The following is a 48,015-nucleotide window of genomic DNA, read 5'->3' as shown; positions in this document are numbered from 1 at the left end:
AACCTGGTCTTCGCCGTCGAGGAAGGCCCGCGCGTCTATATCGAGCGCATCGAGATCCGCGGCAACACCCGCACCCGCGACTGGGTGATCCGGCGCGAGTTCGACCTTGCCGAGGGCGACGCCTATAACCGGGTGCTGATCGACCGCGCCGAGCGGCGGCTGCGCAACCTCGGCTACTTCAAGGACGTGAAGATCACCAACGAGCCGGGCACGGCGCCGGACCGGGTGATCCTGGTGGTCACGGTCGAGGACCAGCCGACCGGCGAGTTCTCGGTCTCGGGTGGCTATTCGACCACCGACGGCTTCATCGGCGAGGTGTCGGTCTCGGAGAAGAACTTCCTCGGCCGCGGCCAGTACGTCCGCCTCGCGGGCCAGCTCGGCGAGAACGTCGAGGGCGCCGACTTCAACTTCACCGAGCCCTACTTCCTCGACTACCGGGTCGCGGCCGGCTTCGACCTGTTCTGGAAGAACACCAACGAGACCTCGTACAGCCCGTATGAGACCTCGACGGCCGGTGGTACGCTGCGCGTCTCCCTGCCGCTCACCGACGAGCTGACGCTGGGTCTGCGCTACACGCTGTCGACCAAGGAGATTTCGGTCTCGCCGACCGACGAGTACTACAACCACATCTCCTGGGCGATCCTTGAGGTCAACAACGATCCGGCGCTCACCTCGCTGGTCGGGTACACGCTGTCCTACAACATGCTCGACAATAATCTCGAGCCGACAAGCGGTTACCTGCTCGAGTTGAAGCAGGACTTCGCCGGCCTCGGGGGTGACGTCAACTACATCCGGTCGACCTTCGACTCGCGCTTGTACCTGCCGGTCTATGGCGATGCCGTGCTCATGCTGCGCGGCCAGGCGGGTAACATCGCCTCCTGGGGCGGCGAGGACCTGCGCATCCTGGACAACTTCTTCAAGGGTCCGGACCTGGTGCGCGGCTTCGAGCCGAACGGCATCGGCCCGCGCGACCTTGCCTCCGGCATCGACGGCTCCGATCCGGACGCGCTGGGCGGCACGCTCTACTGGGGCACGACCGCGGAGCTGCAGTTCCCGCTCTCCTTCCTGCCGAAGGAGCTGGGGCTGAAGATGGCGGTGTTCGCGGATGCCGGTTCGCTCTGGGACTATCAGGGCGACACCACCTTCACCAACATTGCGGGCTGGCAGGACAACCTCACGGACTGCAGCACGATCCAGGGCTCGAAGACCCAGGGCCTGAACAATGTCTGCGTGGCCGACAGCGACATGGTCCGCTCCTCGGTCGGCGTCAGCCTGATCTGGAAGTCGCCCTTCGGTCCGCTGCGCTTCGACTATGCCTGGGCGCTGACCAAGGAAGACTACGACCAGACGCAGGCTTTCCGCTTCAGCGGCGGCACCCGCTTCTGATATAGACTGAGCCCGTACGGGAAACGCGCGGCGGTCCGGACCTTCCGGGCCGCCGGTTCGTTTGAGCAACAGGGCGACACCCCAGCAGGCATGAGCGATCCGGTCTTCCATTCCGCCCCGGCGCCGCTGGCGATCCGCGAGATCGCCGCGCTCGTCGGCGGCACGATCGCCGAGGGCGTCGACGCCGGGCGCCTCGTCTCGGGACTGGCGGCGCTGGAGGAGGCGGGGCCGTCCGACCTCGCCTTCATGGATGGTGCGCGCCATGTGCCGGACCTGGAGCGCTGCCGCGCGGGCGCCTGCCTGGTGGCGGAGCGTTTCGCCGGCCATGTGCCGCCGGGCACGGCGGCGATCGTCGTCGCCAAGCCCTACGCCTCCTTCGTCGCGCTCGCCCGCCATCTCTATCCCGACGCGCTGCGCCCCGGCTCGGTGTTCGGCCAGCCCGGTGTCACGGCCGGCGCCATGGTGCACCCGCGCGCGCGGCTCGAAGCGGATGTGACGGTCGACCCCGGCGCGGTGATCGGCCCGGAGGCCGAGATCGGAACCGGGACCGTGATCGGCGCCGGCGCGGTGATCGGCCCGGGCGTGCGCATCGGCCGTGACTGCTCGATCGGCGCCGGCGTCAGCCTGATGCACGCGCTGCTCGGCGACCGCGTCATCCTGCATCCGGGCGCGCGGATCGGCCAGGACGGCTTCGGCTATCTCGGCGGCGCCGGCGGCCACGCCAAGGTGCCGCAGATCCGCCGCGTGATCCTCCAGGACGACGTCGAGATCGGCGCCGGCACGACGATCGACCGCGGCGGCCTGCGCGACACGGTGATCGGCGAAGGCAGCAAGATCGACAATCTGGTGCAGATCGCGCACAACGTCGTCATCGGGCGGCACTGCGTGGTGGTCTCGCAGACCGGCATCGCCGGCAGCGCCACGCTGGGCGATTTCGTCGTGCTGGGCGGGCAGGTCGGCGTGATCGGCCATGTGCGCATCGGCGACGGGGCGCGGATCGCCGCGACAAGCAATGTGAAGGACGACGTCCCGCCGGGCGTCGAATGGGGAGGCTCGCCCGCCAGGCCGATGCGCGAGTGGTTTCGCGAGGTCATGGCCATCCAGCGCCTGGGGCGCGGCGAGAAGCCGTGGGGCGGACGGCAGGAGGCACGTGAAGGCGAATGAACATACAGTCCGACATCACTCTCGGATCCGCGGATATCCTGCGGATCCTGGCGGCGCTGCCGCATCGCTATCCGTTCCTGATGGTGGACAAGATCGTGGACATTGACGGTGACCGGCGGGCGGTCGGCGTCAAGAACGTCTCGGCCAACGAGCCGCACTTCCAGGGCCACTTCCCGGACAATCCGGTGATGCCCGGCGTGCTCATCCTCGAGGGCATGGCGCAGACCGCCGGCACCATCTGCCTGCTGAACCGCGAGGCCGACGGCCCGCCGTCGCTGGTCTATTTCATGACCGTGGACAAGGCGAAGTTCCGCAAGCCCGTGGTGCCGGGCGACGTGCTCGAATATCACATGACCCAGATGACCAAGCGGCGGAACATGTGGTGGTTCCGCGGCGAGGCCAAGGTCGACGGCCAGATCGTCGCCGAGGCCGAGGTCGGTGCCATGATCGCGCAGGACGCGCAGGGACAGGCAAGGAAATAATGAGCAGCTCCGCGAAGGTCGACCCCACCGCTCGCGTCGAGGACGGCGCGCGACTCGCCGAGGGGGTCGAGATCGGACCGTTCTGCACGGTCGGCGCCGACGTGGTGCTGGAGGCGGGCGTGAAGCTCATCTCCCACGTCGCCATCGCCGGCCACACCACGGTAGGCGCGGGCAGCACGGTCTATCCCTTCGCCTCGCTCGGCTTCCCGCCGCAGTCGGTGCACTACAAGGGCGAGCCGAGCCGGCTCGTCATCGGCCGCGACTGCACCATCCGCGAGCATGTGACGATGAACATCGGCACCGCCGGCGGCCACATGGAGACGCGGGTCGGCGACGGCGGCTTCTTCATGGTCGGCTGCCATGTCGCGCATGACTGCAGCGTCGGCGCGAAGGCGATCTTCGCCAACAACGCCACGCTCGCGGGGCATGTCAGCGTGGGCGACAACGTGTTCCTCGGCGGGCTTTCCGCCGTGCACCAGTTCGTGCGCATCGGCGACGGCGCCATGATCGGCGGCATGTGCGGCGTGCATTTCGACGTCATTCCGTTCGGCCTGATGATGGAGGGCCATCCGGGCCTGCGCTCGCTCAACTACACCGGGCTGAAGCGGCGCGGCCTCTCGCTGCAGCAGCGCCGCCAACTCCAGGGCGCCTATCGCGAGCTGTTCTACGGCAAAGGAACGCTCGTCGAGCGGACCGACCGGGTCGCGGAGCTCTTCGCCGGCGACGCCAATGTGATGAGCATCGTCGAATTCGTCCGCGGCGCCGGCAAGCGGCGCCTGACCGTGCCCGCCGATGCGGAACATGTCGCCGAGCCCGAAGCTGCCTGAGGCGGCCGGGCCCGCGGGCGGCCCGCTCGCCATCATCTGCGGCGGCGGCGCGTTTCCGCTGGCGGTGGCCGAGGCCGCCCGCCGGGCGGGGCGCGAGGTGGTGCTGTTTCCCGTGCGCGGCTTCGCGGGGCCCGAGGTCGAGGCCTGGCCGCATGTGTGGATCCACATCGGCCGGTTCGGCCAGCTCACCGCCGAAATGCGCCGGCGCGGCTGCCGTGACGTGGTGATGATCGGCAATGTGCTGCGCCCGCGCATCCGCGACATCCGGCTCGACTGGGCGACCTTCTGGCTGCTGCCGAGCGCTTTCCGCATGCTGCGCGGGGGCGACGACCATCTTCTCACCAGCCTTGGCCGCTTCTTCGAGGAGGCGGGGTTCCGCCTGCTCGGGGCGCATGAGGTGGCACCGGAAATCCTGCTTCCCGCCGGCCGGCTCGGCCGCGTGGCGCCGGGCGCTGAGGCGATGGCGGACATCGTGCTCGGCTGCCGGGTGCTGGACGTCACCGGGCCGCTCGATATCGGGCAGGGGCTGGTGGTGATGAACAAGCATGTGGTGGCGATGGAGGCGGCCGAGGGCACGGACCTCATGCTCGCCCGCGTGGCGGAGCTGCGCGCCAATGGCCGCATCAAGATGCCCGCGCCCTGCGGGGTGCTGGTGAAGCGCCCCAAGGCCGGGCAGGACCGGCGCTTCGACCTGCCTTCGCTCGGCGTGCGCACGGTCGAGGGGGCGGCGCGTGCCGGGCTGGCGGGGATCGCGGTCGAGGCGGGCGGAGTCATCGCCGCCGAGGCCGGGGCGCTGATCGCCGCTGCCGACGCGGCGGGCCTGTTCGTCTACGGCGTCGCGCCGGGGGCGGAGGGGGCGCCTTGACGGGCGCCGGCGAGGCCGGCCGGCCGCTCGACGTGTTCTTGGTCGCGGGCGAGGAATCCGGCGACGCGCTCGGCGAGGGCCTGCTGACCGCGCTGCGGTCGCTGCGCCCGGAGGCGACATTTCGCGGCGTCGGCGGTGCCCGCATGCAGGGCGAGGGGCTGGTGCCGCTCTTTTCCATGGAGGACATCACTGCCATGGGCTTCGCGCAGGTGATCGGCGCACTGCCGCGCATCCTGCGCCGCATGGGTGAGGTCGTCGACGCCATTGTCGCCCGCCCGCCGGACGTGCTGGTGCTGATCGACGCGCCGGACTTCACGCACCGCGTCGCGCGCCGGGTCCGCGCCCGCCTGCCTCACCTGCCGATCGTCAAATATGTCGCGCCGACCGTATGGGTCTGGCGGTCCGGGCGGGCGCGGGCGATGGCGCCCCATGTCGACCGGGTGCTGGCGCTGCTGCCGTTCGAGCCGCAGGTGATGCACGATCTCGGCGGGCCGCCGACCACCTATGTCGGCCATCCGCTGCTCGGCGAGCTCGACCGGCTGCGCCCGCAGGGGGCGGAGGCGGAGCGCCGGGCGGCCGATCCGCCGGTGGTGCTGGTGCTGCCGGGCAGCCGCCGGGCCGAGCTGTCGCGGCTGGGCGCAACCTTCGGCGAGGTACTGGCGCGGCTGCAGCGGGAAGTGCCGGACGCCGAATTCGTGCTGCCGACCCTGCCGCGCCGACTGACGCAGGTCGAGGAGATGGTCGCCGGCTGGCCGCTCGCGCCCCGCATCGTCACGAGCGACGAGGAGAAGCTGGCGGCCTTCCGCATCGCCCGCGCGGCGCTCGCCGCCTCCGGCACGGTGACGCTGGAGCTCGCCCTGGCGGGCATCCCGACGGTCGCCGCCTATCGCGTGCCGCGGCTCGAGGGCTGGATCGCGCCCTATATCCTCAAGGTGACGACCGCGATCCTGCCGAACCTGATCCTCGGCGAGAAGGCGGTGCCGGAATATCTGCAATGGTACATCGACCCGCCGGCCATGGCGGCGCAGCTCGCGCGGCTGGTGCAGGGTGGGGTGGAGCGGGAGGCGCAGCTCGCCGCCTTCGCCCGGCTCGACGCGATCATGGGGCTGGGCGGCGATCCGCCGAGCCTGCGCGCCGCGCGGGCAGTGCTCGAGACACTGGCTGAAGCCCGAAAATGAAAAACCCCGCCGTCCGGATGGAGGGCAGGGTTTCCCGAGAGGCGAGCGATGCCCGGCGCGATCGCCGGGTCCCGCGCGTTTCGTCCTACTTGCGGCGCGCCATCGGCACGTAGTCGCGATGGGTCGAGCCGGTGTAGAGCTGGCGCGGGCGGCCGATGCGCTGGCTCGGATCCTCGATCATCTCCTTCCACTGGCCGATCCAGCCCACGGTGCGGGCGAGGGCGAACAGCACGGTGAACATGGAGGTCGGGAAGCCGAGCGCGCGCAGCGTGATGCCCGAATAGAAGTCGATGTTCGGGTAGAGCTTGCGCTCGACGAAATACTCGTCCTGCAGCGCGATGCGCTCCAGCTCGATGGCGATGTCGAGCAGCGGGTCGTCCTTGATGCCGAGCTCGCCCAGCACCTCATGCGTGGTGTGCTGCATGATCTTGGCGCGCGGGTCGTAGTTCTTGTAGACGCGATGACCGAAGCCCATCAGGCGGAACGGGTCGTTCTTGTCCTTGGCGCGGTTGATGAATTCGGGGATGCGCTCGACCGAGCCGATCTCGCCGAGCATCTTCAGCGCCGCTTCGTTGGCGCCGCCATGGGCCGGGCCCCAGAGGCAGGCGATGCCGGCCGCGATGCAGGCGAAGGGGTTGGCGCCGGAGGAGCCGGCGAGGCGCACCGTCGAGGTCGAGGCGTTCTGCTCGTGGTCGGCGTGCAGGATGAAGATGCGGTCGATGGCGCGGGAGAGGATCGGGTTCGCCTTGTACTCCTCGCACGGTACCGAGAAGCACATGTTGAGGAAGTTCGAGGCGTAGTCGAGGTCGTTCTTCGGGTAAACGAAGGGCTGGCCGATCGAGTATTTGTAGGCCATCGCCGCCAGCGTCGGGATCTTCGCGATCATGCGGATCGAGGCGATCATCCGCTGCTGCGGATCGGAGATGTCGGTCGAGTCGTGATAGAAGGCCGACAGGGCGCCGACCGAGGCCACCAGTACCGCCATCGGGTGCGCATCACGGCGGAAGCCGTGGAAGAAACGATTCATCTGCTCGTGGACCATCGTGTGGCGGGTCACGCGATAGTCGAAGTCGGCTTTCTGCGCCGCGGTCGGCAGCTCGCCGTAGAGCAGGAGGTAGCAGGTCTCGAGGAAGTCACCGTTCTCGGCGAGCTGTTCGATCGGGTAGCCGCGATAGAGCAGGATGCCCTGGTCGCCGTCGATATAGGTGATCTGGCTCTCACAGCTCGCGGTCGAGGTGAAGCCCGGATCGTAGGTGAACATGCCGGTCTGGCCGTAGAGCTTGCCGATATCGACGACGTCCGGCCCGACCGTTCCCTTCAGAATGGGCAGATCCCAGCTTTCGTTGCCGACCGTAAGAGTCGCTGTTGTCGCCGAAGTACCGTGACTGGCGTCCATGCGGGATCTCCCTTGAATTTGTGGAACCGATTGACGGAGCGCGTCTTGCGTGTGCCGCGCCGGACCGCTCGGCCTGAAGCGTTGGAAGCGGGGTTGCTTCGTCGCGACTTGGCATGGAAGTCGTAACGGTTTCGAACCGTGCTCGCAAGCGCAGCGAAGTGCAGCCCTGACGGTGCGGCGGCACCGTGTCCGTGCCGCCTTGCACCGTTCGCATATGCACCATGCGCCATACGCTTAGGCCGCGTCGGCGGCCTTCGTCTGGTCGGCGATGCGGGCCAGGGACTCGTCCTTGCCGAGCACTTCCAGCACGTCGAAAATGCCCGGAGAGGTGGTGCGCCCGGTCATCGCGGCGCGCAGCGGCTGGGCGATGGCGCCGAGCTTCACGCCCTTCGCCTCGGCCACATGGCGCACCGCGGCCTCGGTGCCGGCGGCGGTCCATTCCCCGAGCTCGGCGAGGCTGGAAGCGGTGGCGGCCAGCAGCCGGCGCGTCTCGTCGGTGAGCAGCGCGGCGGCCTTGGGCTCCATCTCAAAGGGGCGCGACTTCCAGATATAAGCGGCGCTGTCGATTAGCTCGACCAGCGTCCTGGCGCGCTCCTTGAGCCCCGGCATGGCGGCGCGGAGCTGGGCGCGCTTTTCCGCCGTCAGGGCGGCGGCGATCTCGGCGCCGTTCGGCAGGTGCGGCAGAAGCTGGTCGATGGCCGCCATCAGCTCGTCGTCCGGCGTCGAGCGCATGTACAGGCCGTTGATGCTCTCCAGCTTGGCGAAGTCGAAGCGCGCGGCGGAGCGGCCGACATGGTCGAGATCGAACAGCCTGCTCATCTCGTCGGTCGAGAAGATCTCCTGGTCGCCATGGCTCCAGCCGAGCCGCACCAGATAGTTGCGCAGCGCGGCGGGCAGGTAGCCCATGGCGCGGTAGGCGTCGACGCCGAGCGCGCCGTGGCGCTTGGAGAGCTTGGCGCCGTCCGGACCGTGGATCAGCGGGATGTGCGCCATCTTCGGCACGCTCCACCCCAGCGCATGGTAGATCTGCGTCTGGCGCGCAGCATTGGTGAGATGGTCGTCGCCGCGGATGATGTGGGTGACGCCCATGTCGTGGTCGTCCACCACCACCGAGAGCATGTAGGTGGGCGTGCCGTCCGAGCGCAGCAGTACGAGGTCGTCGAGCTCCTTGTTCTGGAACACGACGCGGCCCTGGACCAGATCCTCGATTACGGTCTCGCCCTCGACCGGCGCCTTCAGGCGGATGGCGGGCTTTGCCCCCTCGGGTGCCTCGGCGGCGTCGCGGTCGCGCCAGCGCCCGTCATAGCGCGGGGGGCGGCCTTCCTTGCGGGCGGTGTCGCGCATTTCCTCCAGCTCGGCGGCGGTCGCGTAGCAGGGATAGGCGCGTCCGTCCCGCAGCATCTGCTCCACCGCCTCGCGGTGCCGCTCGGCGCGGGCGAACTGGTAGATGACGTCGCCCGACCAGTCGATGCCGAGCCATTTCAGCCCGTCGATGATGGCCTCGATCGCCTCCGGCGTGGAGCGCTGGCGGTCGGTGTCCTCGATGCGCAGCAGCATTCGGCCGCCCTTGGCCCGGGCATAGAGCCAGTTGAACAGCGCGGTGCGCGCCCCGCCGATGTGCAGGAAGCCGGTGGGCGAGGGGGCGAAGCGGGTGACGACGGTCTCGGACATGTCTCTCGTCTCGCGCGCGGTGATCGGCGAGGGATCTCGCCGGGGAACGGGTCGGCATGGCGGGCGCGGACGGTGCGTGTACCATAGGTCTGTGACGGGGGAAAAGGCGCCGCGCCCGGCAGGCGTGCGAGGCGCGACGACGTGACGGGGCATGGGGACGGGGAGCGGGTCGGAAGAGGGAACGGAAGAGGGAACGGCCGGGCGGGCGCGCCCCGGGCGCGCGCGGGCGCTCGCCGTCGCCTCCGCGCCTCGCATCCCCGCGCTCACGGCCGCCGGTACCGCGCCGGGCCTGCCGTGGCTGCGGCTGCTGGGCGGGCAGGCGGTCGCCCAATGGGTGCTGCGCGAGCTCGACGACCGCCGCGGCTTCCTGTTCCTGCCCGTCGCCTTCGCCACCGGCATCGCGCTGTATTTCGGCGCGGCGCACGAGCCGTGGGCCTATGGCGGGCTGGTGCCGGCGGGGCTGTTCGGCGTGTTCGCCGTGCTTGCCCGCGCCCGGCCCTTCGCCTTTCACCTGTGCGTGCTGCTGGCGACCATCGCCGCCGGCTTCGCCGTCGCGAGCCTGCAGGCGCGGCGGATCGCCCATCCGGTGCTGGCGCGCACTCTCCAGGCGGTGGAGGTGAGCGGCTTCGTGGAGGCCGAGGAACGCCGTTCGCGCGGGAGCCGCATCACGCTGCGGGTGACCCATCTCGGCCGCGAGATCGCCGATCCGCCCGAGCGGGTGCGGGTGAGCCTCGCCTCGGGCGATCCGCCGCCGGTTGGCGCCCATGTGCGCCTGCGCGCGACGCTCGGGCCGCCGCCGGGGCCGGCCTATCCGGGCGGGTTCGACTTCGGCCGCGCGATCTGGTTCGAGGGCATCGGCGCCACGGGCTACGCGCTCGGCAAGGTGCAGCTCGTGCCCGGCCCCGAGCCGCCCGCGGGGCTCGCCTTCGCCGCCTGGCTGGAGCGCAGCCGCGAGGCGATCGCCGGGCGCATCCGCGCGGTGCTGTCGGGCGGGCAGGGAGGGATCGCGGTGGCGCTGGTCACCGGGCTGCGCGACGGCGTGCCGGAGACCGTCGAGGAGAACATGCGCGTCTCCGGCCTGTCGCACATCCTCTCGATCTCAGGGCTGCACATGGCGCTGGTGGCGATGACGGTGTTCTTCCTCGCCCGCGCCCTGCTGGCGCTGCCGCCCGAGCTGGCGCTGCGCTACCCGATCAAGAGCTGGGCCGCGGTGCCGGCGCTGTTCGCCGCCACCTACTACCTGCTGCTCTCCGGCGCGCACGTACCGACGCAGCGCTCCTATGTGATGACGCTGCTGGTCCTGCTCGGCGTGATGATCGGCCGGCCGGCGCTGACGCTGCGCACGCTGGCGATCGCGGCGCTGGTGGTGATGGTGCTCACGCCCTGGGCGATCCTCGACCCCGGCGCGCAGATGTCGTTCGCCGCGACGCTGGCGCTGGTGGCGGCCTATGAGAGGTGGGGCCAGCGGCTGATGGCGCCTTCGGGCACGACGGCGCGGCGCTGGACGCTGCGGCCGGTGCGCTATGTCGCGGCGCTGGCGCTGACCTCGCTGGTGGCGGGGCTCGCCACCGCGCCCTTTGCCGCCTTTCATTTCCAGCGCCTCGCCCCGCTGAGCCTGCTCGCCAACCTCGCCGCCATGCCGGTGGTGTCGTTCATCGTCATGCCGATGGGGCTGCTCGGCTCGATGCTTATGCCGTTCGGCTGGGACGGTCCGGCCTGGCGGGCGATGGGCTGGGGTCTCGACCTGATGATCGGCATCGCGGATTCGGTCGCGGCGCTGCCGGGCGCGGATCGCGGCATCGCCACCATGCCGATGGCGAGCCTCATCCTTCTCAGCCTCGCCCTGACCTGCCTGTGCCTGCTACGCACGCGGCTCGTCCTCGCAGCGCCGCTGCTGGCCGGTGCCGGGGTCTGCGTCTTCCTGCTGGCGCGGCCGCTGGACCTCTACGTCGATTCCCGCGCCCGCACCGTGGCTGTGCGCGGGCCGGACGGGGCGCTGTCGCTGATGGGCAGCCCCTCGACGCGGATCGCCCAGCGCTTCGAGGTGGCGCCGTGGCTGAGCGCCGAGGGCGTGCGCACCGTGTCCGCCGCCGATCTGACGCAGGCCGCCCGCTGCGACGCGCAGGGCTGCACGCTGACGGGTCCCGATGGGGCCCTCGTCGCCTACTCGCGCGAGCGCGGCTCGCTCGCCGAGGACTGCCTGCGGGCCGAACTCGTGGTCACGCCCTTCGAGCCGCCAGCGGACTGCGCGGCGACGGTGATCCATGTCGATGCGTGGCACCAGCTCGGCGGCCTGGCGGCGACGCGGATGGGGCCGGGAGAATGGCGCCTTTCCGTGGCGCGTCCCGGCGGGGAAACGCGGCCCTGGCTGCCGCCATCGCCGGAGGTCGGGCAGATTCTGCTCGCGCCCACGCGGGGTGTCGATCCGGCGGCGCGGTCTCCCGGGAAGGGTGCATCGGCCGAGCCGGTCGCGGCCGGCCGAGCCAGTGCCGAAAGCGAGTCGGAAGATGGGGGCGACGCCCGCGATGGCGAGCCGGACGATGACGAGCAACGGGAATGACGGCCGCGCGCGATAAATGCCTGCGGAGGCGGGCCCGCTGAGAGGCCCCCGAGGGATGCCTATTGAGCGCCGATGTGTCGCCACTGGCCAGCGCTTACCGAGACAATCGACTGAGCGGCGCACGAGGCGAGGGCGAAGGATCGTCGCCAGACGGGTTCGACTCCACGGTGCCCGCAGCGCTGTCTTGTTGCCACCTCCCGAGGCCAGGCTGCCGCGGGAGACAAGGCTCGCCGGAGGGCATGTCTATCGCCCTCGTTCGCGACGTTGCGCGTCTCGCCGAGGGATCGGCTCAGAGCAATGGCGCCGAAAAGCACAACCCTTCCGGCGACCCGCAACATTCCAGCCAGCCGGCTCGAGCAGTTCGGGGCTCCACCAGTGAGCTCGGGCACATCCGCCCATCAGCTCTGGTACGTCACCCAGTCACAAATGCCGCTTCCAAGCCGGCTAGCCAACGCGGCCCGCCGATGCCGCTCGTCAACGCAACCCGCCGGAGGCACATCCCGCCGCCGCGGCCCGCCGCCGCGGCCCGCCGGCGCGAAGCGCCCTCAGTAGCGCCGGAAAAGCCCTACCAATCGTCCCTGGATGCGAACGCGGTCGGGGCCGAAGATTCGGGTCTCGTAGGCCGGGTTGGCCGCTTCCAGCGCGATCGAATCGCCCTTGCGGCGCAGCCGCTTCAGCGTCGCTTCCTCGTCGTCGATCAGCGCGACGACGATGTCGCCCGTATTGGCGGTGTCCATCCGCCGGATGAGCGCGAGGTCGCCGTCGAGGATGCCCGCCTCGACCATCGAATCGCCGCGCACCTCGAGCGCAAAATGCTCGCCGCCCGCGATCATCTCCGGCGGCATGGAGATGGTGTGGTCGCGCGACTGGATTGCGGAGATCGGCGTGCCGGCGGCGATGCGGCCCATGACCGGGATCGGCACCGAGCGCGACGCGCCATCGTCGCTCGCCGCGGGGCGGGCGCGCCCGAGGCTGCCCTCGATCACGTTGGGCGCGAAGGCGCGCGAGGCCCGTGGCGGCTGCGAATCCTCCGGCAGGCGCAGCACTTCCAGCGCCCGCGCCCGGTTGGGCAGGCGGCGGATGAAGCCGCGTTCCTCAAGCGCCGTGATGAGACGATGGATGCCGGACTTGGACCTCAGGTCCAGTGCTTCCTTCATCTCCTCGAAGGAAGGCGGAACGCCGTCCTGCTTGAGGCGGTCATTGATGAAGCGAAGCAGCTCGTGCTGTTTGCGAGTGAGCATCGATGCCTTCCGTCCGCGCGCCGCAATGAAAACAAATCACGAACAAACACTATCCGTTCTTTTTGTGTTCCACAATCGGTAAATGGATCGCTAATCCGGCACCGTGGAAACGCGGTTTCCTGCTCCTGTATGCAATGGCCTATGTGCTGCTCAAGTGTTATGCATGAGGCCGGGAGCACAGGAAGGACGATACATTGATCGGCACCATCGCGGACATCGTCGCGGCCCACCGTTCCGGGGCGGCGCGGCCGGCGGAAACGGTTGCGCGCTGCTTCGAGCTCATCGAGCGCCATGGCGATCCGGCAATCTTCACCACGCTCAGCACGCCGCAGGCAATCGCGGCGGCGCTGCGGGCTCTGGAGGGGATCGATCCGGCCGGCCTGCCGCTTTATGGCGTGCCGTTCGCCGTGAAGGACAATATCGACGTCGCCGGCCTGCCGACCACCTGCGCCTGCCCGGACTATGCCTATGACGCGACCCGCGATGCGAGCTGCGTGACGCGGCTGCGCCGGGCCGGGGCGATCGTCATCGGCAAGACCAATCTCGACCAGTTCGCCACCGGGCTGAACGGGACGCGTTCGCCCTACGGCACGCCGCGCAATGCCATGCGGGCGGACCTCGTGCCGGGCGGGTCGAGCTCGGGCTCGGCGGTGGCGGTGGCGGCGGGGCTGGTGCCGTTCGCGCTCGGCACCGACACGGCGGGCTCCGGGCGCGTTCCCGCCGGGCTCAACAATATCGTCGGGCTCAAGCCCAGCCTCGGCCTCGTCTCGACCAGCGGCGTCGTGCCGGCCTGCCGCTCCCTCGACTGCGTATCGGTGTTCGCGTTGTCGGTCGAGGAAGCGTTTGCGGTGTTGCGCGCGGCGGGCGGGTCGGACGAGGCGGACCCCTATTCGCGTGCGCTGCCGATCGGCATGCCGGGGGACTTTCCCGCCCGTCCGCGCATCGCGGTGCCGCGCCGCGCGGATCTGGTCAGCTTCGGCGACCGGCTGGCCGAGCGGGCCTTCGCCGCCGCCGTCGCCCGCATGGAGCGGCTGGGCGCCGAGGTCGAGGAGATCGACATGGCGCCGTTCCACGACACGGCGAAGCTGCTCTATGAGGGCCCCTGGGTCGCCGAGCGCCTCGCCGCGGTGGGCGCGTTCCTGGAATCTCGGCCGGCCGCGTTCCATCCCGTGATACGCTCCATCGTCGAGCAGGGACGGGGCCTCACGGCAGTGGACGCGTTCCGCGGCCAGTACCGGCTCGCCGAGCTGAAGGTGCAGGCGCGCGAGGCGCTGGCCGGTTTCGACGCGCTGATGGTGCCAACCATGCCGACCGTTTACACGGTCGAGCAGATGCTGGCCGAGCCGGTGCGCTACAACAGCAATCTCGGCGTCTACACCAATTTCGTGAACCTGCTCGACATGTGCGCCCTGTCCGTGCCGGCGGAGATCCGGCCCGACGACGCGCCGGCGGGGGTGACGCTGCTGGCGCCGGCGGGGCGCGACGCGCATCTCGCCGCGCTGGGCTCCGGCTTCCACGCCGATACCGGCCTGACCATGGGAGCGACCGGCCGGCGGCTGGGACCGCGCCCGCAGGCGAGGCCGCGTCCGGCGCCGGGCTTTCTCGAGCTGGCGCTGTTCGGCGCGCATCTCTCCGGCCTGCCGCTCAACGGGGATCTCGTGGCGGCCGGCGGCGTGTTCCTGCGCAATGCGCGCACCAGCGCCGACTACCGGCTCCATCTCCTGCCGGAAGGGCGGGTGCGCCGGCCCGGGCTGGTGCGTGGCCGTCCGGGCTCCGGTGCGCCGATCGCCTGCGAGGTCTGGGCGCTGCCCGCCGAAGCGTTCGGCCGGCTGGTCGCCGCCATCCCCGCGCCGCTCGGCGTCGGGTCGGTGATGCTGGACGACGGCACGGAGGTGAAGGGCTTCCTCATGGAGGCGGCAGCGGCGGCCAATGCGCGCGACATCACGGCCTTCGGCGGCTGGCGGGGATTCCTCGCCGCCGAGGAGGAACGGCGCGAGAGCCACGCCGTCGGTGGCTGAGAGATATCCGGATTATCGTATCAGATCAGACGCTTTGTGCGTATTGCTCATAAGCGTCGTGAACGATGGCGATGTGGCTGCGCATGGCGGCGATCGCCCCTTCGCGGTCGCCGCGCAGGATCGCCGTCACCACCCGGTCGTGCTCGGTGTGCGACAGGCCGAGGCGCCCGAGCGCGCGGAACTGCGCCCGGCGGAAGGGTGACAGGCGCCGGCGGGTGCCGAGGGTGATCTCGATCAGATAGTCGTTGTGGCTGCCGTCATAGATGGTGGTGTGGAACTGGTCGTTCGCCTCGCGATAGGCGTTGAAGTCGCCCTGGCGCATCAGCTCGCCCATGGCATCGTGCAGCTTCACGAGTGCGCGGCGCTCGGGCGGCGTCATCTGCAGCGCCGAGAGGCCGGCGCACAGGCCCTCCAGCTCGGCCATGACGTCGAACATGTTCTGCAGGCGCTCGACGCTGGGGCGCGCCACCACCGCGCCTCGATGCGGGCGGGCATCCACGAGGCCTGAGGCGGTGAGCTCGCGCAGCGCCTCGCGCACCGGGGTGCGGGAGACGCCGAAGCGGGTGGCGAGGGCGGTCTCGTCGAGCGTGGTGCCGGGCGGCAGCAGGCCGCGCGTGATCTCGTCGGCGAGCTGCATGCGCAGGCTCTCGGCGCGGGTCACGCGCCCACGACCGGCCTTCGCGGAGAGCATCGGGTCAGCGGGAAAGCGAACGGAAACCACGGACATGAGCGACAGGGTACCCGGCAATGCAGCGAGTCGCTGCCGCGAAAGTGCCGCAGCGCCCGATCTTTAGCACGATGAGCGAACAAAATCCGCAAATCGCCGACCGTGCCTTGATATCGCTCACGCCTCTATCGATTCACTCGTCGACGAGGCTCACCTCGTCGATCACGCTCACATGGGCGGCGACCACCTTCCAGCCGCCGGGAGTGCGCATCCAGCTCTGCATCTGCCGACCGACCTTGCCGGGTGCCGTGTCGCGCCGGAACAGCGTGGCGGCCACCGCGAAGTCGCGGCCATAGGTGGTGATCTCGGTGCGCTCGAGCCGGCGCATGAGTCCGGCCGGCGAGCGGGCGGCGCGGAAGGCGCGGATCGCGCCGATGCCGTAGAGGTTTTCCCCGCCGCCATAGCGGATGGTCGTGTCCGACTCGAAGAACAGGTCGTCGAGTGCTTCGACGTCGTTGGTGACGAGGGCCTGCTCGTAGCGGTCGAAGGCGGCGCGCACCTCGGCGAGCACGTCCGGCAGGTTGATGTCCATCGGCGAAGTCCTTTCCTGCGCCGGCCGGCATCGGCACCTGCGGCGAGCACGCAGCACACAGGGTGCAGGCAGTGCGGTCAATCCTCGAGCGGGAGAATCTGGCACGGCTCGCCGGCCAGGGCGGCGGGCGCGTTCGGGGGGCGCACGAGCAGCACGTCGGCGCGGGCGAGCACGCGCAGCATCGAACTGTCCTGCACCGGCACCGGGCGCACGACGGGCACGCCATCCTCCTCGCCGACGATGGCCGCGCGCATGAAGTCCATGCGGTGGTCATTGGCCTTGAGGTCGACACCAAGCCGGGCAGCCTTCAGGGCCGGCTTCGGCGCGACGGCCTCGCCCTGCAGCGCCCGCAGCAGCGGCACGAGGAAGAGAAGCGCGCAGACATGGGCGGAGACCGGGTTTCCCGGCAGCCCGACCACCAGCGTGCCGGCGGACGAGCGGCCGAACATCAGCGGCTTGCCGGGGCGCAGCGCGATCTTGTGCACGGCGAGCTCGACGCCCTGCGCGGTCAGTGCCGGGGCGACGAGGTCGTGGTCGCCGACAGAGGCGCCGCCGGTCGTCACCAGAACGTCGATCCCGCTCGCCAGCGCCGCGTGCACGCCTTCCTGCGTCGCCGCCATGGTGTCGGGCAGGATGCCGAGATCGGCCACCTCGGCGCCGGCCCGGCGGGCGAGGGCGCCGACCGAATAGATGTTGGACAGGATGACGTTGTGCGCCGCCGCGCCCGCGCCCGGCCGCACCAACTCGTCGCCGGTGGAAAGGAGGCCGACGCGCGGCCGGCGGATGACCGCCAGCTCGGCGACGTCGGCGGAGGCGGCGAGGGCGAGGTCGCGGGCGCGCAGGCGATGGCCGGCCGGAAGCAGCGTGTCGCCGGTCGCGAAGTCGCCGCCGGCGCGGCGGATATGCCGTCCGATGGTCGCGGCCTCGGTGACGGTGACCGCGTCGCCTTCGCGCTTCGTGTCTTCCTGGATCACGACGGCGTCGGCGCCCTCGGGCATCACCGCGCCGGTGAAGATGCGCACCGCCGAGCCCGGCGTCACCGTGCCGGCGAATGGGCGCCCGGCGGCGGATTCGCCGGTCACGCGCAGCACGGCGTCGAGCGTCGCGTCGCCCGCGCGAACGGCGTAGCCGTCCATGGCCGAGACGTCGGCGCCGGGCGTGGTGCGGCGGGCAATCACCGGGGCGGCAAGCACGCGCCCGTCGGCGGCTTCGAGCGCGACGGATTCGCTGCCGAGAAGCTCGGCGGCGGAAAGCAGGCGCTGCAGCGCCTCCTCGACCGGCATCAGTGCCTTCATGCCGCGATCCTCACGCCGACATCCTCACGCCGCCTGCCAGTGGCCGGAACGGCCGCCGTCCTTCTCGACGAGACGGATCGCCTCGATGCGCATGCCGCGATCGACCGCCTTGGCCATGTCGTAGATGGTGAGGCACGCGACCGAGACGGCGGTCAGCGCCTCCATCTCGACGCCGGTCTGGCCGGTCGTGCGGACCGTCGCCCGCACCTTGAGGCCCGGCAGGCCGGCATCGGGCTCGATCTCGACCGCGACCTTGGACAGCAGCAGCGCGTGGCAAAGCGGGATCAGCTCATGGGTGCGCTTGGCCGCCATGATGCCGGCGAGGCGGGCAGTGCCGATCACGTCGCCCTTCTTGGCGTTGCCGCTCTCGATCAGCGCGAGCGTCGCCTCTTCCATTACGACGCGGCCCTCGGCGACGGCGATGCGGTCCGTGACGGCCTTGTCGCCGACATCGACCATGTTCGCCGCGCCGCTGGGGTCGATATGGGAGAGGGCCGGGCGCTCCTCGCTCATGACGCGCGCCTTCCTCAGCCCGCCGCGCGGGCGAGCGGAGCCGCCGCCAGCAGTTCGGCGGTCGCCGCCGCTACGTCGGGCTGGCGCATCAGGCTCTCGCCCACGAGCACGGTGCGGATGTCGACACGCGCGAGGCGCGCGACGTCGTCCGGCGTGAAGATGCCGCTCTCGCCGACGATCACCCGCTCGGCCGGGACACGCGGGGCGAGGCGCTCGGAGGTCTCCAGCGTCACCTCGAAAGTCCGCAGGTTGCGGTTGTTGATGCCGATCATCCGGCCCGGCAGGGCGAGGGCGCGGTCGAGCTCGGCATCGTCATGCACCTCGACCAGTGCGTCCATGCCGAGGCCCCCGGCGGTCTCGATCAGGTCACGCGCCAGCGCGTCGTCGACCGAGGCCATGATGACGAGGATGCAGTCCGCGCCCCACGCCCGAGCCTCGAATACCTGATAGGTGTCGTGCATGAAGTCCTTGCGCAGCGCCGGCAGCGCGCAGGCGGCACGGGCGCGGGTGAGGAATTCCGGCGCGCCCTGGAAGGAGGGACCGTCGGTGAGCACGGAGAGGCAGGCCGCACCGCCCGCCTCATAGGCGCGCGCATGGGCCGGGGGATCGAAGTCCGGCCGGATCAGCCCCTTGGACGGGCTCGCCTTCTTGATCTCGGCGATCAGCGCGGTGGCGCCGGAGGCGATGCGCGCCTCGATCGCAGCGAGGAAGCCGCGCGGCGCATCGGCCTGCTCGGCGCGCGCGCGGATCTCGGCCGGCGGGACGGCGCGCTTGGCGGCGGCGATCTCCTCCAGCTTGTAGGCCTCGATGCGCTTTAGAATGTCGGCCATATGCGCCTCCCTCACTCCGCGATCGCGGAGACGGCGACGAGGCGGTCGAGCGCCGCCTCGGCATGGCCGCCCCTGAGGCTGGTGCGGGCGATCTCCAGCGCGTCGCCGAGCGTGTCGGCCTTGCCGGCGACCACCAGCGCGGCGGCGGCGTTCATCAGCGCGACGTCGGCATAGGCGCTGGGCTGGCCGGCGAGGACGGCGCGCAGCGCCGCCGCGTTCGCCGTGCCGTCGCCGCCCTTCAGCGCGGCGGAGGTGGCGCGTTCGAAGCCGAATTCCTCGGGCGTGATCTCGAAGCTGCGGATCTCCCCATCCACCAGCTCGGCGACATGGGTCGGGCCGGTGGTGGTGATCTCGTCGAGCCCGTCCGAGCCGTGCACCACCCAGGCGCGGGTCGAGCCGAGCGAGCGCAGCACCTGGGCGATCGGCTCGACCCAGTTGCGCGAGAACACGCCGACCATCTGGCGGGTGACGCCGGCCGGGTTCGACAGCGGGCCGAGCAGGTTGAAGATGGTGCGCGTGCCGAGCTCCACGCGGGTGGGGCCGACATGCTTCATCGCCGGGTGGTGGGCGGGCGCGAACATGAAGCCGATGCCCGCCTCGGCGATGCAGCGCGCGATCTGCTCGGGCGTCAGGTCGAGCCGGACGCCGAGCGCCATCAGCACGTCCGCCGCGCCGGACTTGGAGGACAGCGCGCGGTTGCCGTGCTTGGCGACCGGCACGCCGGCGCCGGCGACGATGAAGGCGGCGCAGGTGGAGATGTTGTAGGAACCGGAGGCGTCGCCGCCCGTGCCCACCACGTCGACCGCGCCTTCCGGCGCTTCCACCCGCAGCATCTTGGCGCGCATGGTGGTGACCGCGCCGGCGATCTCCTCCACGTCCTCGCCGCGCACGCGCAGGCCCATGAGGATGGCGCCGATCTGCGAGGGCGTCGCCTCGCCCGACATCATCACGTCGAAGGCGAACGCCGCCTCGGCCCGGGTCAGCGTGGCGCCGGTGGCGATCTTGCCGATGACGGCCTTCAGGTTTTCCATGCTCTCCCCGCGTTGCTTCAGGCGGCCCGCGAGCGACGCGGGCCGGAGTTCCACGCCCGCGCCAGGTCGAGGAAGTTCTTCAGGATGGTGTGCCCGTGCTCGGAGGCGATGCTCTCGGGGTGGAACTGCACCCCATGCACCGGCAGCTCCTTGTGCGACAGGCCCATGATCAGCCCATCCTCGGTCTCGGCGGTGATGCCGAGCGACGAGGGCAGTGTCTCGCGCCGGACGATGAGCGAGTGGTAGCGCGTCGCCTTGAACGGGCCGTTGATGCCGCGGAACACGCCCTCGCCGCGGTGGCGCACCTCCGACAGCTTGCCGTGGAGAGGCAGCGGCGCGCGGATCACCTCGCCGCCGAACACCTGGCCGATCGCCTGGTGGCCGAGGCAGACGCCGAACACCGGCACGCCCTCGCCGGCGGCGCGGCCGATCAGTTCGAGGCAGATCCCCGCCTCGTTCGGCGTGGCGGGGCCGGGGGAGATGACGATCGCCTCGGGCTGGAGCGCCAGCGCCTCGTCGGCGGTGAGGGTGTCGTTGCGACGCACGTCCACCTCGGCGCCGAGTCCGCCGATATAGTGGACGAGGTTCCAGGTGAAGCTGTCGTAATTGTCGACGAGAAGGATCATCGCGCGTCCATCCGCCGGTCTTGGGCCGGCATGAAAAGCTCTAGGGTGTTGACCGGCGCCGGGTCAAGCCGCGTGCTCGGATCGAGCGGGCCTGCCTCGCGCCGGGCGGCGAGGGGAGTGTCGCCGGCTTCACCATCGCTCGTGGCGCGCGCGCTCCATGCTCACTGCCCCCGCGCCGCCCGGGCGGCGAAGCGCACCGCTTCCTCGCCGGCGCGGAACAGCGCCTTGGCCTTGTTGACGCATTCCTGCAGCTCGCTCTCCGGCACCGAGTCGTAGACGATGCCGGCGCCGGCCTGCACGTGCATCTGGCCGTCCTTCACGACGGCGGTGCGCAGCACGATGCAGGTGTCCATCTCGCCGTCGGCGCCGAAATAGCCGATGGCGCCGGCATAGATGCCGCGCTTGTCGCGCTCCAGCTCGTCGATGATCTCCATCGCCCGCACCTTGGGCGCGCCCGAGACCGTGCCGGCCGGGAAGCCGGCGGCGAGCGCGTCCAGCGCGTCGCGGCGCGGGTCGAGGTCGCCCTCGACGTTGGAGACGATGTGCATCACCTGGCTGTAGCGCTCGATGAGGAAACTGTCGGTGACGTGCACCGAGCCGATTGTCGAGACCCGGCCGACGTCGTTGCGCCCGAGGTCGAGCAGCATCAGGTGCTCGGCGCGCTCCTTGGGGTCGGCGAGGAGCTCGTCCTCCAGCGCCTTGTCCTCATGGGGCGTGGCGCCGCGCCGGCGGGTGCCGGCGATCGGGCGGATGGTGACGGTGTCGCCGCGCAGCCGCACCAGGATCTCCGGGCTGGAGCACACGATCGCGAAGCCGCCGAAGTTGAAATAGACCAGGAACGGCGCCGGGTTGATGCGCCGCAGCGCCCGGTAGAGCGAGAACGGCGGCAGGGTGAAGGGTGCGTCGAAGCGCTGGGACAGCACCACCTGGAAGATGTCGCCGGCGCGGATGTACTCCTTCGCCCGCTCCACCATCGCCCGGTAGGTCTCCGGCGCGGTGTTGGAGACCGGCGCCACCGCCTCGTGGAAGGCGTCCTCCGGCGGCAGGTTGGGCAGCGCGCTGTCGAGCGCGGCGACCACCACCTCCAGCCGCTCGCGCGCGGTCTCGTAGGCGGCGAGGGCGCCCACGCCCTCCTGCGGGCGCACCGGCGTCACCACGGTGATCTCGTCGCGTACCGCGTCGAACACCACCATCACGGTGGGGCGCACGAAGATGGCGTCGGGCACGCCGAAGATGTCGGGCTTGGCCTGCGGCAGGCGCTCCATCTGCCGCACCATGTCGTAGCCGAGATAGCCGAACACGCCCGCCGCCATGGGCGGGGCGCCGGCCGGCAGGTGGATGCGCGATTCCGCCACCAGCTTGCGCAGCGAGACCAGCGGCTTGTCGGGGCAGGGCTCGAAGCCGTCCGGCGCGAGGCAGTCCGGGAACCGGGCCGCCTCGCGGTTGATCTCGGCGCGGTCGCCCTGGCAGCGCCAGATGACGTCCGGCTCGATGCCGATCATCGAGTAGCGCCCGCGCGTGGCGCCGCCCTCGACCGATTCGAGCAGGAAGCTGTTCGGCTTCTCGCCGGCGATCTTGAGGAAGGCTGAGACCGGGGTCTCGAGGTCGGCGATCAGCGTGGTCGTGACCACCTGGGCCTCGCCGCGCTCATAGGCGGCGGCGAAGTCCGCGACGTCGGGATGGGGATGCATGGATGCGGATCCTCAGTCGACCGCGTCCGCGCCGACGATCTGGTCGAGCGCCGTCCGGTTGATGCGCGCGCCGAGCTCGGACTGGAGCGCGACCAGATATTCGGTCATCAGGTCGTTCTCCATGCCCTGCCGGATGTCGCTCACCAGCTTCTCGTCCGGCTTGGCGCCGGCCGGGATGTCGACGTTGAGCACCTTGAACAGGATCCGGCTGTCGCCACCCTCGGCCATGGCGCTGCCGACATCGCCCTTGGGCGTGTCGAACACGGCGTCGAGGATCTCCTGCGGGATGCCGTCGGCGGCGCGCCCGCGCTTCAGCCCGTTGGCGGCGCGCAGCTCCAGCCCAGCATCGGTCACCGCGATGTCGAACGAGGTGCCGGCGGCCACCTTGGCCTTGATGTCCTCGACCTTCTTGTCGAGCTCTTCGGCGGTCTTGTCGTCCTTCCAGCGCTCCAGCACCAGGGGCTTGGCCTGCTCGAAGGTGCGGTCCGCCGGCGGGGTCACCGAATCCACCACGTACCAGACGTAGCCGCCCGGCTGGCCGCTCGGCTGGGCACCGGGCTGGGCAGCGTTCTGCGGCAGGCGGATGGGGTCGTTGTCCGCGCCGACATCGGCGGCGAAGGCGCCGCGCAGCACCTCGGCCCGGCCGGGGATGGAGGCGACCGGCTGGTTGTCCGGCGTGCGGCCATCCGCGTCGGTCTCGATGGTGACGAGCGGCACGCCGATCTTCGACGCGATCTCGGAGAGCTGGGCGCCGCTGGCGCGGTCGTCCTCGATGTCGTCATATTTCAGCCCAACCGCGCGGGCGGCGGCATCCATCTGCAGCTTGGCGCGGATCTGGTCGGCGACCTCGGACAGCGGCTGGATGTTGGACGGGGTGATGGTGCCGACATGGACGATCACCGGGCCGAAGCGGCCCTCGATCACGCCGCTGGTGCCATCGGCCGGCAGCGCGAAGGCGGCGTCGGCGATGGCCGGGTCGACGATGTCGGTCTTGGCGACAGTGCCGATATCGATGTCCTTGGCCGACAGCTTGCGCTCGGCGGCGATGTCGGCGAACGACGTGCCGGCCTCGATCCGCGCTGCAGCGGCCTTGGCCTCGTCCTCGTTGGGGAACACGATCTGCTGGACGTCGCGGCGCTCGGGCGTGCCGTAGCTCGCGAGGTTGGCGTCGTAGTCCGCCTTGACCTCGGCGTCGGTCACCTTCTGGGCGGCGACCAGCGCCTGCGGGGTCAGCGCCAGCACCTCGATCTTGCGGAATTCGGGCGCCTTGAACGCCACCTTGCGCTTGTCGAAGAAGGCCTGCAGGTCGGCGTCGCTGGGGGCGGCGAGCGCCGGCAGCGAAGCCTTGGTCAGCATGGCGTAATTGACCGAGCGTTCCTCGTTCTGGTAGCGCGCGACCGCGTCCTTCATCACCTGCGGCACCTCGATGCCGCCGCCGAGCGACTGGATGAGCTGCTGGCGCAGGGCGAAGCGGCGCTCGGTGTCGACGAAGCGGGCCTCGGTGAAGTTGTTGGCGCGCAGCAGGCGGTCGAAATAGGCCGGGTCGAACGCGCCGGACGGGCCGAAATAGGCCGGGTTCTCCTGCACGCGGCGGGCGATCTCCGAATCCGACAGGGCGAGGCCGAGCCGGTTCGCCTCGTCGTCGAGGGCGGCCTCGGCGAGGCGCTCGTTCAGCACCTGGTCGGGAATGCCGAGCGCGCGCGCCTGGTCCGGCGAGATCCCGCGCTTGAGCTGCTGGCTGAGGCGCTGCAGGCGATCCTGATAGATCTGGCGGAACTCGGGCACGGTGATTTCCGTATCCCCGATGGTGGCCAGCGTCTGGCTGCCGAATCCGCGGAACACATCGGCGATGCCCCACACGCCGAAGCTCACGATAAGGAGGGCCATGAGGATCTTGGCGATGAGTCCGGAAGCGCTCTTGCGCAGAGTCTGCAGCATCTTGGTTCTCGTTGGCGGGCGCCGAAAAGGGGCAGGCGCGCGAAAGGCGCGCATCATAGGGAGGGCTCTTTCAGGCTGCAATGTCGCATCTGCGGCCATTTGCCCGTGCCGTTCGGGTCTGTTACGCGAGGGCAGCCTGTTTGAGGTGTTGATTGACGTATTTGAGGTGAAGGAGCGCTTAGCAGCATGACGACGCGTCGCCCCCTGGTCGCCGGCAATTGGAAGATGAACGGCCTGAAGGCCTCCGTCCCGGAATTCCGACGTATCGTGGAGGGCTATGACGCCGCTCTTCGCGCCCGCACCGATCTCATGGTCTGCCCGCCGGCGACGCTGCTCGCCGGCTTCGCCGCCGCCGAGCCCGGCTCCCCGGTCGGCCTCGCGGGCCAGGACTGCCATCCCGCCGCGAGCGGGGCGCATACGGGCGACATCTCGGCCGAAATGCTCGCCGACGCCGGCGCGGGAGCGGTGATCGTCGGTCATTCCGAGCGCCGCGCCGACCATGGCGAGAGCGACGAGCTGGTGCGGGCCAAGGCGGAGGCCGCGCGCCGGGCGGGCCTCCTCGCCATCATCTGCGTCGGCGAGACGCGCGAGGTGCGCGAGGCGGGCCGGGCGCTCGACGTGGTGCGCGGCCAGCTCGCCGGCTCGGTGCCGGATGGGGCAGACGGCGAGAACACCGTCATCGCCTATGAGCCGGTCTGGGCGATCGGCACCGGCCTCACCCCGACCATCGACGAGATTGCCGAGATGCACGGCGCCATGCGTGCGCACCTCAAGGAGCGCTTCGGCGGGCAGGCCGACCGGATTCGCCTGCTCTATGGCGGCTCGGTGAAGCCGGAGAATGCTGGGGAAATTCTCGCCGCTGCCGATGTCGACGGCGCGCTGGTGGGCGGGGCGAGCCTCGAGGCGACGTCTTTTCTTAGCATCGCGCGCGCCTATCTCTAGGGCCCGACCGGGGACGTACGCACGGCGCCGCGCCCGGGTGCTGGAAACGCCGGACGCAATCGTGTAGGAACGCGCCCGACATTTGCGGCGGGCCGGGCCGACCCGCCGCCTATTCCTTGAAGGCATAAGATGCAGACCGTAATCATCGTCATCCATCTCATGGTGGTGCTCGCCCTCATCGGCGTGGTGCTGATCCAGCGCTCCGAGGGCGGCGGGCTCGGCATCGGCGGTGGTGGCGGCGGAGGCGGCGGCTTCTTCAGCGCGCGCGGCACGGCCAACGTGCTGACCCGCGCGACCGCGATCCTCGCCGCGCTGTTCTTCATCACCAGCCTTTCGCTGACCATTCTGGCCGGCTGGGGGCGCGGGCCTTCGACCATTTTCAACACGCCCGCCGCTACCACGCCGGCAGGCACGCCCGCCTCGCCCAGCGCTCCCGCGCCGGGTGGCAGCGTGCTCGACCAGCTCAAGGGCGCGCAGCCCGCACCCACGGCGCCGGCCGCGCCGCAGGTTCCGCAGTCGCAGTGATCGCGCGCGGCTTACGAGCCGCGTCGAGCTTACCCACAGGCGAGAGTCCGCTCTGATCGCGCGGGCTCTCGTCGAATCGTTTTTTTGCAGTTAGAAACCGAATTCCATGGCGCGCTATATTTTCATCACCGGCGGCGTCGTGTCCTCGCTCGGCAAGGGCCTCGCTTCCGCCGCTCTCGGTGCATTGTTGCAGGCCCGTGGTTACAAGACCCGGCTGCGCAAACTCGACCCCTACCTCAACGTCGATCCGGGGACGATGAGCCCCTATCAGCACGGCGAGGTTTTCGTCACCGACGACGGGGCCGAGACCGATCTCGACCTCGGCCACTACGAGCGCTTCACCGGCCGTCCCGCGACCAAGCAGGACAACATAACGACCGGGCGCATCTATCAGGACATCCTCGCCAAGGAGCGGCGCGGCGACTATCTCGGCGCCACCATCCAGGTGATCCCGCACGTCACCAACGCCATCAAGGACTTCGTCCTGTCCGGCAACGAAGGCTACGACTTCGTGCTGGTGGAGATCGGCGGCACGGTGGGCGACATCGAGGCGATGCCGTTCCTGGAATCGATCCGCCAGATCGGCAACGAGCTGCCGCGCAAGCACTGCATCTACGTCCACCTGACGCTGCTGCCCTTCATTCCCTCCGCCGGGGAGCTGAAGACCAAGCCGACGCAGCACTCGGTGAAGGAGCTGCGCTCGATCGGCATCGCGCCGGACATCCTGCTCTGTCGCACCGACCGTGAGATTCCGCGCGAGGAGCGCCGCAAGCTCGGCCTGTTCTGCAACGTGCGCGAAAGCGCGGTGATCGAGGCGCGCGACGCCGACAACATCTACGCCGTGCCGTCCGCCTATCACGAGGCGGGGCTGGATACCGAGGTGCTGGCCGCGTTCGGCATCGAGCCGGCGCCGGAGCCGGACCTGACGCGCTGGAAGCGGGTCGAGGCGGGCATCCGCAACCCGGAAGGGGCGGTGACCATCGCCATCGTCGGCAAGTACACCGGCATGAAGGACGCCTACAAATCGCTCATCGAGGCGCTGGCCCATGGCGGGCTCGCCAACAATGTGCGGGTCAATCTCGACTGGATCGAGAGCGAGATCTTCGAGCGCGAGGATCCCGCCCCGTTCCTCGAGCATGTGCACGGTATCCTGGTTCCGGGCGGGTTCGGCCAGCGCGGCGCGGAGGGCAAGATCCGTGCGGCGCAGTTCGCGCGCGAGCGGCAGGTACCCTATCTCGGCATCTGCTTCGGCATGCAGATGGCGGTGATCGAGGCGACGCGGAACCTTGCCGGCGTGACGGACGCCAACTCGACCGAGTTCGGCCCGACCACCGAGCCGGTCGTCGGCCTGCTCACCGAGTGGCTGCGCGGCAACGAGCTGGAAAAGCGCGGTATCGGCGGCGATCTCGGCGGCACGATGCGGCTCGGCGCCTATCCCGCCGCGCTTGCCGACGGCAGTCGGGTGGCGGAAATCTACGGCTCGACCAAGATTTCCGAGCGCCATCGCCACCGCTACGAGGTCAATCTCGGCTATCGTGAGCGGCTCGAGGCCTGCGGCATGCGGTTCTCCGGCATGTCGCCGGATGGGCTGCTGCCGGAGATCATCGAATATCCGGACCACCCGTGGTTCGTCGGCGTGCAGTTCCATCCGGAGCTGAAGTCGCGTCCGTTCGAGCCGCATCCGCTGTTCGCCTCCTTCGTGGGCGCCGCCGCGGTGCAGAGCCGGCTGTTCTGACTTCCCCGTCTGGCCCCAGGAGGCGCCGTTGATTCGCGGTCTCGATCACGTCGTGCATGTGGTGCGAGACCTCGAAGCCGCGGGCGCGTCCTATGGCGCGCTCGGCTTCACGGTCGGCGCGCGGAACCGGCATCCGTGGGGCACCCACAACCGGCTGGTCCAGCTTCCCGGCTTCTTCATCGAGATGTTGGAGATCGCCGAGCCCGCCGCCATTCCCCCGCACGGGGAGGGACGCTTCTCCTTCGGCGCCTTCAACCGCGACTTTCTGGCCGAGGTCGGTCAAGGGCCGTCCATGCTGGTGCTGGAGGGCCGCGATCCGCTGGCGGAGAAGGAAGTGTTCGACCTTGCCGGCTTCGGCGGGTTCGAGATCTTCGACTTCGCCCGCCGGGGTACGCGGCCCGACGGATCGGAGGTCGAGGTCGCCTTTTCGCTGACCTTCGCGCGCGATCCGGCCGCGCCCCGTGCCGGCTTCTTCACCTGCCTGCAGCGCTACCCGGAGAATTTCTGGGCGCCGGCGCTCCAGCGCCATGCGAACGGGGCGAGCGGTATCGCCGGTGTGGTGCTGACGGCGGCCGAACCCGCCGCCCATGCCGCCTTCCTCTCGGCCTTCCTCGGCACCGATCCGCGCCGCGCCGTGGACGGCTGGTATGTCGCCCATACGCCCCGCGGCGACGTCGAGGTGATGAGCCCCGAACTCTATGCCGAGCGCTTCGGCGTGGCCGCGCCGGTCGACGCCACGCTCCGCCTCGCGGCGCTGCGTTTTGCCGTCGCCGATGCGGGAGCGGTCCGTGCGTCCGCTTCGGCGATGGAGCCGATGGAGGGCGTGACGGTGGTGGGGCCGGAGGACGCGTTCGGCGCGGCGCTGGTGTTCGAGACCGTCTCCTAAGGCCGGGTCAGCCGCGCGGGATCGACGAAACAAAAAGGCCCGGAACAGGTTCCGGGCCTTTTCTCATGTCGGTTGTCGAAGCGGCGGCGCCGGAGGCGCTCAGGAACGCACCTTCTCCGGGATCGGCGCCTCGCTCGCCCCGATGCGGCCCGGCAGCAGGGCACGCGCCCGCTCGCGCATGGCCAGCCAGGGCTCCACGGCGTTGAGCGACGAGCCTTCCAGCCAGCCGATCACGGCGGCGGAGAGGAAGGGCAGGCTCTGGACCGCCAGCGCGAAGGCGAACAGGTTCACCTCAACCACCGCGTGCCAGTTGGTCATGCGCAGGCCGATGGCCGAGAGCAGCAGCCCGCCGCCGATGATCGCCTCCGGCAGGGCCGGGAAGGCGCGGGCGGCGCCGGCGAGCCAGCTTCCCTTGGCCGTGCGGGCAAAGCCGAGGTCCTTGTAGCGGAAGCTGTCATAGACCGCCTTGGCGACGGTGAACTGCACCGCCATCGCCGCGAAGGCCGCGCCGAGCATGCGCACCGGCGTGGTGGCGACGCGCAGCCGGTACAGCGCGATGAAGTGCAGGATGTAGATGCCGAAGCAGAACAGGATCGGCATGGTGAGGATGCGCTGCGGCACGGCGATGCCGAGGCCGAGCACGACCGGCACCCACAGCAGGCTGAGGATCGCCACCAGCGCGCCGATGCTCTCCGAGCCGAGCCAGCTCACCCAGCCGATGGCGAATTCGCGGCGCTGGGCGGAAGTGAGGCGCGTGCCGGCATTCGGCAGCATGCGGCGCCAGTGCTTCTTGACGATCTGCATGCCGCCATAGGCCCAGCGGTGGCGCTGCTTCTTGAACGAGGCGAAGTCGTCCGGCAGCAGGCCCCAGCCATAGCGGGTGTTGGTGTAGAGGCTCTTCCAGCCGCGCTCGACGATCGACAGGCCGAGGTCGGTGTCCTCGCAGATCGTGTCGCTCGACCAGTCGCCGGCCTCCATCATGGCGGCGCGACGCATCAGGCACATGGTGCCGTGCACGACGATGGCGTCGTGCTCGTTGCGCTGGACCATGCCGATGTCGAAGAAGCCGGCATATTCGGTGTTCATCGCCTCGTGCATGAGGCTGCGATGGGCATCGCGGTGGTCCTGCGGCGCCTGCACGATACCGACCGTGGGGTCCTCGAAGGCCGGCACAAGGTCGCGCAGCCAGTTCGGATCGACCACGTAGTCGGCGTCGATCACGCCGATGATCTCGGCGTCGGCCGCGGTCTGCTGCATGCCGACGCGCAGCGCGCCCGCCTTGAAGCCCGCGACCTTCGGCAGGTTGACGAACTTGAAGCGGTCGCCGAGCTCGCGGCAATAGGCCTCGATCGGTTCCCAGAAGGCCGGGTCCGGCGTGTTGTTGATGATGACCAGGCACTCGAAGTTCGGCCAGTTCAGCCGCGCGATGCCGTCCAGCGTCTGCTTCAGCATCTCCGGCGGTTCCTTGTAGGCCGGGATGTGGATCGAGACCTTGGGCGCGCGCGGGGGGGCGCCGGGCGCACGGGCGGGCAGGGCGGCGTGCGCCGGGCGCAGCAGCCGCCGCGGGGCGCGGCCGAAGGCGATGGTGGCCAGCTCCTCCACCCGGTGGAGCATGACGATCACCAGCGGTACCAGCAGCAGCAGGCTGATGACGAAGGTCACCTTGTTGCCGCCGACCACGTAATGGGTCAGCCAGTGGTCGGCCACGGTGGCGAGCCAGGCGCCGACGAGATTGCCGGCCCCGACCATCACCAGCGCCTGCGTCAGGGTGAGGCGGGCGAAGCGGAAGACGGGTATCGAGAAGGCGATGCCCAGCAGCAAGGCGATGGCGGCCGTGGCGCCGTAGGTCGAGGGGGCGACCGGGCCGGCGAGCGGGAATTTCAGCTCGCGATTGGCGTCGAGAATGCCCCAGTACTGGCCGACGCTGCCCTCGAAGCTCTTCCACGGCGCGTCGAACGCCTCGATGAGGTTGTACTCGATGCCGAGCGCATCGGCGCGCGAGGCGAAGGTGCGGATGACCTTCGCCTGCTCCAGCTCGCCGGGCATCGCCGCGTCGCGGTTGTAGCCCGCGCTCGGCCAGCCGAACTCGGCGATGACGATGCGCTTGCCGGGATAGGCGGCACGCAGGCGCTCATAGATGTTGATCGCCCGATCGACCACCTGGTCGGCGGGCACGCCCTCCCAGTAGGGCAGGATATGGGCGGCGATGAAGTCGACCGCCGAGACCAGCTCGGGATGGTCGAGCCAGACGTCCCACGTCTCGCCGGTGGTCACCGGGACGTTGGTCTGGCTCTTCACCTTGCGGATGATGTCGATGAGCTCGTCGGGCGTCTTTTCCGCGCGCAGGATCGACTCGTTGCCGACCACGATGGCGTTGACGTTCGAGTTCTTGCGGGCCGCCTCGAGAGCGTTGTCGATCTCGAGCTTGTTGCGCTTCTCGTCCTTGTCGATCCACGCGCCGACCGTGACCTTCAGCCCGTCCTCGGCGGCAAGCCGGGCGACGTGCTCGAGCCCGCCGGTGGAGGCGTAGGTGCGGACCGCCTTCGTATAGGGGGCGACGGCGTCGAGGTCCGAGCGGATCTGCGCGTCCGTCGTGGCCTGGCCCTTATCGGGGTTGGCGTCCCGCCCATAAGGCGCGAACGACATGCTGGCGAAACGATCGGGAATGGCGGGGGCTGTCACCTCCTCCCGCATCGCCAGCCAGATAAAGGCATGCACGGACGTGACTACCGCAACCGCAGCGGCAGCGACACGAACAGCGGGACGCATGAGCACAACCCACAAATAGGAGTGAGGTAACGGGTGATGTATAGTCCAAATTTAACGCAGTTGCAGCACGAACTTGCAGGTGTCGCACATGGCATGAGGGCGCCGCCGGACGGGGCACCTGCGCCTCCGTAACGTCTTGAAGCGGATATTTGTTCCGGTCTGTGGCGCGGGCATGTCGCAGCGTGGGCCGCGACATGATTTCATTGCGCTGCGGGAGCGGCAGGCGCGGGGGGCGGGGGAGCCGGCGCGTCAGGGTTCACCCAGCACGCATGCGCGCGTTCCGACAGGCGCTCGGGCGACTTGGAGTCGATGTTGCCCTGCCGGACCAGGCAGCGGAACGCGATCTTCAGATGTTCCGTCGGGCAGCCGAAGCGCTCGTACAGGTCCATGTGCCGGCGGGCGGTGTCGATGTCGTCGCGCCACAGCAGCATGGTGATGCGCCGCCCGCTCCACACGCATTCGGGCAGGCCGGCATTGCCGGGAAGCTTTGCCGCCTCCGCATATTCCTCGATGGAGCGGCGCTGCGCCTCCTCCTTCGCCTGTTCCTCGGGCGACTTCTGCTCGGCCTGCTTGGGCTCCGAGGAGGAGCCTTGCGCATGGCCGATGGCGGCCGGCGCGGCTGCAAGGACGAGGCCGCCGAGTGCGACGACGGCGAAGGTACGGAGCGGGCTCAACATGATTGGAAACGTCACGCGCGAGGGGTAAGGCAAAGGGTGAAGCTCTTGCTGGGACAGACTAGGTGAAGCCTCTGAATTTGTCAGCATGACGGCGCGCTTCGGCGCACGCTTCCCGGGGCACCGCCACCGCCCATTTCGTCGCAGCTTCTCACTGATGACGTTATCTGCCCCTCATTTTGGTCGACTAGCACTTTGCACTGCGGCATGTGACAACATGGCCGCCCGACAGGGCACCGCTGTTCCCGGAGAGTTCCCGTATGCGTCTTCCCCTTGCGCTCGCCGCTGCCGTCTGTGCGGTGATCGTGGCTGTATGGGCCTGGCTCGGCCATCCGGTGCCGGCGCCGCCGTCTCCGCTTTCGGCCGGCGAGAAGCTGCCCTGCGTCTCCTACGCGCCGTTCCGGCCCGGCCAGTCGCCCTTCAGCGAGGGGCTGGTGGTACCGGCCGAACAGATCGACGACGATTTCGCCCGCCTGTCCAAGATCACCCAGTGCGTGCGCACCTATTCGACCGAAATGGGGCTCCACGTGGTGCCCGAACTCGCCCGCAAGCACGGCATGACCGTGCTGCAGGGCATCTGGCTCGGCCGAGACCCGAAGAAGAACCAGGTCGAGATCGACGCCGGCATCAAGGCGGCGCAGGAGAATCCGGACGTCGTCAAAGCCGTGGTCGTGGGCAACGAGGTGCTGCTGCGCGGCGAGCTCTCGGCGACGGATCTGGCCGGCATCATCCGCGAGGTCCGCGAAAAGGTGCCGCCCGAGGTCAAGGTGACCTATGCCGACGTCTGGGAATTCTGGGAGCGCAACCGCGAGATCTCCAACGCCGTCGACTTCGTCACCGTGCACATCCTGCCGTTCTGGGAGGACATTCCGGTCGCGGCCGACAAGGCGGTGAAGCACATCGCCGACATACGCGAGCATGTCGGCGAGGTCTTCCCGGGCAAGGACATACTGATCGGCGAGACCGGCTGGCCGAGCGCGGGCCGCATGCGCGAGGGCGCGCTGCCTTCGCCCTCGAACCAGGCCAACGTGGTCCAGCAGCTCCTCGCCCTCGCCAAGGAGCGCGGCTACCGGGTCAACGTCATCGAAGCGTTCGACCAGCCGTGGAAGCGCGCCTCGGAGGGCACGGTGGGCGGCCACTGGGGCTTCCTCGACGCCTATACGCGCGACTTCAAGTTCACCTGGGGCCAGCCGGTCTCCGATCATCCCTACTGGATCGGCCAGTCCGCGGTCGGTGTCGCCTTCGCGGCGCTGATCTTCGCGGTGGCGGGCATGGCCCATCGCTGGGCGGGCGAGGGGCGCATGCGCAGCCGGCGCTGGTGGATGGTGGCGGGCATCGCGCTGTTCGCGGGCCTGATGTACGGCCGGCTGATCGCGACCATTCCGGTCGAGAGCCTCGACTGGGGCGGCTGGACGCGCGGCATCGCCCTGCTGGTGCTGGCGGCGATCGTGCCGCTGAGCTGCGCCTTGGCCATCGGCGCGCAGGCGCGGCTGGTGACGGTCTCGCTGGCGCTCAACCCGGCCATGGCGCCGGAGAGCACCGGGCTCGAGAAATGGCTCGCCTGGCTGCTCGCCGCCTCCATCGTGCTGGCGGTGCAGATCGCCTTCGGCCTGGTCTTCAACCCGCGCTACAAGGACTTCCAGTTCGCCGGGCTGACGCCGATCATCATGGCGTTCTTCTGCTATGCGCGGGTGGTGCCGAAGCTGCGCGGGGGCGAGAAGCGGCTGGCGGAGCGCATGGCGGCGGCCGTCTTCCTCGGCAGCGGCCTCTACATCGCCTTCAACGAGGGCTTCGCCAACTGGCAGGCGCTGTGGACAGGCGCGCTGCTGGTCGTCTTCGCGCTCACCCTTTCACGCGTCGCCAGGGCCGGGCCAAGGAAATGAGCAGCAGGCCGGCGGCGAGCGAGGCGAGGTTGTTGTTGTAGAGCACCACGCCCGCCGCCGACGCCATGACGCCGATGATGAACACGGCCACGCTCGGGCGGATGAACTGGATGATCGCGGCGACGATCGCGGTGATCCCGAACACGGAATAGCCGAACATCTCGATCACCAGGCTGCGCGCCTGGCAGGTGCTCGTCTCCACGCCGATGCAGGCGAGGCCGACGGCGGACTGCTCCACCAGCGCGTAGCGCATGTAGATCGCCCAGCCCAGCGCGAAGCCGCCGAGCAGGATGATGAGCTGGGTCGTCTTGGACCCGGGATGAAAGCTGCGTCGTGCCAAGGCGGTGGTCCTTCTCGCTCGCTTCTGCATGGCACGGCGTGCCGCAGCGATCAACGCGTGCTTTCGGGGAACGGTTGCCTGCGCTAAACAGCGGCGCTCAATTTCGGGGAGAGACAACACGATGCGCAGCCTTCTAGTGATCGTTCTCGCGGCAGGCGAGGGGACGCGGATGCGCTCGGACCGGCCCAAGGTGCTGCATGCGCTGGCCGGCCGCACCATGCTTTCCCACGTGCTCGACACGGCGATGCAGGCGGGCGCGGCGCATCTCGCCGTGGTGGTCGGCCCCGGCCACGACGCCGTCGCCGCCGAGGCACGCCGCACGGCACCGGAGGCGGAGGTGTTCGTGCAGGCCGAGCGTCGCGGCACGGCCGACGCGGTGCTGGCGGCGCGGGCGGCGATCGAGCGCGGCTTCGACGACGTGGTGGTGATGTATGGCGACACGCCGCTGGTGCGCCCGGCGACGCTGACCGGGCTGCGTACGCCGCTGGCGGACGGGGCCGGCGTCGCGGTGCTCGGCTTCCGCCCGGCGGACCCGACCGGCTACGGGCGCCTGCTGACCAGCGGGGGCGAGCTGTTCGCCATTCGCGAGGAAGAGGACGCCACCGCCGAGGAGAAGGCGATCGGGCTGTGCAATGCGGGGCTGATGGCGTTCGACGGGCGGCTGGCGCTCGACCTGTTCGGGCGCATCGGCAATGCCAACGCCAAGGGCGAATTCTACCTGACCGACGCGGTGGAGATCGCCCGCACGCTCGGCCGGCGCGCCGGCTTCCACGAGGCGGCGGTGGCCGAGGTGGCGGGCGTCAACAGCCGCATGCAGCTCGCGGCGGCCGAGGCGCTGATGCAGACCCGCCTGCGCCGGGCCGCGCTCGGCGGCGGGGCGACGCTGGTGGCGCCGGAGACGGTGTTCTTCTCCTACGACACCAAGGTCGGGCGCGACGTGCTGATCGAGCCGCATGTCGTGTTCGGCCTCAACGTACGGGTCGAGGACGGGGCGACCGTGCGCTCCTTCACCCATATGGAGGGGGCGCGTATCGGGCCGGGCGCCATCGTCGGCCCGTTCGCGCGGCTGCGCCCGGGCGCCGACCTCGGCAAGGACGTGCATGTCGGCAACTTCGTGGAGATCAAGGCCTCCGAGCTCTCCGCCGGGGTCAAGGTCAACCACCTGTCCTATGTCGGCGACACCAGCGTCGGCGAGCGGACCAATGTCGGGGCGGGTACCATCACCTGCAATTACGACGGCTTCCGCAAGCACCGCACGGTGATCGGCGCCGACAGCTTCATCGGCACCAACACGCTGCTCGTCGCCCCGGTGTCGGTCGGCGAGCGCGCCTATATCGGCACCGGATCGGTCATCACCGATGACGTGCCGCCTGACGCGCTGGCCATCGCCCGGGCGCGGCAGGTCAACAAGCCGGGCCTCGCGGCGCGGCTGCGCGAGCGGCTTTCCGCCGGCCTACTCCCGAAGAAGTAGGCGGCCGGGCGCGAAAGGAAGCGACATCCGAATTGATTTCGGTATTGCGGTGACGGCCGGTTAAACGCTGAATCGTACATTGTGCGGCGCACGGAGATCGGCCTGTCATGTGTGGAATCATCGGCATCGTCGGGGTGGCCCCTGTAGCGGACCGTCTGGTCGAATCGCTCAGGCGGCTCGAATACCGCGGCTACGATTCGGCGGGCATCGCCACGCTGGAAGAGGGGCGGCTGGTGCGCCGGCGCGCCGAGGGCAAGCTGCGCAATCTGGAGGCGACGCTGCGCGAGGCGCCGACGGCCGGCCGGATCGGCATCGGCCACACGCGCTGGGCGACCCATGGCCGGCCGAGCGTCTCCAACGCCCATCCCCATGCGACGACGCAGGTGGCGGTGGTGCACAACGGCATCATCGAGAATTTCCGCGAACTGCGCGACGAACTCCTCGAGGACGGCGCCAATTTCGAGAGCGAGACCGACACCGAGGTGGTGGCGCATCTGGTCTCGCGCGAGCTGCGCGGCGGGCGCAGCCCGCAGGACGCGGTGGCGGCCGCTCTGCCCCAGCTCAAGGGCGCCTTCGCGCTCGCCTTCCTGTTCGACGGCGAGGACAACCTGATGATCGGCGCCCGCAAGGGCAGCCCGCTCGCGGTCGGCTACGGCCAGGGCGAGATGTATCTCGGCTCCGACGCCATTGCGCTCGCGCCCTTCACCGACACCATCGCCTATCTCGACGACGGCGACTGGGCGGTGCTGACCCGCGACGGCGCGGTGATCCGCAACGCCGCCAACGAGGAAGTCACCCGTCCCGCGCAGAAGACCACGGCCTCCGCCTTCCTGGTCGAGAAGGGCAATTTCCGCCACTTCATGGCCAAGGAGATGCACGAGCAGCCCGAGGTGGTCGCCCATACGCTGGCCCATTACATCGACATGGCCAACGAGACGGTGCAGCTTCCCGCCGACCTGCCGTTCGACTTCGCCCGGCTGGAGCGCGTCTCCATCGCCGCCTGCGGCACCGCCTATTACGCCGGCATCATCGCCAAGTACTGGTTCGAGCGCTATGCGCGCCTGCCGGTGGAGATCGATGTCGCTTCCGAATTCCGCTACCGCGAGGCGCCGCTGCCCGAGAACGGGCTGATGGTGGTGATCTCGCAGTCCGGCGAGACCGCCGACACGCTGGCCTCGCTGCGCTATGCGCGCGCCGAGGGCCAGCACGTGATGGCGGTGGTCAACGTGCCGACCTCCACCATCGCCCGCGAGGCGGACGTGGTGATGCCGACGCTGGCCGGCCCGGAGATCGGCGTCGCCTCGACCAAGGCCTTCACCTGCCAGCTCGCGACGCTGGCGGCGGTCGCGGTGGCGGCCGGGCGTGCGCGCGGCGTGCTTTCGGCCGAGGACGAGAGGGCGCTGGTCCATGCGCTGGTCGAGGTTCCCCGCCTGATGAACGAGGCGCTGAAGCTCGGCCCCGAGACCGAGACGCTTTCGCGCAGCTTCTCCCGCGTGCGCGACGTGCTCTATCTCGGGCGCGGCACCTCCTATCCGCTGGCGCTGGAAGGCGCGCTGAAGCTGAAGGAGATTTCCTACATCCACGCCGAGGGCTACGCTGCCGGCGAGCTCAAGCACGGCCCGATCGCGCTGATCGACGAGAACATGCCGGTGGTGGTCATCGCCCCGCATGACAGCGTGTTCGACAAGACCATGTCGAACATGCAGGAGGTCGCCGCGCGCGGCGGGCGCATCGTGCTGATCACTGACAAGACCGGCGCCGAGCAGGCCTCGCTCGAAACCGAGGCGACGCTGGTTCTGCCGGACATGGACCCGGCCATCGCGCCGCTGGTCTATGCGATCCCGGTGCAGCTCCTCGCCTATCACACCGCGGTGCAGATGGGCACGGACGTCGACCAGCCGCGCAACCTCGCCAAGTCGGTCACGGTGGAATAGCGCGCGAGGGCGGGACGGTCGGCAAGCGCCGGCCGCTCGTCACAGCATGCCGAGGAACTGCTTCAGCTCCGGGGTCCGCGGTTCGGCGAACACCTCGCCGGGCGGGCCGATCTCGTGCACCCGGCCCTGATGCATGAAGACGACGCGCGAGCACACGTCGCGCGCGAAGCGCATCTCGTGCGTCACCATCAGCAGCGTCATGCCTTCCGAGGCGAGCTCCTTCACCACGGCGAGCACCTCGTTGACCAGTTCGGGGTCAAGCGCCGAGGTGATCTCGTCGCAGAGAAGCGCGATGGGCTGCATGGCGAGCGCGCGGGCGATGGCGACGCGCTGCTGCTGGCCGCCGGAGAGCTCGTCGGGATAGGCGTCGAACTTGTGGCCGAGCCCGACCCGCTCCAGCATCTTCTTCGCCATGGCCTCGGCCTCGCCGCGCGGCGTCTTCTTCACCACCATCTGCGAGAGCATGACGTTGCGTCCCGCCGTGAGGTGCGGGAACAGGTTGAACTGCTGGAAGATCATCCCGACCTTGAGCCGCAGCGCTTTGAGGTGGATCTCGTCCGGCAGGAGCTGCGCGCCGGCGACGGAGATGGAGCCGTCGTCGATCGTCTCCAGCCCGTTGATGCAGCGCAGCAGCGTGGACTTGCCTGAGCCGGACTTGCCGATGATGGCGATCACCTCGCCCGGCTCCACGTCGATGTTGATGCCCTTGAGCACTTCGTTGTCGCCGAAGCGCTTCTTCACTTCAGTGATTTCGATGAGCGACATTGAGCTTCCTCTCGAGGATCTGGCTCGACTTGGACAGGGGCCAGCACAGGCAGAAATAGATGAGGGCGACGATGCCGTAGACCTTGAAGGGCTCGAAGGTCGCGTTGGTGACGATGGTGCCAGCCTTGGACAGCTCCACGAAGCCGATGATCGAGGTCAGCGCGGTGCCCTTCACCACCTGCACCGAGAAGCCGACGGTGGGCGGCACGGCGATGCGCAGCGCCTGCGGCAGGATCACGTAGCGCATCTGCTGCACGTACCCCATGCCGAGGCTGGAGGAGGCTTCCCACTGGCCGCGGGCGATGGCTTCCACGCAGCCGCGCCAGATCTCGGTGAGGAAGGCGGCGCTCCACAGGATCAGCGCCACCCCCGCCGCCAGCCAGGCCGGCACGTCGATGCCGAACAGGCCGAGCCCGAAGAAGGCGAGGAAGAGCTGCATCAGCAGCGGCGTGCCCTGGAAGATCTCGACATAGGCCTTCACGAAGGCGGGGCCGGCGCGGCCCTTGCCGATGCGCATGAACAGCAGCAGCGCGCCGACGATGGCGCCGCCGACGAAGGAGACGACGGAGAGCACGACCGTCCAGCGCGCCGCGAGCAGCAGGTTGCGCAGGATGTCCCAGGTGGTGAAATCGCTCATGACGGCCTCCTCACCGCGCCCGCGACGCGGCGCCGCGCCGGGGGAAGATGGTCCAGCCGACACCGCGCAGAAGCTGGCGCAGCAGCACCGCCAGCGCGAGGTAGATCAGCGTGGTGACGAAATAGGCTTCGAAGGCGCGGAAGGTGCGCGACTGGATGAAGTTCGCCGCGAAGGTCAGGTCCTCGGCCGCGATCTGCGACACCGCCGCCGAACCCAGCATGACGATGACGATCTGCGAGGAGAGGGCGGGCCATATGCGCTGCAGGGCGGGGATCAGGATGACGTGCCAGAAGGTCTGGATCCGGCTCATGCCGAGGCTCGCCCCGGCCTCGAACTGGCCCTTGGGCGTCGCCTGGATGCCGGCGCGGATGATCTCGCAGCCATAGGCGCCGAGATTGATGACCATGGCGAGGTTGGCCGCCTCCAGCTCGTTCATCCGGATGCCGAGCGCGGGCAGGCCGAAGAAGATGAAGAAGAGCTGGATCAGGAACGGCGTGTTGCGGATCATCTCGACATAGGCGGTCACGATCGGGCGCAGCCAGCCCGGGCCGAGCGCCCGCGCCCAGGCGCAGGCGACGCCGAGCGAGACGCCGAGCACGCCGCCGACGAGCGTCAGCTCGACGGTGATGCCGATTCCCTTGAGCAGGACCGGCCAGTATTCGAGCAGCCAGCCGAAATCGAACGTGTAGTGCATGCCGGGAACTCCCGCTTGGACGCGCCGCGTGAGGGGCCGGGCCGCCGGCGGCCGCGCGGGCCGCCGGGGCAGGAGGGGATCAGAGATCGGCGGGAAGCTTGGCGCCGAGCCACTTCTGCGAAATGGCGTCGAGCGAGCCGTCCTTCTTGGCGGCGGCGATGATCTCGTTGACCTTGGCCAGCAGGGCCGGCTCGTCCTTGTTGAGGCCGATGTAGCAGGGCGAGTTCTTGATCAGGAACTTGATCTCCGGCTTCTTCGGCGGGTTCTTGGCGATGATCGCCGCCGCTACCACGTTGCCGGTGGCGACGAGGTCGACCTGGCCGGAGAGGAAGGCGGAGATGGTGCCGTTATTGTCCTCGTAGCGCTTGATGGTCACGTCCGAGGGGGCGATCTTGGTCAGCTCCAGGTCCTCGATCGCGCCGCGCGTGACGCCGACGGTCTTGCCCGAAAGGTCCTTGGTGTCTTTCACCGCGACATCGGCCGGGCCGAAGACGCCGTTGAAGAACGGGGCGTAAGCCTCGGAGAAGTCGATCACCTTGGCGCGCTCGGCGTTCTTGCCGAGCGAGGAGATGACGAGGTCGACCTTGTTGGTCTGCAGGTAGGGAATGCGGTTGGCGCTGGTCACCGGCACCAGCTCCAGCTTCACGCCGAGCTTCTCGGCGATGAGCTTGGCCATGTCGACGTCGTAGCCCTGCGGCTGCATGTCGGAGCCGACGGTGCCGAAGGGCGGGAAGTCCTGCGGCACGGCGATGCGGACCACCTTGTCCTTCTCGATGGTGGCGAGGGCATCGGCGCTCGCGGGCAGCGGCGCCTGGGTGGCGACCACGGTTCCGGCGAGGAGGGCGAGCAGCCCCCGGCGGTTGAACACAGTGCTCAGCTTCATGTCTCAGTCCTCTTTTCGTGACGAATGGCGGTGGGCACGCGGTGCCGCCGGCCGGCGGCCGGAAGGGGCCCGGCCCAGCGGCGGATTGGGTGAGGGGATCGAGGGCGGGGCGCCCGCGAAGGTGCTCGGCGTGAGAAGCTCGCGCAGGCCCGCCAGCGGGTCCGGCTTGGCGGTCAGGTCCAGCCCCGCCTCTACCTTGGCGATGTGCTCGTCCATCAGCCGGGCGGCGGTCTCGATGTCGCCGGTCTCGAGCGCGGCGACGATGTCGCCATGGTCGTGGCTCGATTCCTCCGCCTTCTCGGTCGGCTGGTAGAGCATCGAGATCAGCGTGGTGCGGGCGGTGAGGTCGCGGATGATCTCGGTGAGCAGGCGATTGCCCAATGCGTCGGCGAGATGAATGTGGAAATCGCCCAGAAGACAGGCACGCGACTGGACGTCACCGGCATCGATCGCCTCGCGCTCGAAGGCGACGTGCTCCTTGAGGCTGCGCACCACCTCCGGCGGCACGCGCCGCAGCGTCTGCAGCAGGCCGGTCTCGATCACCCGCCGGGTCTGGAACGCCTCGCGCGCCTCCTCGGCCGAGGGCTCGATCACGAACCAGCCGCGCCGGGCGCTCACCTGAACGATTCCGCGGGTTTCCAGCCGCATCATCGCCTCGCGCACGCGGGTGCGCGACACGCCGAACAGGTCGGCGAGCTTCTGCTCGCCGAGCCGCGTGCCGGGATTGATGCGGCCGGCGAGGATCGCCGAGAGGATGGCCTCTTCGATATTGGCGGTGGACGGGTTCATCACGCTTGCTCACAAACTTGTATACAAGTGTTGTAAGCAACCGTTGTGCCAGTTCCGGCCGCCCGCATGGGCGCGGGCCGGCTTCCGTCGGGAAATCGAGGCTCAGGGGAGGCGGTTCAGGAGCCTGTGGGGATGAACAGGCAGATGGTCGAGGCGTTCGGCTCGCCGCCGAACGAGCAGCGGTGATAGTGCCCGTCGCCGGACGGGTGGACCTTGCTGGAGCTGTAGGGGATGGTCTCGCGGGTGGCGCGGATGAAATAGCCGTTCCGGCGCGCCTCGAAGTCGCGGCTGTCGATCGGGTAGCAGTCGATTCCCGAGCAGCACACCGGCGGATAGAGCCAGCCGGACGGGGCGTCGTGCCCGCACGCGGGCAGGGCAGGCAGGCCCGCGCACATGGCGAGCCCGACGCCGGCAGCAAGCTTCGGCCGCATCGTGACGCCCTCCCCGGTGAGGAAGAACGCGGCCGGGGGAGATTGGTTCACCCCGGCCGTTGCCGATGAGGCGGAGCCTAGGCCTCGATGTCGATGTCGCGGGTCTCGCTGCCGAGGAGCAGCGCGATCAGCGTCAGCAGCGCCATGGAGGAGAGATAGACGCCGACCCAGAACGGGCTGCCGCCGCCCCAGCTCCACAGCGCCACCGCGATGAAGGGCGCGACCGCCGCGCCGAGGATCGAGGAGACGTTGTAGGCGATGCCCGAGCCGGTGTAGCGCACATTGGCCGGGAACAGCTCCGGCAGCAGCGCGCCCATCGGGCCGAAGGTCATGCCCATCAGGCTGAAGCCCAGCACCAGCCAGACCATCACGCCGAACGGCCCCATCGCCAGCATCGGCACCCACAGCAGGCCGAAGGCGAGGATGGCGAGCGTCACCACGATCAGCGTGCCCCGGCGGCCCCAGCGGTCGGCCCACGGGCCCGAGACCATGGTGAAGATGCCGAAGAAGACCACGCCGATGATCATCATCATCACGAAGGTGGTGTAGTCGTAGCCGAGCCCGGGCAGCTTCGCGTCGACCGCCGCGCGCCCGTAGCTGAGCGAGAAGGTGGTCATCAGGTAGAACAGCACATAGGTCGCGAGCATGTAGAAGGTGCCGAGCACCACCGCGCGGAAGTGCTCGCGGAACACGGCGGACAGCGGCACCGCGTGCACCTTGCCCGCCTTCACGGTCTTCTCGAAGGCCGAGCTCTCGACGAGGTTCAGCCGCACCCACAGGCCGACCACCACCATTACGATCGAGAACAGGAAGGGGATGCGCCAGCCCCAGCTGAGGAAGGCGTCGGACGGGCGCGAGGGGTCCTCGGAAGGCATGATTGCGGCGATGGTCAGGAACAGGCCGTTGGCGAGGATGAAGCCGATCGGCGCGCCGAGCTGGGGGAAGGTGCCGTAGACGGCACGCTTGCCGGGCGGGGCGTTCTCGGTCGCGACCAGCGCCGCGCCGCTCCACTCGCCGCCGAGCGCGAAGCCCTGGGCGAGGCGCATCAGCACCAGCAGTGCCGGCGCCAGCCAGCCGACGCTGGGATAGGTTGGCAGCGCGCCGATGAGGAAGGTGGCGAGGCCCATGGTGAGCAGCGCGCCGACCAGCGTCACCTTGCGCCCGCGCCTGTCGCCGAGATGACCGAAGAACACCGCCCCGAGCGGGCGCGCCACCATGGCAGCGCCGAACACGGCGAAGGAGGCGAGCAGCGCCGTGGTCTCGTTGCCGGCCGGGAAGAACAGATGCGGGAATACCAGCACGGCCGCGGTCGCGTAGACGTAGAAGTCGTAGAATTCGATCGTGGTGCCGATCAGGCTGGCGAGGATGACGCGCGAGCGCGGATTGGCGACGGCGGCGCCGGCAGGCCCGGCGGCAAGAGTGGACGACATGGGACGGATGCTCCGATGGCCGCCTCGCGCGACAGGGGCGTGGGCGACCGATTATTTCTCAGGTCGCCCTTTTAGAGCATCAATCCCGCCGTTGCAGCCGGGCCTTCTCATACTTTAGGTCCAGCGACGCCGCGCGCGCCGCCGACCTGCGATTGCATCCGGGGCTGGCCGCTCAGCCCGGCGGATCGACCTTTACCCCCTTCGGACCGACCTCGATCTGCAGGCTGTTCTGGTCGCGCTCATAGGCCTGATAGGCCAGGACGCCGGCAATCGCGGCCAGGATGACGACGAGGGCGACGAGCATTGTTCGACTCATTCTGTTCTCCTCGCGGGGTGGCGCGGAGAGCGCACGACTAGCCCCAGCGGTACTCGAACGCCGAAACAGGCGCCGGGTTCCGTTTTCCCGCCCGCCGCTGCGACCCGTTGTCCCGCTCGCGCGGGCCTCGCGGGCTGAAAACGTGCTGCCCCCCGCAAATGGAACGCGGCCCGTTTCGCATGCGCACGGCGTGCCGGATGGAAAGACCGGGGCGCGCGCCCGGTTCATGCTGCGCGATGACGCTGAGATAGGCGCCCCGTCCGTCAAGGTCGAGACGAAAGCGCCCTTGCGTCAAGTCGGGTAAAGACATCAACCGTGTCAGGGTCATATTTCAAAGTATCGTGAAATATGCAGAACTTACGTTTGGTAAATCATCAAGTAGCTCTTGAAGCGTTCAGGGTGTCCATACGTAAGTATCTCTTGGTATTATGGATATTGCGCACGAAATAGAACGTGATATGGCTATATAATGACTGAATACGCATGACGTGCGTGTCCGGATACATGACCAAACGTCAATATATGACGTTCGGTCATCGGGTGGATCGGAGGGGATTCGCCCGATCAAGCCTCCGGGTCACGTCCTGCCATGCGGCGTTTGAAGTGAAACCAGGACGCGCAGGCGTTCGCGCCCCAGCGTTCACGCCCAAGCGGCCTAACCAAGAGCCGTACGGCACCCCACAGGCCGAGGAAATCAAATGCAAGATAACTCAACGACCACGCGCAGCTGGGAGCCCTGGTTCCAGCTCGCCTGCGGCGTCATCTGCATGGCGATGATCGCCAACCTGCAGTATGGCTGGACCCTCTTCGTCGACCCGATCGACCAGGCCCACGGCTGGGGCCGTGCGGCGATCCAGACCGCCTTCACCATCTTCGTGCTGACCGAGACCTGGCTGGTGCCGGTCGAGGCGTGGTTCGTGGACCGCTACGGCCCGCGCATCGTGCTGACCTTCGGCGCGGTGATGATCGCGCTGGCGTGGATCATCAACTCCTATGCCACCTCGCTGGCGATGCTCTATGTCGGCGCTGTGTGCGGCGGCGTCGGCGCCGGCTCGGTGTACGGCACCTGCGTCGGTAACGCGCTGAAGTGGTTCCCCTACCGTCGCGGCCTCGCCGCCGGTGCGACCGCCGCCGGCTTCGGCGCGGGCGCGGCCCTCACCGTGGTGCCGATCGCGCACACCATCGCCAATTCGGGCTACCAGACCGCATTCTTCTGGTTCGGCATCGGCCAGGGCATCGTGGTGCTGATCGCGGCGCAGTTCCTCTACCCGCCGAAGTTCAAGATCGCCGCGCCCAAGAAGGTGCTGGACCTGCCGCAGAGCAAGGTCGACTACCAGCCCTCGCAGACCGTCACCAAGCCGGTCTTCTGGCTGCTGTACCTCATGTTCGTCATGGTCGCCTCGGGCGGCCTGATGGCGGCGGCGCAGATCGGCCCGATCGCCCACGACCTCGGCGTCGCGAAGACCCCGGTCTCGATCCTCGGCATCTCGGCGGCTGCGCTGACGCTGGCGATCTCCCTCGACCGCATCTTCGACGGCTTCGGTCGCCCGATCTTCGGCTACGTGTCGGACCATATCGGCCGCGAGAACACCATGTTCATCGCCTTCGGCACGGCGGCCTGCATGCTGCTGATCCTGGCGTTCCATGGCGCGAACCCCTACGTGTTCGTGATCGCGACCGCCTGCTTCTTCGGCGTGTTCGGCGAGATCTACTCGCTGTTCCCGGCGACCTGCGGCGACACCTTCGGTTCGCGCTTCGCCACGACCAATGCGGGCATGCTCTACACCGCCAAGGGTACGGCGGCGCTGCTGGTGCCCTTCGCCAGCATCGTCGCGGCGGCCTATGGCTGGTACGCGGTGTTCGCGATCGCGGTCGGCCTCAACGCCACGGCAGCGCTGATCGCCCTGCTGGTGCTGAAGCCGGTCCGTCGCGCCTTCATCGCGCGCAGCGCGGACGAGGCGCAGGTCCTCTCGGCGGCGACCACGCCGGCCGAGTGAGCCAAGACACCATCGAAAAAGAAGGGCGCGCCGGTCTTGGGACCGGGGCGCCCTTCGCCTTTTTGGGGGATGCGCTGCGCGATCAGGGACGGGCGGTGAGCGAGCCGTAGGCGTCGGGCCGCCGGTCCTTCAGATGGCTGTTGAAACGGCGCGCGGCGGCAAGCCGCTCGGGCAGGATGTCGGCGTAGAGGATTTCCTCGCCGTCGCCCGCCAGGGCGAGATTGCCGCCATTGGGATCGCCGACGCAGCTCAGCCCGAGATAGTCGAGCTCGCCCTCGCTGCCGCAGCGGTTGGCATAGGCGACCAACAGGCCGTTCTCGAAGGCGCGGGCCGGCACGATGAGGTGCGAGACCGCGTCGTAGGGCTTCATGTTGGCGGTCGGCACCAGCACCAGGTCGGCACCGGCGAGTGCCAGCGCCCGCACCGCCTCGGGAAACTCGACGTCGTAGCAGATGAGGATGCCGAGCCTCAGCCCGCCGATCTCCGCCACCGCCGTCAGCTCGTCGCCGGCCGCGAACATGGCGCGGTCGAGCGCTGCGAAGAGGTGCGCCTTGCGGTAGTTCAGCCGGGGCGCGCCCGTGCGGTCGAGCAGAAGCGCGGCGTTGTGGACGGCGCCGTCCTCGCCCCGCTCGGGATAGCCGTAGCACAGGGCGATGCCGTGCCGGCGCGCGATCTCGCCCGCGCGGCGCGCGCTCGGCCCGTCGGCCGCCTCGGCGAGGCGGGCGGCCATGTCGCGCCCGATATTGTAGCCGGAGAGAAACATCTCCGGCGCCAGCAGCAGCTCCGCGCCATCGCCCGCTGCGCGGGCGGCGGCGGCTTCCAGCCGGTCGAGATTGGCGGCGGGCCGATTTTCGGGGTCGCCCGCCGTCTGCAGCAGCGCGATCCGCATCAGGCGCCGCGTCGCGCCTTGAGCGCGGTCACCGCCATGCAGAGGATCTCGAACAGCATCTGCGCGCCCGCATGGGCGGTGTTGGAGGTCGTGTCGTATTGCGGCGCCACCTCGACCACGTCGCCGCCGATGACGTCGAGCCCGTTGAGGCCGCGGAAGATCTCCAGCACCTCGCGCGTGGTAAGGCCGCCGATCTCCGGCGTGCCGGTGCCGGGCGCGAAGGCCGGGTCGAGGCTGTCGACGTCGAACGAGACATAGACCGGCCCGGTGCCCAGCACCTGCTTCGCCTTCTCGATGATCGCCGGCACGCCCATGCCGGTGACCTCCTCAGCGTGGATCACGCTCATGCCGCTCTCGTAGGAGAACTCCCACAGGAATTCCGCGCCGCCGCGAATGCCGATCTGGATCGTGCGTTCCGGGTCGAGCGTGCCGTCCAGCACGGCTTTGCGGAACGGGCCGCCATGGTGGAACTTCGCGCCCTCATAGGTGCCGCTGGTGTCGCAATGGGCGTCGATGTGCAGCATGCCTACGGGCCGCTTCTCGCCCACCGCCTTCAGGATCGAGCCGGTGATTGAATGGTCGCCGCCCACCGAAAGCGGAATGACGCCGGCCGCCACCACCTTGCGATAGAAGGTCTCGATGTCCTCGTGGCACTGGTCGAGGCTGAAGCGGCTGGTGAAGGGCATGTCGCCGATATCGGCCAGCTTGGCGTCGGCGGCGGGCACCATGCCTAGCACGTGCTCATAGGGGCCGATGCGCTCGACGGCGCGCACCGCGCGCGGGCCGAGCCGGGCGCCGGCGCGGTTGGTGACGCCGAGGTCCATCGGCACCCCGATGAGGGCGATGTCGAGGCCGCCGAAATCCGGCAGGTCCGGCGCGTCGGGCCGGTAGGGGGCGTCGAGCAGCGTCGCGGCGTTGGCCCAGGGCCAGACGCGCCGGTCGCTGCCCTTGAACTGAAGCTCGGCGACCCGCTTGAAGGTGGGGTCGAAGATCATGCTCCCGGGGATGGAGCCGTATTTGGCCCGGAGCCGTTCGAGCTTTTCCTGGTCGGACATCGTCGCCTCGTCTGCTGCAATCCGGCGCCAGACTAGCTGTGCGGCGCACAATGGGGGAGGGGGATTCTGTCCCCTCCCTTCGTCGGATGCCGCTTTCTTTCGAGGCCGCAGGCGCTGCCGGCGCCGCTCAGTCGGCGATGTCGAGCAGGACGTCCGCCAGCGCTTCCGGCGCGCTCAGGAAGGGCGAATGGCCGGTGTCGAGCTGGTGCACATGCGCGCCCGGCACCGCCGCCTGCATCTCGCGCTGCACCGGCAGCGGCAGGCCGTGGTCCTGCAGGCATTCGATGTAGTGGCGCCGCAGCTTGCCGAAACGGTGCGGGGTGATCGCCGACACCGCGGCGAAGGGCGCGTGCGGGGTGACGCGCACGAGGTTCGCCATGGCACGCTCGATGTCGTGCCGGGTGCAGTCTGAATAGAGCGAGCGGGCGATGAGGTCCGGCTTGCTCAGGTCGAGGCCGAGCCCTTCCTTGCCGAGCCGCAGCATGCCCTGCGTCTCCACGATCGCCGGGTCCTTGAGGTAGGTCGGCGTCATCACGAAGTCGCGGGCGGTCCGCCCATTCGGGGCCATGAAGCCGGTCAGGTAGACGAGGGCGGCGATGCGCTCGGGCATCTCCTCGCCGAGCCAGCTGCAGGTCGCCCCGCCGACCGAATGACCGACCAGGATCGCCTTGCCCTCGATCGCCTCCAGCGCCTCGCGCGCCGGCGCGGCATAGACCGCGATGTCGCTCACCGCCGCCGTCGGCGTGGGGTCGAAGCCGTGGCTGGCGAGGTCGGGCGCGATCACCGCATGGCCGGCCGCGCCGAGCAGGTTGGCGACCTTCTGGAAGCAGCCGCCCCAGTGCCAGGAGCCGTGGATGAGGATGAAGGTGGCCATGGTGCGAGTCTCCCGGCGCGGTTCGCGTTATTTGCCCCGCCTCCTAGCTCCCCCCGCGCGGGTCGTCCAGCCTTGGCATGCTGTGCGCCAGCCCAGGGGTGCGCGCGGGCCGGGCCGGCAACTCG

42 protein-coding genes are annotated in these 48,015 nt (G+C 69.4%); 16 read left to right on the top strand and 26 right to left on the bottom strand.

The genetic code is table 11. The features are described 5' to 3' along the window. The 6 genes from bamA to lpxB all read left to right on the top strand — a co-directional run. The coding region (bamA, locus tag NVS89_RS18690; protein WP_258734269.1) for an outer membrane protein assembly factor BamA at window positions 1-1,386 on the top strand (1,386 nt) is incomplete at its 5' end. 90 nt (window positions 1,387-1,476) lie between these two features. Then, a complete protein-coding gene (gene lpxD / locus NVS89_RS18685) occupies window positions 1,477-2,550 on the top strand; it encodes a UDP-3-O-(3-hydroxymyristoyl)glucosamine N-acyltransferase (RefSeq protein WP_258734268.1) in 1,074 nt (357 codons plus the stop codon). Next, window positions 2,547-3,032 (top strand): 3-hydroxyacyl-ACP dehydratase FabZ, encoded by a 486-nt coding sequence (gene fabZ / locus NVS89_RS18680; protein WP_258734267.1) that lies wholly within the window; start codon window positions 2,547-2,549, stop codon window positions 3,030-3,032. The genes lpxD and fabZ overlap by 4 nt, the downstream gene beginning before the upstream one ends. Continuing rightward, the gene (lpxA, locus tag NVS89_RS18675) at window positions 3,032-3,859 is read left to right on the top strand and encodes an acyl-ACP--UDP-N-acetylglucosamine O-acyltransferase (protein ID WP_258734266.1); all 828 of its coding nucleotides are present in this window, start codon (window positions 3,032-3,034) and stop codon (window positions 3,857-3,859) included. Before fabZ ends, lpxA begins: the two co-directional genes overlap by 1 nt. After that, window positions 3,834-4,724 carry an LpxI family protein gene (locus NVS89_RS18670; RefSeq protein WP_258734265.1) on the top strand — a complete coding sequence of 297 codons (891 nt, stop codon included), beginning with the start codon at window positions 3,834-3,836 and terminating at the stop codon, window positions 4,722-4,724. Before lpxA ends, NVS89_RS18670 begins: the two co-directional genes overlap by 26 nt. Further along, window positions 4,721-5,902 (top strand): lipid-A-disaccharide synthase, encoded by a 1,182-nt coding sequence (lpxB, locus tag NVS89_RS18665; protein WP_258734264.1) that lies wholly within the window; start codon window positions 4,721-4,723, stop codon window positions 5,900-5,902. Before NVS89_RS18670 ends, lpxB begins: the two co-directional genes overlap by 4 nt. Before the next feature lie 85 nt (window positions 5,903-5,987). On the opposite strand, the gene gltA is transcribed toward lpxB, so the two are convergent. Both gltA and gltX read right to left on the bottom strand, forming a co-directional pair. After that, window positions 5,988-7,298, bottom strand: a complete 1,311-nt coding sequence (gltA, locus tag NVS89_RS18660) for a citrate synthase (RefSeq protein WP_258734263.1) — start codon at window positions 7,296-7,298, stop codon at window positions 5,988-5,990. A gap of 234 nt (window positions 7,299-7,532) precedes the next feature. Then, window positions 7,533-8,969, bottom strand: coding sequence for a glutamate--tRNA ligase (gene gltX, locus NVS89_RS18655; protein ID WP_258734262.1), 1,437 nt, complete (start codon window positions 8,967-8,969; stop codon window positions 7,533-7,535). A gap of 151 nt (window positions 8,970-9,120) precedes the next feature. Between gltX and NVS89_RS18650 the strand changes: the two genes are divergently transcribed. Next, entirely contained in the window at window positions 9,121-11,529 is a 2,409-nt protein-coding gene (locus tag NVS89_RS18650) for a ComEC/Rec2 family competence protein (protein WP_258734261.1), read from the top strand. Between the two features lie 545 nt (window positions 11,530-12,074). On the opposite strand, the gene lexA is transcribed toward NVS89_RS18650, so the two are convergent. Continuing rightward, complete coding sequence (gene lexA, locus NVS89_RS18645; RefSeq protein ID WP_258734260.1) at window positions 12,075-12,770, bottom strand: transcriptional repressor LexA; 696 nt, start codon at window positions 12,768-12,770, stop codon at window positions 12,075-12,077. A 194-nt stretch (window positions 12,771-12,964) separates the two neighbouring features. On the opposite strand from lexA, the gene atzF reads away from it, so the two are divergent. Then, window positions 12,965-14,788 (top strand): allophanate hydrolase, encoded by a 1,824-nt coding sequence (atzF, locus tag NVS89_RS18640; RefSeq protein ID WP_258734259.1) that lies wholly within the window; start codon window positions 12,965-12,967, stop codon window positions 14,786-14,788. A 25-nt stretch (window positions 14,789-14,813) separates the two neighbouring features. Here the strand turns inward: atzF and NVS89_RS18635 are convergent, their stop codons facing one another. The 9 genes from NVS89_RS18635 to NVS89_RS18595 form a co-directional block, all read right to left on the bottom strand. Beyond that, window positions 14,814-15,479 (bottom strand): GntR family transcriptional regulator, encoded by a 666-nt coding sequence (locus tag NVS89_RS18635; protein WP_258734278.1) that lies wholly within the window; start codon window positions 15,477-15,479, stop codon window positions 14,814-14,816. Between the two features lie 169 nt (window positions 15,480-15,648). Then, window positions 15,649-16,047 (bottom strand): oxalurate catabolism protein HpxZ, encoded by a 399-nt coding sequence (gene hpxZ, locus NVS89_RS18630; protein WP_258734258.1) that lies wholly within the window; start codon window positions 16,045-16,047, stop codon window positions 15,649-15,651. Between the two features lie 77 nt (window positions 16,048-16,124). Beyond that, window positions 16,125-17,342: a molybdopterin molybdotransferase MoeA gene (locus NVS89_RS18625; RefSeq protein ID WP_258734257.1), complete on the bottom strand. Its 1,218-nt coding sequence runs from the start codon at window positions 17,340-17,342 to the stop codon at window positions 16,125-16,127. Between the two features lie 24 nt (window positions 17,343-17,366). Beyond that, window positions 17,367-17,855, bottom strand: coding sequence for a cyclic pyranopterin monophosphate synthase MoaC (gene moaC, locus NVS89_RS18620; protein WP_258734256.1), 489 nt, complete (start codon window positions 17,853-17,855; stop codon window positions 17,367-17,369). Window positions 17,856-17,869: 14 nt separating this feature from the next. Further along, a complete protein-coding gene (gene trpC, locus NVS89_RS18615; RefSeq protein ID WP_258734255.1) occupies window positions 17,870-18,685 on the bottom strand; it encodes an indole-3-glycerol phosphate synthase TrpC in 816 nt (271 codons plus the stop codon). Between the two features lie 11 nt (window positions 18,686-18,696). Then, a complete protein-coding gene (gene trpD, locus NVS89_RS18610) occupies window positions 18,697-19,716 on the bottom strand; it encodes an anthranilate phosphoribosyltransferase (protein WP_258734254.1) in 1,020 nt (339 codons plus the stop codon). Window positions 19,717-19,733: 17 nt separating this feature from the next. Beyond that, window positions 19,734-20,342, bottom strand: a complete 609-nt coding sequence (locus NVS89_RS18605; RefSeq protein ID WP_258734253.1) for an anthranilate synthase component II — start codon at window positions 20,340-20,342, stop codon at window positions 19,734-19,736. A 161-nt stretch (window positions 20,343-20,503) separates the two neighbouring features. Further along, entirely contained in the window at window positions 20,504-22,033 is a 1,530-nt protein-coding gene (gene trpE, locus NVS89_RS18600) for an anthranilate synthase component I (RefSeq protein ID WP_258734252.1), read from the bottom strand. 12 nt (window positions 22,034-22,045) lie between these two features. Next, window positions 22,046-23,971, bottom strand: coding sequence for a SurA N-terminal domain-containing protein (locus NVS89_RS18595; RefSeq protein ID WP_258734251.1), 1,926 nt, complete (start codon window positions 23,969-23,971; stop codon window positions 22,046-22,048). A 186-nt stretch (window positions 23,972-24,157) separates the two neighbouring features. Here NVS89_RS18595 and tpiA point away from each other — a divergent pair, with 186 nt between their 5' ends. From tpiA to NVS89_RS18575, 4 genes are all read left to right on the top strand, one after another. Continuing rightward, a complete protein-coding gene (gene tpiA / locus NVS89_RS18590) occupies window positions 24,158-24,913 on the top strand; it encodes a triose-phosphate isomerase (protein WP_258734250.1) in 756 nt (251 codons plus the stop codon). A 129-nt stretch (window positions 24,914-25,042) separates the two neighbouring features. Next, window positions 25,043-25,438, top strand: a complete 396-nt coding sequence (secG, locus tag NVS89_RS18585) for a preprotein translocase subunit SecG (RefSeq protein ID WP_258734249.1) — start codon at window positions 25,043-25,045, stop codon at window positions 25,436-25,438. A 106-nt stretch (window positions 25,439-25,544) separates the two neighbouring features. Then, window positions 25,545-27,173: a CTP synthase gene (gene pyrG, locus NVS89_RS18580; RefSeq protein ID WP_258734248.1), complete on the top strand. Its 1,629-nt coding sequence runs from the start codon at window positions 25,545-25,547 to the stop codon at window positions 27,171-27,173. A 28-nt stretch (window positions 27,174-27,201) separates the two neighbouring features. Next, window positions 27,202-28,059, top strand: coding sequence for a VOC family protein (locus NVS89_RS18575; RefSeq protein ID WP_258734247.1), 858 nt, complete (start codon window positions 27,202-27,204; stop codon window positions 28,057-28,059). A 99-nt stretch (window positions 28,060-28,158) separates the two neighbouring features. Here NVS89_RS18575 and NVS89_RS18570 read toward each other — a convergent pair whose 3' ends face one another. Beyond that, window positions 28,159-30,828 carry a glycosyltransferase gene (locus tag NVS89_RS18570; RefSeq protein WP_374114598.1) on the bottom strand — a complete coding sequence of 890 codons (2,670 nt, stop codon included), beginning with the start codon at window positions 30,826-30,828 and terminating at the stop codon, window positions 28,159-28,161. 200 nt (window positions 30,829-31,028) lie between these two features. Next, window positions 31,029-31,505 carry a hypothetical protein gene (locus NVS89_RS18565; protein WP_258734245.1) on the bottom strand — a complete coding sequence of 159 codons (477 nt, stop codon included), beginning with the start codon at window positions 31,503-31,505 and terminating at the stop codon, window positions 31,029-31,031. Window positions 31,506-31,762: 257 nt separating this feature from the next. Here NVS89_RS18565 and NVS89_RS18560 point away from each other — a divergent pair, with 257 nt between their 5' ends. Further along, on the top strand, window positions 31,763-33,385 hold the full coding sequence (locus NVS89_RS18560; RefSeq protein ID WP_258734244.1) for a glycoside hydrolase family 17 protein: 1,623 nt from the start codon (window positions 31,763-31,765) through the stop codon (window positions 33,383-33,385). Here NVS89_RS18560 and NVS89_RS18555 read toward each other — a convergent pair. Continuing rightward, window positions 33,345-33,725, bottom strand: a complete 381-nt coding sequence (locus NVS89_RS18555; protein WP_258734243.1) for a hypothetical protein — start codon at window positions 33,723-33,725, stop codon at window positions 33,345-33,347. The genes NVS89_RS18560 and NVS89_RS18555 overlap by 41 nt on opposite strands. A 121-nt stretch (window positions 33,726-33,846) precedes the next feature. Between NVS89_RS18555 and glmU the strand changes: the two genes are divergently transcribed. Beyond that, a complete protein-coding gene (glmU, locus tag NVS89_RS18550) occupies window positions 33,847-35,196 on the top strand; it encodes a bifunctional UDP-N-acetylglucosamine diphosphorylase/glucosamine-1-phosphate N-acetyltransferase GlmU (RefSeq protein ID WP_258734242.1) in 1,350 nt (449 codons plus the stop codon). A gap of 107 nt (window positions 35,197-35,303) precedes the next feature. Beyond that, the gene (gene glmS / locus NVS89_RS18545; protein WP_258734241.1) at window positions 35,304-37,130 is read left to right on the top strand and encodes a glutamine--fructose-6-phosphate transaminase (isomerizing); all 1,827 of its coding nucleotides are present in this window, start codon (window positions 35,304-35,306) and stop codon (window positions 37,128-37,130) included. 39 nt (window positions 37,131-37,169) lie between these two features. Here the strand turns inward: glmS and NVS89_RS18540 are convergent, their stop codons facing one another. From NVS89_RS18540 to NVS89_RS18505, 8 genes are all read right to left on the bottom strand, one after another. Beyond that, the gene (locus NVS89_RS18540; RefSeq protein ID WP_258734240.1) at window positions 37,170-37,895 is read right to left on the bottom strand and encodes an amino acid ABC transporter ATP-binding protein; all 726 of its coding nucleotides are present in this window, start codon (window positions 37,893-37,895) and stop codon (window positions 37,170-37,172) included. After that, a complete protein-coding gene (locus tag NVS89_RS18535) occupies window positions 37,873-38,532 on the bottom strand; it encodes an amino acid ABC transporter permease (RefSeq protein WP_258734239.1) in 660 nt (219 codons plus the stop codon). The genes NVS89_RS18540 and NVS89_RS18535 overlap by 23 nt, the downstream gene beginning before the upstream one ends. Before the next feature lie 10 nt (window positions 38,533-38,542). Next, a complete protein-coding gene (locus tag NVS89_RS18530; RefSeq protein ID WP_258734238.1) occupies window positions 38,543-39,226 on the bottom strand; it encodes an amino acid ABC transporter permease in 684 nt (227 codons plus the stop codon). A gap of 79 nt (window positions 39,227-39,305) precedes the next feature. After that, entirely contained in the window at window positions 39,306-40,094 is a 789-nt protein-coding gene (locus NVS89_RS18525; protein WP_374114600.1) for a transporter substrate-binding domain-containing protein, read from the bottom strand. Between the two features lie 18 nt (window positions 40,095-40,112). Beyond that, a complete protein-coding gene (locus NVS89_RS18520; RefSeq protein ID WP_258734236.1) occupies window positions 40,113-40,898 on the bottom strand; it encodes a GntR family transcriptional regulator in 786 nt (261 codons plus the stop codon). Between the two features lie 116 nt (window positions 40,899-41,014). Further along, window positions 41,015-41,329, bottom strand: coding sequence for a hypothetical protein (locus NVS89_RS18515; RefSeq protein ID WP_258734235.1), 315 nt, complete (start codon window positions 41,327-41,329; stop codon window positions 41,015-41,017). 77 nt (window positions 41,330-41,406) lie between these two features. Then, window positions 41,407-42,759 carry an MFS transporter gene (locus tag NVS89_RS18510; RefSeq protein ID WP_258734234.1) on the bottom strand — a complete coding sequence of 451 codons (1,353 nt, stop codon included), beginning with the start codon at window positions 42,757-42,759 and terminating at the stop codon, window positions 41,407-41,409. A 172-nt stretch (window positions 42,760-42,931) separates the two neighbouring features. Beyond that, on the bottom strand, window positions 42,932-43,075 hold the full coding sequence (locus NVS89_RS18505; RefSeq protein ID WP_258734233.1) for a hypothetical protein: 144 nt from the start codon (window positions 43,073-43,075) through the stop codon (window positions 42,932-42,934). Between the two features lie 698 nt (window positions 43,076-43,773). Here NVS89_RS18505 and oxlT point away from each other — a divergent pair. Further along, the gene (oxlT, locus tag NVS89_RS18500; RefSeq protein WP_258734232.1) at window positions 43,774-45,072 is read left to right on the top strand and encodes an oxalate/formate MFS antiporter; all 1,299 of its coding nucleotides are present in this window, start codon (window positions 43,774-43,776) and stop codon (window positions 45,070-45,072) included. 82 nt (window positions 45,073-45,154) lie between these two features. On the opposite strand, the gene NVS89_RS18495 is transcribed toward oxlT, so the two are convergent. From NVS89_RS18495 to NVS89_RS18485, 3 genes are all read right to left on the bottom strand, one after another. Further along, window positions 45,155-45,961: a carbon-nitrogen hydrolase family protein gene (locus tag NVS89_RS18495; protein WP_258734231.1), complete on the bottom strand. Its 807-nt coding sequence runs from the start codon at window positions 45,959-45,961 to the stop codon at window positions 45,155-45,157. Further along, window positions 45,961-47,016: an agmatinase gene (gene speB, locus NVS89_RS18490; RefSeq protein ID WP_258734230.1), complete on the bottom strand. Its 1,056-nt coding sequence runs from the start codon at window positions 47,014-47,016 to the stop codon at window positions 45,961-45,963. Before speB ends, NVS89_RS18495 begins: the two co-directional genes overlap by 1 nt. Window positions 47,017-47,143: 127 nt before the next feature. After that, entirely contained in the window at window positions 47,144-47,890 is a 747-nt protein-coding gene (locus NVS89_RS18485; protein WP_258734229.1) for an alpha/beta fold hydrolase, read from the bottom strand. Between the last annotated feature and the right edge of the window lie 125 nt (window positions 47,891-48,015).

Source organism: Ancylobacter mangrovi (genome assembly GCF_024752355.1).
Taxonomy (GTDB): domain Bacteria; phylum Pseudomonadota; class Alphaproteobacteria; order Rhizobiales; family Xanthobacteraceae; genus Ancylobacter; species Ancylobacter mangrovi.
Note: the sequence above shows the minus strand (reverse complement) of the source record. Positions and strands in the feature narration are given on the sequence as shown.

Coding starts and splice junctions, on each gene's coding strand:
- lpxD (WP_258734268.1), top strand. CDS start 1,477: ATGAGCGATCCGGTCTTCCATTCCGCCCCGGCGCCGCTGGCGATCCGC.
- fabZ (WP_258734267.1), top strand. CDS start 2,547: ATGAACATACAGTCCGACATCACTCTCGGATCCGCGGATATCCTGCGG.
- lpxA (WP_258734266.1), top strand. CDS start 3,032: ATGAGCAGCTCCGCGAAGGTCGACCCCACCGCTCGCGTCGAGGACGGC.
- NVS89_RS18670 (WP_258734265.1), top strand. CDS start 3,834: ATGTCGCCGAGCCCGAAGCTGCCTGAGGCGGCCGGGCCCGCGGGCGGC.
- gltA (WP_258734263.1), bottom strand. CDS start 7,298: ATGGACGCCAGTCACGGTACTTCGGCGACAACAGCGACTCTTACGGTC.
- gltX (WP_258734262.1), bottom strand. CDS start 8,969: ATGTCCGAGACCGTCGTCACCCGCTTCGCCCCCTCGCCCACCGGCTTC.
- NVS89_RS18650 (WP_258734261.1), top strand. CDS start 9,121: ATGGGGACGGGGAGCGGGTCGGAAGAGGGAACGGAAGAGGGAACGGCC.
- lexA (WP_258734260.1), bottom strand. CDS start 12,770: ATGCTCACTCGCAAACAGCACGAGCTGCTTCGCTTCATCAATGACCGC.
- NVS89_RS18635 (WP_258734278.1), bottom strand. CDS start 15,479: ATGCTCTCCGCGAAGGCCGGTCGTGGGCGCGTGACCCGCGCCGAGAGC.
- hpxZ (WP_258734258.1), bottom strand. CDS start 16,047: ATGGACATCAACCTGCCGGACGTGCTCGCCGAGGTGCGCGCCGCCTTC.
- NVS89_RS18625 (WP_258734257.1), bottom strand. CDS start 17,342: ATGAAGGCACTGATGCCGGTCGAGGAGGCGCTGCAGCGCCTGCTTTCC.
- moaC (WP_258734256.1), bottom strand. CDS start 17,855: ATGAGCGAGGAGCGCCCGGCCCTCTCCCATATCGACCCCAGCGGCGCG.
- trpC (WP_258734255.1), bottom strand. CDS start 18,685: ATGGCCGACATTCTAAAGCGCATCGAGGCCTACAAGCTGGAGGAGATC.
- trpD (WP_258734254.1), bottom strand. CDS start 19,716: ATGGAAAACCTGAAGGCCGTCATCGGCAAGATCGCCACCGGCGCCACG.
- NVS89_RS18605 (WP_258734253.1), bottom strand. CDS start 20,342: ATGATCCTTCTCGTCGACAATTACGACAGCTTCACCTGGAACCTCGTC.
- trpE (WP_258734252.1), bottom strand. CDS start 22,033: ATGCATCCCCATCCCGACGTCGCGGACTTCGCCGCCGCCTATGAGCGC.
- NVS89_RS18595 (WP_258734251.1), bottom strand. CDS start 23,971: ATGCTGCAGACTCTGCGCAAGAGCGCTTCCGGACTCATCGCCAAGATC.
- tpiA (WP_258734250.1), top strand. CDS start 24,158: ATGACGACGCGTCGCCCCCTGGTCGCCGGCAATTGGAAGATGAACGGC.
- secG (WP_258734249.1), top strand. CDS start 25,043: ATGCAGACCGTAATCATCGTCATCCATCTCATGGTGGTGCTCGCCCTC.
- pyrG (WP_258734248.1), top strand. CDS start 25,545: ATGGCGCGCTATATTTTCATCACCGGCGGCGTCGTGTCCTCGCTCGGC.
- NVS89_RS18570 (WP_374114598.1), bottom strand. CDS start 30,828: ATGCGTCCCGCTGTTCGTGTCGCTGCCGCTGCGGTTGCGGTAGTCACG.
- NVS89_RS18565 (WP_258734245.1), bottom strand. CDS start 31,505: ATGTTGAGCCCGCTCCGTACCTTCGCCGTCGTCGCACTCGGCGGCCTC.
- NVS89_RS18560 (WP_258734244.1), top strand. CDS start 31,763: ATGCGTCTTCCCCTTGCGCTCGCCGCTGCCGTCTGTGCGGTGATCGTG.
- glmU (WP_258734242.1), top strand. CDS start 33,847: ATGCGCAGCCTTCTAGTGATCGTTCTCGCGGCAGGCGAGGGGACGCGG.
- glmS (WP_258734241.1), top strand. CDS start 35,304: ATGTGTGGAATCATCGGCATCGTCGGGGTGGCCCCTGTAGCGGACCGT.
- NVS89_RS18540 (WP_258734240.1), bottom strand. CDS start 37,895: ATGTCGCTCATCGAAATCACTGAAGTGAAGAAGCGCTTCGGCGACAAC.
- NVS89_RS18535 (WP_258734239.1), bottom strand. CDS start 38,532: ATGAGCGATTTCACCACCTGGGACATCCTGCGCAACCTGCTGCTCGCG.
- NVS89_RS18530 (WP_258734238.1), bottom strand. CDS start 39,226: ATGCACTACACGTTCGATTTCGGCTGGCTGCTCGAATACTGGCCGGTC.
- NVS89_RS18520 (WP_258734236.1), bottom strand. CDS start 40,898: ATGAACCCGTCCACCGCCAATATCGAAGAGGCCATCCTCTCGGCGATC.
- NVS89_RS18515 (WP_258734235.1), bottom strand. CDS start 41,329: ATGCGGCCGAAGCTTGCTGCCGGCGTCGGGCTCGCCATGTGCGCGGGC.
- NVS89_RS18510 (WP_258734234.1), bottom strand. CDS start 42,759: ATGTCGTCCACTCTTGCCGCCGGGCCTGCCGGCGCCGCCGTCGCCAAT.
- NVS89_RS18505 (WP_258734233.1), bottom strand. CDS start 43,075: ATGAGTCGAACAATGCTCGTCGCCCTCGTCGTCATCCTGGCCGCGATT.
- oxlT (WP_258734232.1), top strand. CDS start 43,774: ATGCAAGATAACTCAACGACCACGCGCAGCTGGGAGCCCTGGTTCCAG.
- NVS89_RS18495 (WP_258734231.1), bottom strand. CDS start 45,961: ATGCGGATCGCGCTGCTGCAGACGGCGGGCGACCCCGAAAATCGGCCC.
- speB (WP_258734230.1), bottom strand. CDS start 47,016: ATGTCCGACCAGGAAAAGCTCGAACGGCTCCGGGCCAAATACGGCTCC.
- NVS89_RS18485 (WP_258734229.1), bottom strand. CDS start 47,890: ATGGCCACCTTCATCCTCATCCACGGCTCCTGGCACTGGGGCGGCTGC.